Below are 40,881 nucleotides of genomic sequence, written 5' to 3'. Positions count from 1 at the left end.
CCTTGTGCCGCGAAAGGGCCGCAAAGCGGCCCCGGCGATCTTTGCTCAACGCTGATATCTGGGGCCGCTACGCGGCCCTTTCGCGGCACAAGGCCGCTCCTACAGGGATCGCGCAGGGCTTCACTTACCTCACGGCTTGGGCTTGCGGGGCTTGCCACCGAAGCTAGGCACTTTGCGCACCGCCTTGACCGCTGGTGCCGACGCGCCCGACTCGGCGCTGTCCATCCAGCGCCCCAAGCCACGCTTGGCACTGTTCTCCTTCGGCTTCTTGGGCTTTTTCGGCTTTTTCAGCACCTGGCCACTGGCATCGGTCACCGGCACCCGGTGGTCGGGGATGAAATCCGGCTCTTCGTGGCGCGGCAGCACCTGGCGGATCAGCGTCTCGATCGACGCCAGCAGCTGCACTTCGTCGGCACACACCAGCGAAATCGCCTCGCCCTTGTTGCCCGCGCGGCCGGTACGGCCGATGCGGTGCACATAGTCCTCGGCGACGATCGGCAGGTCGAGGTTGACCACCAGCGGCAGGTCGTCGATGTCCAGGCCACGGGCGGCGACGTCGGTGGCCACCAGCACCTGGACCTCGCGGGCCTTGAAGCTGTCCAGCGCCCGCTGACGGGTCGCCTGGGGCCGGTCACCATGAATGCCGTCGGCGTTGACGCCTTCGGCGAGCAGCCGCTCGACCAGTTGGTCCACGCCGTTGCGGGTCTTGGCGAACACCAGCACTTGCTTCCAGCGCTGCTTGCGCAGCAGGTGGCAGAACAGGTCGGCCTTGCGCTTCTTGTCCACCGGCACCAGCCACTGCTTGACCGTGTTGGCGGCAGCGTTGCGTGGGCTGACTTCGATGCTCAGCGGATCGTTCAGCGCCAGGCCCGCGAGCATGCGGATCTGATCGGAGAAGGTGGCGGAGAACAGCAGCGTCTGGCGCTTGCGCGGCAGCGCCGCGTACACCGCCTGCAGTTCCTCGGCGAAGCCCAGGTCGAGCATGCGGTCGGCTTCATCGAGCACCAGGGTCTGTACCTGGCCGAACTTGATGGCGTTCTGGCGGAACAGGTCGAGCAAGCGCCCCGGGGTGGCCACCAGCAGGTCGACGCCGCGGCGCAGGCGCATCATCTGCGGGTTGATGCTGACCCCACCGTAGACCGCGTAGGTGGACAGCGGCAGGTTCTCGGCATATTCACGCACATTGGCGTGGACCTGTTCGGCCAGCTCCCGGGTCGGTACCAGCACCAGCGCGCGCACCGAGTTGGCGGCGACCTTCTCGCCCTCCAGGGCCAGGCGCTGCAGCACCGGCAGGGCGAAGCCCGCGGTCTTGCCGGTACCGGTCTGGGCCGCGGCCATCAGGTCGCGGCCGGCGAGCACGGCGGGAATGGCCTGGGCCTGGACCGGGGTCGGAGTGGTGTAGTCCAGCGTCTGCAGGGTACGCAGCAGCGGTTCGATCAGGCCGAGTTTGGCGAAATTCATGGCAATACCGTCAGGGGGTTCAGCGAAGGCGGCAAGTTTAACCCAGCGCCACGGCCTTCCAAAGGCCCAGTAGGAGCGGGTTTACCCGCGAATGGGCTGCACAGCAGCCCCTTGCCATATCCAAAAAGCAAACGTTTTCAACCAGTTACAAATAGCCTGAAAAAGCGTTTCAGCTTCGCCCCGCCTTGCCGATAACCCCTGCACGAATCAGCAGGGCTCCCCACAAGAACAACGCCCAGCGATTGAGATCAAGTGAGCGAAATCATTTTCTGGGAGAGCGTGCATGAACAGCTGGTTCGCCAACATCAGCGTCAACCTCAAACTCGGCCTGGGCTTCGGCCTGGTCCTCGTACTGACCGGCCTGCTGGCCCTGACCGGCTGGAACAGCCTGGGCAGCCTTATCGACCGCAGCAACTGGATGAGCGACATCACCCAGCTCAACAGTGACCTGACCAACCTGCGCGTGGCGCGTCTGCAATGGATGCTGACCAACGGCGACGACGCCTCGGCGGCCAACGTCCAGGCCAAGCTCGACGCCTTCGGCAGCCAGCAACAGCACCTGGTCAACTCCTTCAAGAGCCCGGAAAACGTCAAGCTGCTGCGTGAGCAGGGCCAGAGCATCAGCGAGTACCGGGTTTCGCTGGAGAAGATGCGCCAGGGCTACAAGACCACCCTCACCGCCCGTGATGCGATGAACCAGGCCGCCGGCCGCGCCAACGAGGCGATAGAGGCCATCAGCGCCGCCGTGCTGTCCAATGCCGAAAGCGATGCCAGCCGCCTGGCCCAGTACCTGCTGATCAGCAAGGCCAAGCAGCAGCTGGTGCAGGTACGCCTGGACGTGCGCAGCTACATCGCCGACCTCACCACTGAAACCGAGCAGGCCGCCGTGCGCCAGCTGGAGAGCGCCCTGGCCGAGATCGACAGCCTCAAGCGTCAGCTGCCGGGCGAAGCTTCGCGCATCCAGCAGTTCGAAAGCGCCGTGCTCGCCTACCGCGACGCAGTGCGCCAGTTCCGCGACGCCACCGCCGCCATCGGTGTGGCCCGTGCCGAAATGACCGTGCAGGGTGCCGATATCGTCAAGCGCAGCGACGAGCTGTACAAGATCCAGATCGAACGCCGCGACGACGAGAGCGTCCAGGCCCGCAGCCTGCAGACCACCGCCACCCTGCTGGCGCTGTTGGTCGGCATTCTCGCGGCCTTCATCATCACCCGCCAGATCACCCGCCCGCTGCGCGAGACCATGGACGTGGTGAACAAGATCGCCAGCGGCGACCTCACCCAGAACCTGCGCGTCACCCGCCGTGACGAGCTGGGCGCCTTGCAGGAAGGCATCGCGCGCATGGGCACCACCCTGCGTGACCTGATCACCGGCATCCGCGACGGCGTCACCCAGATCGCCAGCGCCGCCGAGGAGCTGTCGGCGGTGACCGAACAGACCAGCGCCGGCGCCAACAGCCAGAAGGTCGAAACCGACCAGGTGGCCACCGCCATGCACGAGATGGCCGCCACCGTGCAGGAAGTCGCGCGCAACGCCGAGCAGGCCTCCCACGCCGCGACCAATGCCGACGATGAAGCCCGCACCGGCGACAAGGTGGTCAGCGAAGCGATCAGCCAGATCGAACGCCTGGCCCACGAAGTGCACCGTTCCACCGAAGCCATGACCCTGCTGCAGCAGGAAAGCCAGAAGATCGGCAGCGTGATGGACGTGATCAAGTCGGTGGCCGAGCAGACCAACCTGCTGGCGCTCAACGCCGCCATCGAAGCGGCCCGTGCCGGTGAAGCCGGCCGTGGTTTCGCCGTGGTCGCCGACGAAGTGCGTGGCCTGGCCCAGCGCACCCAGCAGTCCACCGAAGAGATCGAAGGCCTGATCGCCAGCCTGCAGAACGGCACCCAGCAGGTCGCCGAAGTCATGAACGGCAGCCGCAGCCTGACCGACAGCAGTGTCGAGCTCGCGCGCAAGGCCGGTGGCTCGCTGGAGAGCATCACCCGCACGGTGTCGAACATCCAGTCGATGAACCAGCAGATCGCCGCCGCCGCCGAGCAGCAGAGCGCCGTGGCCGAGGAGATCAGCCGCAGCATCCTGAACGTGCGTGATGTGTCCGAGCAGACCGCCGCGGCCAGCGACGAAACCGCCGCCTCCAGCGTCGAGCTGGCACGCCTGGGTGGTCACCTGCAGACGCTGGTCAGCCAGTTCCGCGTCTGACCTTCGAAAGGTTCGCCGGCAAGCCGGCTCCTACGGGTAACTCTGTAGGAGCCGGCTTGCCGGCGAATGCGTCAGCTCAGCCAACACGTATCACTTGACGATCATCCCCACCCCGCGCCCACGCGGGTCGGACGCGGTCTCCAGCGTCTCCCCGGTCACCCGGATCGCCTGGATATCGCCCATCTCCCAGCCCTGGTCCTCCAGCACATAGCCCATTTTCTTCAAGTCGTCGGCCACCTGCCCGGTCAGCGGCGCATAGCTGTCGAAGTAGATCGTGTCCTTGGGCAGCAACTGGTGATGCACCCGCTGCGCCGCCACCGCCTTCTCCAGCGGCATCTGGTAGTCGTACAGGTTGTTCATCACCTGGAAGATCGAGGTGAAGATCCGCGAACCACCCGGCGTGCCCAGCACCAGCACCACTTGGCCGTCACGGGTCACCAGGCTCGGGCTCATCGACGACAGCATGCGCTTGCCCGGCGCGATGGCATTGGCGTCGCCACCCACCACACCGAACGCATTGGCCGCGCCCGGCTTGGCGCTGAAGTCATCCATCTCGTCGTTGAGCAGGAAACCCGCGCCCTTCACCACCACGCCACTCCCATAGTCGAGGTTGAGGGTGTAGGTGTTGCTCACCGCATTGCCCTGTTTATCGACGATGGAGAAGTGCGTGGTCTGGTGCGGTTCCAGCCCCGGCTTGACCTTGTCGGTGTCGGAGATGGCCTTCGGGTTGACCTGTGCCGCGCGCTTGGCCAGGTACTCCTTGGCGATCAGCTGGTCGACCGGCACCTGGGTGAAGGCCGGATCGCCCAGATAGTCGGCGCGGTCGGCGAACACCCGCTTCTCGATCTCGGCCAGCAGGTGGATGTACTGGGCGGAGTTGTGCTCGACGCCCTTGAAGTCCGCCGCGCGGTCTTCCTTGATGCCCAGCAACTGGGCCAGCGCCACGCCGCCGGAGCTGGGTGGCGGCGCGGTGTAGACCACGTTGCCGCGCCAGTCGATGGCGATCGGGTTGCGCCACACGGCCTTGTAGTTCTTGAGGTCTTCCGTGGTGATCAGGCCCTTGTCGGCCTGCATCTGCGCCACCAGCAGGTCGGCGGTCTTGCCCTGGTAGAACTCGCTCCCCCCCTTGTCGGCAATACGCTCCAAGGTCTTGGCCAACTCCGGCTGCTTGAACAGCTCACCGACCTTCATGTTGCCGAAGTAGTCGTTGAAATTGGTGGCGGTCTTGAACAGGCCCTGGGCATCGTCGCGGTACTGGTACTGCTTTTGGGCAATCTTGAAACCGTTCTGCGCATAGCCGATAGCCGGAGTCAGCAGTTCGCTCCACTTGAGCTTGCCGAACTTCTGGTGCGCCTCCCACAGGCCCATCACCGTGCCCGGCACACCGGCGGCGCGGGCGCCAACCAGGCTCAGGTTCTCGATCACCTCACCCTTTTCGTCCAGGTACATGGTCTTGGTGGCGGCCTTGGGCGCCACTTCGCGGTAGTCGAGGAAATACGGCTTGCCGTCGACGAACAGGGTCATGAAACCACCGCCGCCGATGTTGCCGGCCTCGGGGTAGGTGACGGCGAGGGTGAACGCGGTGGCAACCGCGGCGTCCACCGCGTTGCCGCCCTTCTTGAGGATATCGGCGGCCACCTGTGCGCCATATTGATCAGGCGCGGCCACAGCACCACCTTCCAACGTCACGGCAAAGGCGGAAGAACAGCTCAGGATCGCGGCCCCGAGGGCCAGCGACTGGGACAGGACGATACGCATGGGCACTTCCTAGTGTTGTTTTTGTTGATCAGTCATTAAGGCCGAAGGCATTCGACTAAGCAATTCACGTAGGAAGATTCCGGCGCCAAGGGATAGGGGTTGTCGCGTTCAGGCAACTGCTAGCAGGCGTAGACCGCCAGCTTTTTCTGGATGAAATCGAGAAAACACTGGATACGCAGCGCCAGTTGGGTGTTGCGGTAGTACACCGCATGGATCGGCTGGCGATACCCGTTGTTGTGCTCGGCGAGCAGCACTTGCAGGCGGCCCGAGCGGATGTCCTCGTGGGTCATGAAGTGCGACAGGCTGACGATGCCTTCGCCAGCCAGGGCCAGTTGGCGCAGCGTCTCGCCGCTGGAAGCGAGCAACTGCGGACGGATCGCCCAGCGGTCGCCCTGGGCATGGCGCAGCGGCCACTGGTTGAGCGAGTCGAGGGTACTGAAGCCCAGCAGACAATGGCCATCGAGGTCATCGACCGTCTGCGGTGTGCCGTTTCGCGCCAGGTACTCGGGGCTGGCGAGCACCTGCACCGGGCTGCAGCCCAGCGAGCGGGCATGCAGGCTGGAGTCGGCCAGCTCGCCGATGCGGATGGCCACGTCGGTGCTTTGCTCCAGCAGGTCGATGATCAGGTCGTCGGTGTTCAGCTCCAGCTCGATGCCTGGGTACTGCTGACGAAACTCGCCGATCCACGGCAGGATCGCATGCAGCATGAAGGGTGCCGCGGCATTGATGCGCAGGCGCCCGGACGGCGTCTGGCGGTGCATCGACAGGCGCTCTTCCATGTCGTCGATCTGCTCGAGAATGAGCCGCGCGCGTTCGAGGAAGAAACGCCCTTCTTCGGTCAGGTCCATGCGCCGGGTGGTGCGGTTGACCAGGGTGGTGCCGAGCTTGTCCTCCAAGCGCGACAGGGTGCGGCTGACGGCCGATGGTGTCTGGCCGATCTGCTCGGCAGCGGCCGAGATCGAGCCGCAGTCGATGACGGCGACAAAGACCTGGAGTTCTTCAGAGCGAGTTTTCACGCGAGTGGGCCTGGTTGGACGATGCCGTGATTGATAGCCGTTGATCAACGTACATGCAAGCACTTAACCCCCCCTGTAGGAGCGGCTTCAGCCGCGATGCAGGCACCGCGGTTCTGGCACCCGCTTTGCGGGTGATCGCGGCTGAAGCCGCTCCTACAGAGGTCGTGTCAAAGCGTTCAGGCGTTGCCGAACACCTTGTCCAGATGCTGCTCATACGCCGCCAGCGCCGCCGGCACATCTGGGCGCTTCATCACATCCACCGCCAGGAAGGTCGGCAAGCCGCTCATACCGAGGAACTGGTTGGCCTTGTGGAACGGGAAGTACACCGCATCCACGCCCTTGCCCTCGAAGAAATCGGCCGGGTCGTCGAACGCCTGCTGCGGCGCGTTCCAGGTCAGCGACAACATGTATTGCTTACCCTGCACCAGGCCACCGCTGCCGTACTTCTGCGAGGCATCGGAACGGGTCCGACCATCGCTGGCGTACAGGCTGCCATGCCCGGCAGTGAACACCTCGTCGACATACTTCTTCACGGTCCACGGCGCGCCCATCCACCAGCCCGGCATCTGGTAGATCACCACATCGGCCCAGAGGAATTTCTCGACTTCTTCCTGAGCGTCATAGCCGCCGTCGATGAAGGTCTGTTTCACATCGAAGCCGGCACGGTCCAGGTGGGCCAGGGCGGCATCGTGCAAGGTCTGGTTCAGGCGACCGTCGGAATGGGCGAACTGTTTGCCGCCGTTGAGCAGGAGAATCTTTTTCATCGCAAGCCTCGAAGGTATCGGTGTCGATCCGAGGCGGGAGTGCCTGCCGACCGAGTCATTTGGAATGGCGGCAGGTTAAGGAGACACAGGCAGGGGAAAAAGCGGCGTGAGGTCAAAATACATTTGCCTCATAGTCACGAATGGTAAACATATTGTTGATTTAGAATGCCCTCACCCCTTCATCCATAGAGGCAAGACCCATGAGCGAGCCATACGCCTTCATCCTCAAAGCCAAGACCCGTCCGGAAAAAGCCGAAGCCTTCGAGCAGTTGTTCCGCGCCTACGTCGAGCCCAGCCGCCTGGAGCCGGGCTGCATCGAGTACCACATGCTGCGCGACAAGGAAGACCCGAGCCTGTTCGTGTTTTTCGAGGTCTGGGCCAGCAAGGCCGACCTGGACGTACACTCGGCGCTGCCACACATGGTCGCGTTCGGTGATAAACGCATGGAGTACCTGGAGCGCGACTTCGATATCCAGCTGATCGACATGCTCAGCGCCTCGTCGGCCAGCCGCTGAATCGGCCAAGACGAAGGGGCCACGTCATGGCCCCTCATGTTCAGTGCGCCACGGCCAGCTCGCGCAGCGCCGCCGAAGCGAGAAAACCCGAGCGCGAGGCGTAACGATGGTCACGCTTCACCTTCTCGTCGATCCGCTGCAGGAGGTTCTCCGGCAGCGTCGCGTTGAAGCGTACCGCCTTGCCCAGGTACGGGGTGACGTCGAACTCCACCACCGCCCAGACGCCGTCGGCGTAGTCGGGGTTGGCCACATGCACGTCCACTTCCTGGGCCTGGGGCAGCGCCTCGCCATCGGCCACCAGCCCTTCGAAATGCAGCGCCAGGGCCTCCTGGACGTTGTCCAGCGCCTGGGAAACGCTGAAACCTGCGGAGAAGCAGCCAGGCACATCGGGCACGATCACGCCGTAGTCCGAGCCCTCGTCCTTGTGCAGCACAACTGGAAATTTCATGGTTTGTCTCCATTGATCTTCGGGGTGACAGATCACCCTGGATAGCATCATCGGCTTCATTTCAGGCCCGCCTGTTTGAGGATGCTGTGGGCGGTGCCCTTGGGTAGATCGCTCTTGGGATGTGGCACCGTGACCCGCCCCCGCTTGAACGGGTGCCTGAACTGATGATGGCTGCCCTTCACCTCGACTTCGTACCAGCCATCGGCCTCGATGAGCTGAATCACGTCCCTGCTGCGCATTCGGCATTCCTTTGGCAGGCGATGTGTAGCGTACACATCGACATGGATAAAAACAAAGCCAAATACACACCATGCACACCATAACCGACAAGCGGCGCATTCCTTCAGCCACGCGAGCCTTGTCCGGTTCACAAGTAGGCGATTTGCAGCTTGCCCCCGGCCAGGCGAATTCCCCACAATCGGCGCCATGCCGCACCATGACAGGGAGTTCCACGTGCCATCGATCTACCAGCTCAAACCTCGCTTCCAGGCACTGCTGCGCCCTTCGGTCCAGCGCCTCCATGACCGTGGTGTCACGGCCAACCAGGTCACCGTCAGCGCGGCCATCGTCTCCGTCCTGCTGGGCCTGCTGCTGGCCTGGCTGCCCCACCTGACCTGGCTGTTCATCCTCGTGCCGATCTGGATGCTGCTGCGCATGGCGCTCAACGCGGTCGACGGCATGCTGGCCCGCGAATTCGGCCAGCAATCGAAACTGGGCGCCTACCTCAACGAACTGTGCGACGTGATCGCCGATGCCGCGCTGTACCTGCCCTTCGCCTTGCTCGCCGGAGTGTCACCCACCTTGGTGGTGCTGGTGGTGTTGTTCGCGGTGATCAGCGAGTACGCCGGGGTGATGGGCCCGTTGGCCGGCGCCTCGCGGCGCTACGACGGGCCGATGGGCAAGAGCGATCGCGCGTTCGCCTTCGGCGTGCTGGGTACCGGCGTCGCCATCGGGCTGTTGAACGCTGCATGGCTCAATGGCCTGCTGCTGGTCATCCTGCTGCTCTCGCTCTATACCCTGTACAACCGGGTTCGCCACGGCCTGATCGAAGCCCGCTGAGCCCTCTCGCTGTCGAACAAGGATATTCGCCATGCGCCAAGCGCAATCGCTGCATTTCTCCACCCATGACGGGGTCGAGCTGCACTACCGTCACTGGCCCGCCACCCGCAACGAACACCAGCCGCGCCGTGCCGTGGTGATGTTCCACCGCGGCCACGAGCACGGCGGGCGCCTGGCGCACCTGGCCGACGAGCTGGACCTGCCCGGCTACGACTTCTTCGCCTGGGACGCCCGTGGCCACGGCCAGTCGCCGGGCGCGCGCGGCGACAGCCCGGGCTTCGCCACCAGCGTGCGCGACGTGCAGAGTTTCATCGAGCATATCCAGGCGCAGCATGGCATCGCCGAACCGGACATGGTGGTGCTGGCACAGAGTGTCGGCGCCGTGCTGATCGCCACCTGGGCCCACGACTACGCGCCCAAGGTGCGCTGCCTTGTACTGGCTTCGCCGGCGTTCAAGGTCAAGCTCTACGTGCCCTTCGCCCGGCCAGGGCTGAAACTGCTGAAAGCCTGGCGCGGCAATTTCTTCGTCAACAGCTATGTCAAGCCGCGCCTGCTGACCCACGACCCTGAGCGCGTCATGTCGTACGTGGCCGACCCACTGATCAGCCGCCCCATCTCGGTCACCATGCTGCTGGGCCTGTACGACGCCGCCGACCGCGTGGTGGCCGACGCCCAGGCGATCCAGGTGCCCACGCAACTGCTGATCTCTGGCGCCGACTTCGTGGTCGAGCGCAAGCCACAGGAGCAGTTCTTCGAGCGCCTGGGCAGTGCGCGCAAGGAGAAGCACATCCTCCCCGGCTTCTTCCACGATACCCTCGGCGAGCGCGACCGCGCCCATGCCTTGGCGCGGATCAAGCGTTTCGTCGAACACTGCTTCGACACTCCCGCACCCGTGCCCTCGCTGCTCGACGCCGACAAGGCCGGCGCAAGCTGCGCCGAAGCCGAAAGCCTGGCTGCGCCATTGCCGCGTAATTCGCCACGTGACCTCTACTGGCGCGCCACCCGTGCCAGCCTGCGGCTGGGCAAGGGCCTTTCCGAAGGCGTGAAGCTGGGTTTCGACACCGGCTTCGACTCCGGTTCCACCCTTGATTACGTCTACCGCAACCAAGCGACCGGCAAAGGGCGGATCGGCGAGTTGGTCGACCGCAACTACCTCGACGCCATTGGCTGGCGCGGCATCCGTCAGCGCAAGCTTAACGTCGAAGAGCTGCTGCGCCTGGCCATCGCCAGATTGCGTGAGCAACAGCGCCCGGTGCGCATCGTCGACATCGCCGCCGGCCACGGCCGCTACATCCTCGAAGCGCTGCAAGGCCTGCAGCAACTGCCCGATTCGATCCTGCTGCGCGACTACAGCGAGCTGAACGTGCAACAGGGCAGCGCACTGATCAACGAAAAGGGCCTGGGCGACATCGCCCAGTTCATCCAGGGTGACGCCTTCGACCGCCAGAGCCTGGCCAGCCTCGACCCTCGCCCTACCCTGGCGGTGGTCTCGGGCTTGTATGAGCTGTTCCCCAGCAACGAAATGGTGGGCAACTCGCTGGCGGGCCTGGCCGATGCCGTCGAGGACGGCGGCTACCTGGTCTACACCGGCCAGCCCTGGCACCCGCAACTGGAGATGATCGCCCGTGCCCTGACCAGCCACCGCGGCGGTGAGGCCTGGGTGATGCGCCGGCGCAGCCAGGCGGAGATGGACCAGTTGGTGGAAGCGGCCGGGTTCCGCAAGATCGCCCAGCGCATCGACGAATGGGGCATCTTCAGTGTCAGCCTGGCGCAGCGGGTGCGTTGATGGCGCGTGAAGCGGGGCTGATTCGCCGGGGCGTGCTCTGGCTGTTGCTGCTCGGGCCGTTCTTCTTTCTCAGTTACGGCTTGAGCAACACCTATACCGCAGGCCGCGATGACATCGGCAGCCTGGTGTTCGCCTGGGAACACCGCATGCCGCTGTGGCCGTGGACGATCATCCCGTACTGGTCGATCGACCTGCTTTACGGGTTGTCGTTCCTGCTGCCGCTGACGCGCCGGGAGATGGACCGCCATGCCCTGGCGCTACTCACCGCGCAGTTCATCAGCGTCGCTTGCTTCCTGCTCTGGCCACTGCGCTTCACCTTCGAGCGCCCCGAACTGTCGGGGCTGTTCGGCTGGTTGTTCGATGTGCTGATGGGCTTCGACAAGCCCTACAACCAGGCGCCCTCATTACATATCGCGCTGCTGGTGATCATCTGGACGATGTTTGCCCGGCATACCCACCAGCGTCTGTGGCGCTGGCTGGTACATGGCTGGATGGGGCTGATTGGCCTGTCGGTGCTGACCACCTGGCAGCATCATTTCATCGATGTGCCGACCGGGGCACTGGCCGGTTTCGTCTGCCTGTGGCTGTGGCCACGGCAGGGGGCTTTGCCTTGGCAGGCCGCCCGGCTTGCCCATGATCCCAAGCGTTGGCGGTTGGCGCTGCGTTACGGACTGGGGGGCGCGCTGCTCGCGATCATCGCATTCAAGCTCGGACATGCGGTTTTGTGGTTGCTGTGGCCCGCCATGTCGCTGCTGCTGGTGGGGATGAACTATGCCGTATTCGGGGCAGGTGGTTTCCAGAAAGACGAGGATGGCCGGCTGTCCATTGCCGCGACCTGCTTGCTGGCGCCCTACCTGATGGCCGCCTGGGCCAACTCGCGGCTGTGGACATGGCGGCATCCCCAGCCGGATGAAGTCTGCGAGGGTGTATACCTCGGGCGAATCCCTGGCCGGGGCGAAGCCCCTTCGTTTGCCGGCATCATCGATTTGAGCGCTGAACTGCCCTGCCCTTCAGCTCCACGGCTCAGCGTCGCCAGTAACGACGCCTTCGCCGGCAAGCCGGCTCCTACACAGGCAACGCGCCCCCCCGTAGGAGCCGGCTTGCCGGCGAACCGGTCGCCACGCCATTACCACAACCTGCCAACGCTCGACTTGGTCGCCCCCGACAGCCAACTGCTGCGTCAGGCCGCCAAGGCCATCGAAGACCTGCGCCGCCACGGCCCTCTGCTGGTCTGCTGCGCCCTGGGTTATTCGCGCAGCGCCAGCGCGGTGGCCGCCTGGCTGGTGCTCAGCGGCCGCTGCAACGATGTTGATGAGGCCGAAGCGCTGATCCGCAAGACCCGCCCCGGCGTGGTTCTGCACCCGGCCCATCGCCTCGCCCTGCAACAGCTGGAAGCGCGCCGATGAACCTGTTCGTCGTCGCCAGCCTGCTCGCTCGTGGGCGCCAACTGGAACGCCTATCAGATGGCATTACCCTGTTGGCCCTGGCCTATAGCCTCGCACCGTTGCTGGGCATACCGCTGCCTGCACTCTCCAGCGTACTCTGCGCGGCACTGCTGGTGATCGGCCTGGCGCACAAGTACTGGGCCATCCGTGTCGCCCTGGATGCCGAGCTGTTCGCCCGCCTCGGCGCCAGCAGCAACCTGCCCGCCGACACCCAGGCCCTGGACCGCGCGCTGTTCGACCTGCACTTGAAACCCACCGCCAGCGACACCCGCGACTGGCCGGCCCGCAGCCAGGGCGCCCTGGCCCTGCTACGCCGCCAGGCCTTGTGCCTCGCAGTACAGGTGGTGCTCGCCCTCGTTCTCCCTTTTACCGGATAAGACCGCCGCCATGCTCGCCAGCCTGACCGCCTTCGTCATCACCTCCGCCGCACGCCTGATCACCGGCGCCCGCGCCTTGTGGCTGGGTTGCACGCCACAACCGGTACAGCGCCTGTACTACGCCAACCACAGCAGCCACGGCGACTTCGTGCTGCTCTGGGCCGCGTTGCCCGAGGCACTGCGCCGCCATACCCGCCCCGTGGCCGGGGCCGACTACTGGTGCAAGCCAGGTATTCGCGACTTCCTCATCCGCCAGGTGTTCAACGGCGTGCTGATCGACCGCCAGCGCCCGGCCGGCGAAGGCAACCCGCTGCAACCGGTGCTCGACGCCTTCGCCCAGGGCGACTCGCTGATCTTCTTCCCCGAAGGCACGCGCAACCTCACCGACGACCCACTGCTGCCGTTCAAGAGCGGCCTGTTCCACCTGGCCTCGGCCAATCCGCAGGTCGAATTGGTGCCAGTGTGGATCGCCAACCTCAACCGGGTCATGCCCAAGGGCCGCGCGCTGCCGCTGCCCCTGCTGTGTACCCTGAGCTTCGGCGAACCGCTGCACCTGCAAGATGACGAAGACAAGCACGCGTTTCTCGAGCGGGCCCGCCAGGCCCTGCTGAACCTGGCCCCGAAGGAAGCCTGAAATGGATCACAACACCCTGTCGCTGTTCGCCGGCATCGGCGCCCTGCTGTTGCTCGCCAGCCTGATCGGCCGCCTGCTCAAGTGGCGCGCCGGCCCTGCCCCGCACGCGGTGATCGACAACCTCAACGCCCGCATCAACGCCTGGTGGGTGATGGTGCTGGTGATCGGCATCGCCTTCCTGTTCGGCAAGTACGGCGTGATCGTGCTGTTCTACGGCGTGTCGTTCTACGCCCTGCGCGAATTCATGACCCTCACCCCGACCCGGCGCAGCGACTACCCGGCGCTGGTGGCAGCGTTCTATGTGGCGCTGCCGGTGCAGTACCTGCTGATCGCCATGGACTGGTACGGCATGTTCAGCATCTTCATCCCGGTGTACCTGTTCCTGCTGCTGCCGATCCTTGCCAGCTTCGGCGGCGACACGACGCGCTTCCTCGAACGCGCCTCGAAGGTGCAGTGGGGCTTGATGATCGCGGTGTACTGCGTATCGTCGGTGCCCGCGTTGATGACCTTGGATATCCCCGGCTACGAGGGCCGCAACCTGCTGCTGATCGCCTGGCTGATCCTCGTGGTGCAGATCAGCGACGTGCTGCAGTACGTGTGCGGCAAGCTGTTCGGCAAGCACAAGGTGGCGCCCAACCTGTCGCCGTCGAAGACCGTCGAGGGGCTGGCCGGTGGCGTGGCCCTGGCCACGCTGGTGGGCGCATTGCTGTGCTGGATCACCCCGTTCACCTTCTGGCAGGCGGCGCTGATGGCGCTGACCGTCAATGCCATGGGTTTCTTCGGTGGGCTGGTGATGTCGGCGATCAAGCGCGACCGCGGGGTGAAAGACTGGGGCCACATGATCGAAGGCCACGGCGGCATGCTCGACCGCATGGACTCGGTGTGCTTCGCCGCGCCGGTGTTCTTCCACTTCGTGCGCTACTGGTGGGCGTGAGGCCGAGGGTGCACCGGCACAAACCGGAACCCGTTGATTTGGCCCGACCTCTGTAGGAGCGGCTTCAGCCGCGATCACCCGCAAAGCGGGTGCCAGGCACCGCGTTGCCTGCATCGCGGCTGAAGCCGCTCCTACACCCTGCGTGACAGTGCAACCCAAGAGCCCCTGCCATAGCGCGGGCAGGCAGCTGGACGTCGAGCCCAGGCAACTGCGCGCGTTGCATTAGCCCTATGGTGATGCCTCACCCCACCCGTTGCCTGGAGCCACGCCATGTCCGATTTCATCACCGTCCTGCGCGAAACCTGCCCCACCCCGGTGCTCGACGCCACCAAATGGAAGCGCATCGGCGGCGACCCGCACACCGTCAACCTCAACGCCTACCTGTCCGCCGACGGCAGCAAGATCATGGGCACCTGGATCTGCACGCCGGGCAAATTCGAGGTGAACTATGAGAAGTGGGAGTATTGCCACTTCCTCGACGGGTACTGCATCGTCACACCTGAGGGCGAAGCGCCCAAGCATCTGAAGGCGGGCGATGTGTTCGTGATCGAGCCTGGGATGAAAGGGACCTGGGAAGTGGTGGAGACGGTGCGCAAGTATTTCGTCTTTGCCTGACAACTCACGCAAACGTGGCCCGCGAATCGGCACCTCCGCGGGCAGGCTGTCAGAGTCAGGAGCGCCCGACCATCCATACAAAAAGTGCCTGGAGGATTTCTTACCATAACCGCAGAAATGCCCTGGCCACTCGCACGATCTTCATGATCCCGCGCCAGGCCGCACTTCGGACATAGCGTTGGCTCATGAAGTGTTCGTGCACGTTATGAGTGTGCCTCTCACCTTGACGCGATGCCTCAGCCGACGTTATCAAAAGCAGGCAAACGCAACGCCGTAACGACGTTTCTCAGGTAGACCTGTTTATCCCCGTCCTCTGGAATCATGAAATTGACTTGCAGGTGTGTACCGTCGCCAACCACTCTGATTCTTTGGATATCAAAGGTCTGCCAGGTTACTTCCTTATTCTGAATGCCCAGAGGTTCGTCAAAAATCGGGTGCCCTTGTCTCACACCGTCCTTGACCAAGAAAACCTGGATTCTGCAACCTTTTATCCTGGCGGTATCGTACTGGCAGCCGACCAGATACTCAGGCCGCCCCTCGCTGTCTGGGTTAGCCGGGACATGAATTTTGAAATCCTGCCAGAGTTCAAGGCCTGAAAGGAGCTCTGCATAGGTAGTACCGTCCTCGTCGTTGAACTTGGTCGCATAGCGATCACTACTGGCATTGCACTTCCAAGGTCTAGAGCCCCCTGCCCCACCGATGGAATCGGTGGGAAAAGTATGGTCGATAAGCAGTTCGTGACTCTGGGTTTCACTTTCTGCTGCCGGTGAGGCGCTGGATACTGGGTTGAGAGTGCTGGGCATGGGTATCTCCATTGTCTGCTTGATGAACCAATAAAAGTTCGGAAAGAACAACCGCGCGCTCACCGGCCAGACGAACAAAACATCGCGGCGCCCAAAGGCCGCCGACTTCATGTCGGCAAGTGTCAAGGCCGCAGCTCATACTTATCGACCAGCTCATTGATCTTCAACTCGAAGTCCACCCCGCCGTACAAGGCAAAGTAACGGACTTCCACGATGACGTCGCTGAGACTCTCGATAAGCGCTTTCTGTGCTTTGTGACGCGGGAACCGCAGGCGCCAGTCGGACACCGCGCCAGTGCCTTCGAATGGCAGGTAGCGATCATCAGCCTCGGGGGCGGTAACCAGGCCAATATCCTGACTGGCCGAAGACAGGCAAACCTGCTGCCGCGCACGCAGGCTCATCCTCACGAAACGCCCGTCGCCCGTGCCCTCGCTGTCGTGCAGCTCCGGCGACAGGTGGAGCACGCCCTCGGAACTCGCCTCGGTCAGCAATCGGCTCTGTGTCTGGGTCAAGGTCGCGCGGATATTCTGGTAGGGACCTAACAGAGCAGGTAGCGTCAGCGCCACGCTATGCAGGCGGCGCAGGTAGTGCCCAGGGTAGTCCTGGTCATACAGCATTTCCGACAATCTGAACGCCAGCTCGCCTTCGTTGGCCAACGTCTCAAGCACCTTGTCCCAGTCCGGAAGGACTGCACCGTCCCCGTCGAACACCAGCTTCTGGTCTACCAATGCCTGCAACGAAACAGTCTTGCGAATCTCCTGGTGGCGTTCGTTGCGCAACAGAGCTTCCGTCTCCAACCGGTGCAGGTCCAGGCGCAGCTCGCCACCGGCATTCAGGCCGTAGCGGTCCGCTTGCCAGATGGGCGTGCGGATGATCTGCCTGTCGTAGTTGCCCGTCTCGAACTGCCAGCAGGCCTGGGCGCTGTTGCACAGGCTGACCGTCACATCGAACAAGGTTGCGTGCCAGGTGGTGGCCTGGGAACGCAGCCAGCGATAGAGCGACACGCTGGTGGATTTGTTCTGGTAGTACGCATACAGTTGCTGGGATTGCGCCAGTGCCTTGCGACTGTGCTCCAGTGAAGCCTGGGCAGCCAGCGTCGTATGCTTTTGCGCTTCGAGCTGCTTGTCGATGACGTCCAGCTCCTTGCCGGCCAGCTTGGCTTGCAACTGCCATTCTTCCCGGCGGCGGCGGTAGCCTTCCGTCTCCCGCAACACTTCACCCGCAGTGACCATGCTGCTCCCGGTAGCCTCCAGTACAAGGCCGGCGGCCATCAGCGGACCTTTGTACTCCTGGCCACCGTTGGCCATCCCAAAGATATTGGGAGCTAGTGAGGCCAGATTGGCACCCGCAAACATGGCACTCGCCGCTATGGAAATAGCGCGTCCAGTGGTATGGACACTCATCGACGCGATTTCCGCTCCCGACATGTTCTCTTCGTACAAGCGCAGGTAATGATCCTGGCGCAGCGCAGTGGCCGCACGCTGTGCACTCAAAACGTCCTCGTTCTTCTGTTGCTGGCTGAGCAATTGCTCCTGGATACCGATGGTGTAGCCCGCGATTTCCGCTGCTTGCTGGTACTGCATCGCTTCCAGCTCGGTGCGCTCCTCCAGCTCCAGGAAGCTGCGCAGCTGCTCACCGTACTGGATCAGCGCGGTCACCGTTTCCTGGGCCTTGGCCACGAGGGTGCGGAATCGGTATGGCGGCACCACGGTGCGATAGCCCAGCAGGTGAGCCAGGTTGGCATTGCCGCCCATGCGCGCCATCAGCAGGTCGAACGGGTTCGCCGCAGGCGCATACAGCGGCAGTTCCATCGGATAACCCTCGATGCTCAGGAAGTGGCGAAGGTTATGGAAGCGCTGCGCCAGAAGCTCCCAGATATCCAGCATTTCTCGGTTAGCCGGCAAACGGAACGCCGGATGTGCCGCTACACCCGCCCAGAAGAATGTGGACAATTGCTTGGGCAGGTTCTCCGGCTTGACCGCGTGGGCGTAGTGTTCCAAAAACTCGCCGCCGTCCTCCGTAGCCAGCAGCTCGGACACGGTTTGTGGAACCCAGGTATTGATCGAACGTGCGTCCGGCGCCTCGCCCATCAGGTCTGCCGCCATTCGATAGAGCAGCCAGGCACGGGCCAGGCTGTCTCGGGTTTGCTGGCGGTAGTGGAAGTCCGCCTCACCGATCAACAGGTTCACAGACTGTACGAAGACAGCCTTGCGGTAATGCGAAGGATTGCGTAGCGCAATGGCATGCGGGTCGATCAACTCATGCTCGGGCGCGTCAACCTCGGTATCGTCCTGCGTCAGCCACGCACAATTCCAGTAATCGACACCACGCATCTCCGTCGGCGCTTGCTTGCTTTGCGGGTCGAAGATCAGCTGCATCCAGCGGCGGGCATCCTCGAAACGTTCTTCCTCCTGCAAACGCGAAGCAATCAGGTGGGGCACATGGAAAAACAGCTCGCGCAGGTACATGCCGTTGGCACCGTACATATCAATCATTGGATCATTGGCCGACGGGGCCCAACCTTGGTATTCCTCAAGCGTCGTCACCTTGACGTAAGTTGGCTCCTTCAGGTGCTGCGCATCCCAGGCAAACACCGCCTGAGGTGATAATTCGGCGCGGTTGATCAGGTCCGGTACCTGCTGGGAGTTCAAACGTACGGCCAACCCGCCTTTTGCCGGGTCGCCGATGAAATCGAAAACCAGAAAATCGGTGCCGCTTGCCTGCTGAGAGATGAACGGTCTTGCAAGGGAGGTAAGCGCAGTGCTGTGAGTTCGTTTCACAGTAAAGCGTGATTCGCGCCCTCCTGGTTCTGTAAACCTGCATACCACTTCATCGTCCGCCTCTCTGAGCCACCCCCGCGAGATCCAGCCACTGACAGCGGAACCATTGTAAGTGAGCGGGCCTTTCCACTTGGTAGCAGCGGACCCCTCGAACTCCAACACCAGATCATCTTTGGTTGTAGCTTCGGGTCGAAGAACTATGAAGTTTCCGCTATTTTTCATGAAGCCAGGGATTTCATGGGCATCAGCATAGAACTTGAATTTACCACCTAGATAAATGGTATCTGAATCGTAGCCGACCAATGCGCTTGCCTCCCCCACAGGACCAATAGGCAGGCTAAATTCATACCAACCAAAAGTGGTCTCTTTGAACTGCTCCCCTCGCATCAGCACATCAGGCATGGCGTCATGGGTCACCTTGATTTCTCGGAAATCTGGCGAGCCGGATACCTTGCAGCGTACCCCCAACTCGCCCCGCGCCGTGGAGAAAACATCAACCAGCAAAAGCTGGCTTCCCACAACTACCACCCCGCTGCTAAATTTCACGGACTCCGGGATAAAGTGAAAACGCACTTCCGAAGAGCGGACACGCACATTCAGTGTTGAGTTACCAGAATTGCGCTGCTGCAGAACGACTTCAAGTTCGAGTTTCGGATCCCCCCCCTCCTCCGGCTTGACGCTTTCTAGCCGCCACTCGCTACCATACACCCGTTCTTGAAGAAACAGCTTTCCCTCTGCATCCTTAAAGTATTCGAACAATGCTTTATTGATATTTTCAGTAATTTCTCCACCACCCGTTATTGCGCGCTTCAGCACATCTCGCTGAACCCGAACACTGAGAGTTTTAGAATCTTTAAGCGCAATGAAAATTTGCTCATCACGCCCACTCTGCTGCGCAACTGCGACAGCCAGCATTCTGTAGGAACCGATGTCCAGAGGGGTCTCTTTCTTCAATTCCAGGTCCCGGCTCCACAGCGTTTCCGGCTGCGTCCACTGCTTATCCAAGCCCAGATGGATAATTTCCAGCTTCAATGGGTAGCGGTTCTTCTCCATTTCGATATCGCCCACAACCTCTTTGAAGGAGACTGGAGTGCCATGGTGAAACCAGGCCAGATGCAGACGATTGCAGAACACCACCAACCGGGCCTGGATGACTGTGCTTCCGGCAGGCATTGTGATCGGTTGCCATTCGGTCCAGGCATCGGGCTGGATGTGGGTGGCGTCTTTGTCCAGACGAACAGCGACCTTACGCCAGTAATATTGGGGAGGCGAAGCGGTATCCTTGCCCAGCAGGTAGTAGTCCGAGTTGGCATAGGCGTATCCGTCGATGCGCGACTCCTCAAGATTGTCTTCGCGGTAATCTATGTAACCGGACTGCACCCGAATGCTGTTCTGGTACTCATAGTTCTTGAGATAGGTCAGCAATGCATTCTGCACCGCGGCATCGGTTATCCGCCCCTGGCTCAGATCGTTTTCCAATGTCTGGAACAGCGTTGTCTTGTCCAGCCTCAGGTCGGCGCGGATATAGTTCTCGGGATAATCTTCCAGCATCTGGTACGCCGCCCAGATCGAGTAGTTCGACATGGCCTGCTGCCAGAATGTCTTCACCTTAGGATCAAAGTCCTCCGGATACCCAGGCTCAAGGTTGTTGAAGATCGAGTTTATATAAGACTGGGTACAGGCCAGTGCTTCAGCCAGGTAGGACGTGGTAACCTTGGAAGTGACCTGGGTGTCCATCATGAAGTAGCGATCCAGGTGATCAGTCGTGATCATGTTCTGGGCACCGGCTTGTAACTTGTGCGGAAGCACGTGATGGATCACATAGGCACTCAGCGCGTCGCGCCATTGTTCCGCCAGGGCATGGTTCAGTTCACTGTTCATACGGACCTCTGATAAAGTTGGCAAAAGGTGAACGTCCGGCGGTCATTTCGGGACGGGCTTGACGACGGCATCAGTCCATATCGGATTGGCCAACTCTTTACACCAGAGCCCAAGTTTCAGCTCTACATCGTTCCGCAGCCCTGTCTTTTTGACGAAAACTTCCCACCTCACCTGCCTTCCTTTGAAGCTGTTTTCAGAGCCTAGCGGCGGTTTGAAAGTCAACCCCAAGGAGATATCCGAATCGCGGCCTTCGTAGTGAAGCTGCATCGTCTTGCCCAACAGTGGATGATCATCAGCCAGGCGATACACCAGTGCGTAATGTTGGCCGGGCAGATTTGACTGTTCGAAGGTGATGAGATCGACGATTTTTTGCCCGGTATTCTCGATTTCCAGCCCAAGCGCTGGCATGACCTGCACTGGATCAAACTCGTGGGTCGGCTGTTTATGTACAGTTGCTGTAACAGTCAAATACTGACCCGCCTTCGATTCCGTTGTACGCACCAGCGCGAAGTCGGCGATTCCGTCCGCCCCGGTAACCGTGTGGTAGGTTTCAGCACCCTCTTCCTTGACAGACCATACAACTGGGTACCTGGCAACAGGCACGCCCTTGGAAGTAAAGACACGGACCTTGTATTCACCCGCACTGCTACCGTCCGCCATTGGCCACTTCTCGCCGCCCAGGTACCGGACATCGCTGGCATCGGCCAATACGTCGATGGGCAGTACTCGGGCGTGGTACTCCTTGGGTGGGGCTTCTTCCGTAAAGAGCGCGGCGGTGACGACCCACGTCCCTGTCGGAACATCTTTCAAGGTAGCCGTAGCCTTGCCTTTATCATCACTGTCCCCATCCCCAGTGACGGTTCCGGATGGAGAATCCAAACGCCACTCGACCTTCTGCCCTTCATAAGGTTTGCCATCCAACCCCAGTATCGTTGCCTCGACCTTGATATCGTCACCCGCAACGGCCCAGGAGGTCAGCACGAGCGAGCTGACGTAAGGCTTGTCCTCGAAGATCACGTTGAAGGCTTCACGAGCCCCTGTGCGGGGCGCGTACCAGGCAACCACCTCGCCTGGGCCGTCGTCCTGGCTCCTAAGGTCGATGACGCTCTGGCCCTCGCTATCCGTCAACGTCTCCCCTGCCGTGGTGTCGACGAAGTAGCCGATCCCGGTGGCCCAGTTGATGCGTCGGTCGATACCAACGTTGTCATAATCATCCACCAGCACGGCCGTGAACCTGTATACCCCAATGCCACCTGACAATGCCTTGGGGTCCGTTTCGCCTGGCTTGCCCCGGATCGGAAGCAACCGCAGTGAAGTTTCGTCGCAGTCGATCTGGACCCCTGGCGCGATGGCCTGACTGTCCAGCAGGTAGGTTCCTTTCACATGGGCGATACCCTGCTGATCCCCAGCCTGCAACATGACCTCTGCAACACCGTTCTCGTCGGTGTAGCTGTAGGCCTGCTGCAACCTCCCAAGATCGGTGGACCAGGCCACTCGAATATCGGAAACAGGCTGGTTGCCCATGTCCAGCAACGTCAGTGACACTTTCGTTTCTTCGGTACCTTCGTTTTTCCTGGCAATCAACCGCGGCTCGCTCACTTCACAACGCGACGCCAGGCTCTGACGCAACTCCACTTCGTCACGCCGCTGTTCGGGATCACGGCGCAGGCTGCTGAGCATTTCCTGCGCGACGCTGCGGTGCGCTTGCGTGTCGGAGTAGGCCGTGAGCCGGCTGAGTTTCATCAGTGACACCGCGCTCAACCCGGTGCGCTCGCACTGTTGTCGTGTGTTCACCAGGATGAGCAGTTGCGCCAGATTGCGAATGATGCCATCGGGCGTTACCACGGCCGCCACGTCGAGCACTTCGCGAATGCCCCACCCCAGCCAACCGGCGAGCTTGTCCGCGGCGATATCCTTGACCAGCCGTCGTTCATTCTCGCTCAGCGCGCCCAGCCCCTCGATCGCGGAAAAATAGCCCAGCAACTGCTCTTCCGACTGCTTGGCCAAACGCAGGCAGCGCGTGTAGCGCTCGAGGAGAAAAAGCGTATGCAACGTCAGCTCTGTGGACTTGAGACTGAAATGCGGCCTTTGCACGCGTTTGAGCAGGCCGGACAACAGTGCTGGGCTCAAGTCGAACTGAGTAGCGACCTGAGCGCAGCGCTGCATGCGCAGGAGCGGCATCACGATCGCCTTCAGGGATTCGGACTCGACCATGTCCGGGTTGAAGGCCACTGCGGTCGCCATCAGCGTGTGCACTCTTCCCTGTGCCCAGTAGACCACCGGAATCACCTTTTCCGAGCTGAGCGCCAGCATGTGCGACAAGCGCTCCTGCACAACCCCCCATTGCTGTGAGCGAATGCGTAGCACCACACCCTTGACGAGTGCTTTCAAGCGTTCGCGTTCATCGGGCTCCAGGCCTGGCAACTGGATATCACCGTCGATTGGCTCGCTGGCCAACTGATTGATCACCAGGTTGATATCCCGCTCGGCAAAGTTGTCGTAGTCGAGATAATCGAAATCCATCGAGCTGATACCGCTATCCATGACCAGGCCGTTTTCATCGACGATCCGCGACAGCATGTCTATCCAGCGCTTGCTCACCAGCCGAGGAACACCGGCCGCCTCCATGTCCTGATCGAAGTTGCGAAAAGGCGCCAGGTCACTCTTGAGTTCGATGAACAGGGCCCTGAACGGCTGGGGCACGATGTCCAACGTCTCGATCGGTAGCAATTGCTGGACCAGCCAGCTGATCGGCAGTTGCTGCTCCTGGCACCAGAGCACGCACTGGCAGATGGCATAGGTGACGTTGACGGTATCCGTCTGCGAGAAATGCGCGTACATGGCGTTCCTGGGAACACCCGCCAGTTGCAGCGCATAGAGGCCTTCCGGGCTCAGCACCTCCATCAGCGACAATAGCTCGATCGTGGTGATCGAGAGCAGCCTGGCCAGCAACGTGATCCGGTAGAACGCACTGAACGTCCTGAGCGAACGGGTCTGTCGCTCGCCGCCCTGCCCTTGCATGACCTGCCGAGACAGGTAGCGGAAGGTTTCCATGTTGATGCCGAGCCCACGGCACAACAGATCGATGGTACGTTTGCTCTCGATATCCTCGCCATTGAGCTTGAACTCGGTGTTATCGATCACCAGCGGCGTGGCGGTATCGGTGTTGAACACCCGGTCGAAGTGGCTGCGTGTTTCACCGACGGCATAAACGCCCATGTCCGACATCAACGCGGCAAACTCTTCGGCCGTGCACGAGAAGTGATCACGCAAGTACTGGAACAACCCCAGACCTCTGACGGTGTTCACCGTCATCCATAGCGGATCGTCATCGATGTTTGACCTCCTGAGCTCTGTCAGCACGAGCCTTTCCGCATCGATGATCGCGCACACCACCTGGTCCGTTTCCGAGTAGGACAGCTTTAGCGCATGGGCCAGGCGCACCAGGCGATTGATCCGATCACAGCGGTCCTCGGACAGGTTCAGGAACCGATGGTGTTCAGGGCTATCGGGATCACTTTCAACCGAAACAGGAACGACTGCGCCACTGTTCAGGAACCGTGCGACGAACAAGCCAGGGCTGACTGGAGCAGCCGAGCCCCCGGCATTCTCCGACAGGGAGGGCGTGTATGCAGCCAACCCGAACAGCGACTCCATCTCATCCTGGGTCATCTCCAGTGCCTGGCAGAAGCTCACCACATTCTGCAACGTCGGGTAGCCTGCAACACCGAAGTTGATCCGATAGAAGGTGGCGGCGGTTTCCAGCAGCCGCTGTGCGTGTTGTGCCGCATTTTCTGCCGGCAAGGCCAGCAGCCGACGGGTCTGCGGGTTGAACTGCACTTCTGATGTGCCGCTGAAGTGGCGAGGCTCCAACAGGATGGCGCGCAATGCCGGCCCAATCGAGGAATCCTGCTGCAAGGCCATGTTCGACATCGTCGAATGGACACCCGGCTGGATGAAATAGGGGCTGTCGATATCCGAGAGGTGCGTGACGTCGCTGATATGCAGTTGGTTGTGCGCCAGCACCGTGCGGATCTGCTCCCAATAGGTTTCGTAGGGAAAATGCCTGAACGGATAACGCACCTCGAGCAGTTGGTCTTCCACATAAGTTGGGTCGTCCGCAAAGCCCCCACGCAGGTCAGCGATGGCGCGCTCCATCACGTGGTTGACGACCTCGACTTGCGTCACTTCACGGTTCATCGACTGTTCATCGATGACCAGATCGAACAGGTCGGGGCGCCGGGTCTGGAGGTGCAACGCTTTATCCTCATCACCCAGCGCCTCGATGTGATCGCGGGCAAAGGCCAGCATGTCGATCAGGTAGGCTGCCGGTGACGTGGTGGCATCCACGGCACCCGGGTGGGTGTGATTGGCCCACGATGGGTTGAACTGGTTTTCGAAGGTGGGGCCGCTGTTCAGCGCCAGGGAGCCTTTCATTTCATCCGCCGCTCGGCGGATGCCCGTGCTCAAGCGCTTTTCCCGGAACGCGCGCATCATGGCCGCCGAGGCCACATCGAGGCGCGCCTTGAGGCGTTTCGCTTCGCTGGCACGCAAGGGGGGATAGTCCGCCATCAAGGCGTCAATGCTCTTGCGCTGCAGGCTCAGGACTGACGCTTGTGCGAGTGCTTCATCGGTGAACTTGGCTTTGATCCCAGGCTCGGTATCAAGAATCCTCTCGAACAACGCAGCTTGTTTGCGACCTTTGCGTTTGGCCATGTTGCCCCCTTGGCATCCAGAACGTGAGCGCACCGGTCAACCTACCCGTGGTAGCGCTGCTGTGGTTTAAGCTGGATGCTAGGCGTGTGCCGCAGATCGAGAAACTGGCAAAAATGCCAGGTACGCGGCACCTGAAAACATGCAAGGAATGCAAAGCGTCAGATCCATTGCGTCGCCTGGTTCGCCGGCAAGCCGGCTCCTACCGGGCCCGCGCCGGATCTGTAGGAGCCGGCTTGCCGGCGAAGAAGCCAACGCGGTATCTCGCGTCAGCCCCTACACTGACCACGACGCATACTCAAAAAAAATCGCGAACCGAACACCCCTCCCCCTGGTGCGCAGTTACAGAGGGAAAGCCGTCCGGCTCGCGATCAAGCCCACTCGCTATGTCAGTCTTGCTTGCGATAACCCTCGACGATCGCCGAGAAGTCCTTGCCGCCCTCACCACGCAGGCTCATGGCCTGGTACAGCTGCTGCGCCACGGCGCCGAGGATCACCGGCTGGTGCGCCTGGCGCGCGGCCTCGGTGGCCAGCCCCAGGTCCTTGAGCATCAGCTCGGCGCCAAAGCCGCCGGTGTAGCCGCGCGAAGCCGGTGCGGTCTCGATGATGCCCGGCCACGGGTTGTAGGTGTCCGAGCTCCAGCAGCGCCCGGTCGAGCTGTTGATGATGCCGGCCAGCACCTTGGTATCGATACCCAGCGCGTTGCCCAGGGCCATGGCCTCGGACACGCCGATCATCGAGATGCCCAGCAGCAGGTTGTTGCAGATCTTGGCGATCTGGCCGGTGCCGACTTCACCGCAATGCACGATGTTGCGGCCCATCTGCGCCAGCACCGGCTGGAGCGTGGCGAACAGTTCGGCGCTGGCGCCGACCATGAAGGTCAGGGTGCCGGCCGCCGCGCCACCGGTGCCGCCAGAGACCGGCGCATCACCCATGTCGATGCCCTTGGCCGCCGCGGCCTTCGACACGTCACGGGCCGTCTGCGGGTCGATGGTGCTGCAATCCACGGTCGGGGTGCCGGGGCGGATGCCAGCCAGTACGCCGGTTTCTTCGTCCAGGTACACGCTGCGCACATGGGCGGCGGCTGGCAGCATGGTGATCACCAGCTCGCTGTCGGCGGCGGCCGCCTTCGGCGAGGCGCTGACCTGCCCGCCCAGCCCGGCAAGCTCCCTGAGCACGGTCTGGTTCAGGTCGAACAGGTTCAGTTGGTGCCCGGCCTTGATCAGGTTGCGGGCCATGGGCGCGCCCATGTTGCCCAGGCCAATGAATGCGATACGCATGACGAACTCCTTAGCGCAGGCTGATGGTGGTGTTCACACCGTCGTTGACGCTGTCGTCGTCGAACCAGCGGGCGGTGACGGTCTTGGTCTGAGTGTAGAACTGCACCACCTGCTTGCCGTACGGGCCGAGGTCGCCGAGCTTGGAGCCGCGCGAGCCGGTGAAGCTGAAGAACGGCACCGGTACCGGGATCGGGATGTTGATGCCGACCTGGCCGATATCGATCTCACTCTGGAACTTGCGCGCCGCCGCGCCGCTCTGGGTGAACAGGCCGGTGCCGTTGCCGAACGGGTTGGCGTTGACCAGGGCGATGGCCTCGTCGAGGGTGTCCACTTCCAGTGTCACCAGCACCGGGCCGAAGATTTCCTGGGTGTAGACTTGCATGTCGGTCTTCACGCCGGAGAACAGGGTCGGGCCGATGAAGTTGCCTTGCTCGTAGCCCGGGACCTTCACGTCACGGCCGTCGAGCTCGAGTTTGGCGCCTTCCTTGATGCCGCTTTCGATCAAGCCCAGCACACGTTCCTTGGCGCGCTTGGAGACCACCGGGCCAACGTCGGTGCCCGGTTCGTTGCCGGCGTTGACCTTGAGCTTGCTCGCCGCATCCTTGATATCCGGCAGCCACTCGCGGGCCTTGCCCACCAGCACCGCCACCGAGGTGGCCATGCAGCGCTGGCCGGCCGCGCCGAACGCGGCACCGACCAGGGCGTTGACGGTCTGGACGCGGTTGGCATCGGGTAGCACCACGGCGTGGTTCTTGGCACCCATCATCGACTGCACGCGCTTGCCGTGCTGGCTGCCCAGGTTGTAGACGTGGGTGCCGACCTCGGTCGAACCGACGAACGAGATCGCCTTGATGTCCTTGTGGGTGCAGATCGCATCGACCACCTGCTTGCCGCCGTGCACCACGTTGAGCACGCCCGCCGGGATGCCGGCTTGCAGCGCCAGCTCGACCAGCATCATGGTCGACAGCGGGTCCTGCTCGGACGGCTTGAGCACGAAGGTGTTGCCGCAGACGATGGCCATCGGGAACATCCACAGCGGGATCATCGCCGGGAAATTGAACGGGGTGATGCCGGCGCACACGCCGATCGGCTGGCGCAGGGTGTAGGTGTCGACACCGCCGGCGACGTTCTCGGCGAACTCGCCCATCTGCAGCGTGCCGATGGAGGCGGCGTGCTCCACCACCTCCAGGCCACGGAAGATATCGCCTTCGGCGTCGGCAATGGTTTTGCCCTGCTCGGCGCTGAGGGTGACGGCGATGCACTTGCTGTGTTCGCGGATCAGCGCCTGAAGCTTGAGCATGATGCGCATGCGTACGCCGATGGGGGTGTCGCGCCAGGTCTTGAAGGCGCGTTCGGCGGCGGCCACGGCGGCGTCGACTTCCTCGACGGTGGCGAACGGCACCCGCGCCAGCACCTGTTGCGTGGCCGGGTTGACGATGTCGCGCCATTCGGTGGTCTTCGACTCGACCCACTGGCCGTCGATCAGCAGCTTGACCTGCTCGACCTGGGTCTGGGCGGGGTTCTGGGGTGCGTTCATCTGCGCTCTCCTTGGAATTATTGTCGGAACGAAGACGCCTACGCCGGCAGGGACACGGGGTGGCGTACAGGGGCTGAGATCGAGTATAGATGTGCAAACATCCAACAAGAATGCACAAAAAAACCGGATCATCATGCAAAAAGACCTCACCTCCCTGAGCGCGCTGAACTGGGACGACCTCAAGTTCTTTCTTGAGGTAGCGCGCACCCGCAAGGCCAGCAGTGCGGCCAAGCGCCTGGCCGTGGACTACACCACGGTGTCGCGGCGCATCGGTTCACTGGAAGGGGCACTGGGCACTTTGCTGTTCGAGAAATCGCGGACCAACGGCTTCGTCCTCACGGCTGAGGGCCAGCGCCTGCTGGGCTACGCCGAGTCGATCGAAAGCACCTTGCACATGGCCTGCGAGCAGGTGTCGGGCTCGGGGGTGGCCTTGTCGGGGCATGTGCGCATGGGTTGCACCGAAGGTTTCGGCAGCTTCTTCGTGACCCCGCAGCTGAGCCACTTCGTCGATGCCTGGCCGGCGATCTCGGTGGATATCCTGCCGTTGCCGCACTTCATCAGTTTGTCCAAGCGCGAGGCCGATATCGTCATCGCCCTGGAGCGGCCCGAGCATGGGCCGTATGTGTGCTGCAAGCTGTGCGACTACCGCCTGCGCCTGTACGCGACCCAGGATTATCTCGACCGCCATGAGCCGATTCGCGAAGTCGCCGACCTGGCGCGCCACCCGTTCATCAGCTACGTAGACGACCTGGCGTTCAGCTCGGAGCTGCTGTACCTGGCCAACCTGATCCCCAACGCCAACGCCCACCTGCGCAGCACCAGCGTGATCGCCCAGTACACGGCGGCATTGCAGGGGCGTGGGCTGGCGATCCTGCCGTGCTTCCTGGCGGCGCAGGATCCGCGGCTGGTGACGGTGTTGCCGGAGGAAATCGAGGTGACGCGGCAGTTCTGGATGTACTGCCGGGAGGACCTGCGCAAGTTGAAGCGGATCACCTTGCTGTGGGATTACATCCGTGAAGTGACCGAGGCCAATGCGCCGTTGTTGATGGGAGAGACCCGCGAGATGAAATTCGCCCAGGATTGATTGGGGCCGCGTTGCGGCCCATCGCCGGCAAGCCGGCTCCTACATAAGCCCGTAGGAGCCGGCTTGCCGGCGAACAGGGCCCGTCAGTCCGACGCCACCACGATCGATACACGACGGTTCTCCAGGCGCCCGGCGCTGGTGCGGTTGTCCGCCACCGGCTGGCTGCTGCCCAGCCCACGGGTCTGGATATTCTGCGGCTGCATGCCAATGCCGATCAGCGCCTTGGCCACGCTCTGGGCGCGGCGCTCCGACAACTGCTGGTTGTAGGCCGCCTTGCCCGAGGCATCGGCATGGCCATCAATGCGCACGCGCTGGATATCCACCGACAGCAAGGCCTTGCCGATGCGCTCGACGATCGACTCGCTGGCGCTGTTGAGGCTGTCCAGGTCACTGCCGAACAGCACCTTGCCGGACAAGTCGAATGCCCAGCCTTCGTCGGTCGGGGCAAAGCCCTCGCGCTTGAGCACGGCCACCTGCTCGGGGGTCAGCCCCTTGGGCGGCACGCTCTGGCAACCCGTGAGGGTTAGCAGCGCCAGCAGCACGGCCAGAACGGGGAAACGCAGGAAAGGTAGGCGGTAGATCACAGTTCAGCTCCTGTTCTTAACGTCAGTGGCCTGGCGTTCCGGCTGGGCCACTTGCCAATGGCCACGGCGCTTGCGCTTGGCCTGGTACATCGCCGCGTCGGCGGCATTGAGCAGACTGGCCGGGTCTTGGCCATCGTCCGGGTAATAGGCGATACCGACACTCAGCGAGGTGGTAATGCTGTTGCCATCCTCCAGCTGCACCGGCAGCCTCATGCTGGCGACGATCTTCTCGGCGATGCGCTCGGCGTCCTCGCGCGCCTGCAGCGGCGACAACAGCACGGCGAACTCGTCACCGCCCAGGCGCGCCACCAGGTCATGCTCGCGCAACTGCGCGCGCACCCGGCTGGCGACGCTGATCAGCACCTGGTCACCCACCGCGTGGCCGAGGCTGTCGTTGATCCGCTTGAAGTGATCGCTGTCGAGGAACAGCAACGCCAGGTGTTCCTGCTGGCGGGCGGCGTTGCGCAGGCTGCGGGTCAGGCGGCCCTCGAAGAAGGCGCGGTTGGGCAGGCCGGTCAGGCTGTCGTGGCTGGCCTGGTGCGCCAGGGTCTCGTTCTCGCTCTGCAGGTGGCTGTGCCAGACCTCCAGTTCGTCGAGCAACGCATTGAAGTCATTGCCCAGCTCGTTGAGTTCGGCGATCTGGGTTTCCGGCACGCGCCGGTCGAAACTGCGCTCGCGCCGGGCGGCGTGGGCGACGCTGGCCAGGTGGCGCAACGGGCGGATGATATCGCCGAACAGGCGGCGCGACAGGTACAGGGCGAGCACCGCGCTGAGCACGGTGCACACCAGGATCCCCACCAGGCCACTGAGCATGAAGCGCACCAGGTTGCCGCCCTGCCCGGTCAGTTCGATATGGCCGACCTTCTGGCCCATGTGCTGCACCGGCAGGTTGATCGGTTCCTCCAGCAGGCTGCGCGCCACCTGGGTCTGCAACTGCGCCATCACCCCCTGCTCGTCGCGTTGCCAATGGGCGAGCAGGTCACCATCGTTGTCATAGACCTTGGCGTCGGCGATCTCTTCGGTGGAGGCGATCAGCGCCAGGGCTTCATTGGCTGCGGCGCTGTCGTCGAAGACCACGGCGGCCTCGACGGTGTAGTTGATCGAGCGGGCGATCAGGTGCAGGTTGTGGTTGGCGTAGACCCGCAGCGCCGCCACGCCCAGCAAGGTTACCAGCACGCCGGCCAGGCCCGCGGCGAGCAGCGCCACGCTCAGGTGCCCTCGACCGAGCACCGCGCGCAGCGTCGGCCGGCTGAAGCGCCGCTTCATGGCTGCCCCGCCCGGCGCCGCGACAGCTGCAGCACACTGGGGTGGATGCGCACACCGCTGCGCGTCACCGAATCGAGGTTGACGTCGAAAGCCACCTGCTGGTCGCCGACCCGCAGGCAGAACAGGCTGCCCACGGTGCACGGATCGTCGGCCTCGCTGATGCTCAGCACCGGGTGGCCGTTGATGGCCTTGAACAGCTGTTCGCGCTGGGCGTTGTCGAGCTTGCCGATATAGACCGCGTCACAACCACTGCTGACGCTGGCGTCACCGGCCAGCAAACGCCGTACCTGCAAGGCGTGCCCGGAATTCTGCACATTGCCCTTGATCAGGTCGTCCGCGTATTCGGTTGGGCCGACCAGGCACAAGCGCAAGGGGTTGGGTTCGGCGGGCCAGCGCGCGTAGCTCAGAATGCCCAGCACCACCTGGGTCACGGCCTTGGCTCGCTGCTGGACCTGCGCATCCGACGCGGCGCTGCCCGCCCAGGCGGGGGCGCTGTTCGACAACAGCATGGCCGTCAGCAGCGAGAGCACACAGCCCATCACGCGTCTCAAGGCCGAGACAGCCACTGTCATGGAAGGAAATCTCTCAGAGGGTTTCCGGATAATGCCGCAACGATAGCACACCGCGTCGCTCCGCCCGTATCACACCTGTTCCAGCATCAAGCCGGAAACCCGCCTGACCTTGCGCCCGACGGCCTCCTCGAACACCCCGGCGCGCGGCTCGATCAGGCTGAAGCAGTGCTTCGCCCGGGTGATACCGGTGTACACCAGTTCCTTGGTCAGCACCGGGTTGAGCGCGTCGGGCAGCACCAGCGCGGTGTGGCTGAACTCCGAGCCCTGGGACTTGTGCACGGTCATGGCGAACACGGTCTCCACCTCGCTCAGGCGGCTGGGCAGGACGAAACGCACCCCGCCACTGCCGTCGTTGCGCGGGAAGGCGACGCGCAGCAGGGCCTGGCCCTGGTCGTCCGGCAGGCGCAGGGCGATGCCGATGTCACCGTTCATCAGCCCCAGGCCATAGTCGTTGCGCGTCACCAACACCGGGCGCCCCTCGTACCAGGCTTGCTGGCTGTCGATCAGCCCGGCATTGTGCAGTACCCGCGCCACCCGCTGGTTCAGGCCCTCGACGCCCCAGGCGCCCTTGCGCACGGCGCAGAGCAACTGGAAGTCCTCGAAGCTGTGCAGCACTTCCCCGGCCCATTGCTCCCAGCGCGGATCGTCGGTGGGGGTACCGGGCGGCGGACGCAGGCGGCCAATGGCGCGCAGGTAGCCGCGATAGCCTTGCGGGCCGTCGGCACCTTGGTTGAGGCCATCGAGCAGCAGGCGGTCGAAGCGCTTGTCGTGCTCGCCACCCAGGGTCAGGCAGAAGACATCCTGTGGATGGCTCGCCAACAACTCACGGGCTTCCCTGGCCTGCTGACGATTGACCAGACGCGCCAGCTGGCCGATACCGCTGCCTTCGCCGAAACGTCGGGAATGACGCAGCATGACGATCTGTTGGGCCAGCGGGTTACGCTGACCATCGCCCGGCTTCAGGCCGATGCCACTCAGCGACTGGCCGCCCACCTGTTCCAGCCAAGCGAGGGTCTGTGGCCAATAGCAGCCGTCTTCCGCATCACGGCACAGGTCCCCCAGCACCGCCCCCGCCTCCACCGACGCCAGCTGGTCCTTGTCACCCAGCAGCACCAGCCGTGCGTTGGGCGGCAGCGCATCGAGCAGGTTGGCCATCATTTCCAGGTCGATCATCGACGCCTCGTCGACCACCAGCACATCCAGCGGCAGCAGGTTGCCTGAATGGTGGCGGAAATGGCGCGAGCCCGGGCGGCTGCCGAGCAGGCGGTGAACAGTGCTGACTTCAGTGGGGATGTGCGCACGCACTTCATCAGCCACCTGCAACCGTTCGACTTGCTGCCCGATGGACTCGGTCAGGCGTGCCGCGGCCTTGCCGGTGGGCGCCGCCAAGCGGATGCGCAAGGGCCGGCCCTGCTCCACCGCAGGCCCCTGCAACAGGCCGAGCAAGCGCACCACGGTGGTGGTCTTGCCGGTGCCGGGGCCACCGGTGATGACACTGAACCCGGCGCGGGTGGCGAGAGCGCAGGCCAGTTTCTGCCAATCCACCTCGGCACCCGACGCACCACCTTCGAACAGTTGCGCCAGGCGCAACGAAAGATCGTCCTGCTGGGGTTGCAGGCGGGCCAGACGCTCGTGCAGGGCAGCGTCGATGCGCCGCTCGTAGGTCCAGTAGCGGCGCAGGTACAGGCGTTGTGCGCTGAGCACCAAGGGTCGGGGGCGTTGCTCGGTGGCATCGCCATCGGCCACCAGGGCGCTTTCGCCGATACGCTGCAACCACGTGTTCAGGTCAAGGCTGGCCAGCAGTTGCGAAGGCAGCAGCAATGGCCCGGCCAGGGCATCCCCTTCCGGTGGCAACGACAGGGCGAAGTCCGGCTCGGCCAGGGTCTGCGCGAGGTCCAGGCAGACATGGCCATGGCCCAACTGATGGCTGGCCAGGGCCGCCGCCAGCAGCACCAGCGGGTCGCTGCCCGGGGCACGCTCTTCGAGAAAACTCACGAACGCGCGGTCCAGGGCCCGCAGCCAGCCGCGTTCCACCCAACGGTCGAGCAGGGCCAGCAGATCCTGGCTATCGCGCAGGGGCGCCAGCGCACTCAGGTGCTCGGCTTGCAGGGCGGTGGGCAGCAGGTCATCGAGGCTTCGGCTCATGGCGCGGCTCCGGCAAACAGGTCCTGCTGTTCGGGGGCATGGGCGCCCCGGAACAACGCGTCCAGCGCCTCGATCAGCGCACGGGGTGGCCGGGCGTGATACAGGCCATGGCCCGCAGGCGTCACACCACGCAGGAAGATGAACAGGGCACCGCCGATATGGCGGTCATAATCGTAATCGGGCAGGCGGGCGCGCAGTTGCCGATGCAGGGCCAGCAGGTAGAGCACGTATTGCAGGTCGTAGCGGTGCTCGAGGATCGCCTGCTCCATGGCCAGCAGCCCGTAGGCCTGGGCATCCGGGCCGAGCCAGTTGGACTTGTAGTCGGCCACGTAGTAACGCCCGTCCAGCTCGAAGGCCAGGTCGATGAAACCCTTGAACATGCCATTGAGTTGGGTCGGCTGTGCGCCCGGCCGGGCCACGCCGCCATGGGTGTGGCGCAGCACCAGCTGATCGAGCTGCACGGCATCGACGTTGTGGCTGGCGAACCAGAACTCCATCTCGATCTGGTACTGACCCAGTTTGCCGAGGGTGAGGCTGGTATCCGTCAGCGGCATCGGCTGCACCAGCATCTGCTGCAACCACTGGGTGAGCGTGGGGATCCAGCCTTTCCAGTCGCGCCGGTTGCAGCGTCGGGCAACGGTGTCCTCGAGCCGCTTCGGCTGTGCCGCGACCTCGGCGAAGCCTTCATTGCCGGCCCACTCCAGCAGGCCGTGGAGGAAGGTTCCAGGGTTCGGGCCACGGGGGAAACGGTGGATATCACCCTCCTCGGCAGGCACTTCGCGCAATTGCAGGCTGTCCAGCACCTCGTCGTCCAGCAGTTGCTGGGCCTGGGAGCTGTCGGCGACCAGGGTCTGGTCGCCCACGCGCAAGGCGCTGTAGGAGGCGATCCACCAATGCTCGGCCGCCGCACGTCGCGGCTTGCGTGGCGCCAGTAGCTCACGCTGGCTCTCGGGCATGCGATAGCACTGCGCGTCCGCCTCCGGCACCGGCCCGCTGGCGATGGCCGGGCTGTCTGCGACCAGCATCCGCAGCCATTCGCTCAGTTCGCCCGACGCCTTCAGCGCCGAGCCGCCGCCGAGCAGGTAGCCCAAGGCTGAGCGGTGCAGCTGCGAACTACGCTGGGTACCGCGCTTGAGGTCGGCGACACCCAGCCAGCACGCATGCTGGGCACGGGTCAGGGCGACATAGAGCAGGCGCAGGTCTTCGGCCAGGCGCTCGTCGTCGGCGCGCTCGATCTGCTCGGCATCGGGGGTAAGCGTCAGGTGCGCCACGCCGTCGTCGTCATGCCAGGCCAGGGGCAGGCGCTGGCCATCCACCGGTTTGCTGGTGCAGATGAACGGCAGGTACACCAAGGGGTACTCCAGGCCCTTGGACTTGTGGATGGTCACCACCTTGACCAGTTGCTCGTCGCTTTCCAGGCGCAGAATCTGCTCCTCTCCCACCTGCCCGGCATTGGCCAGGTGCTCGGCGAGGTGGCGGATCAACGCCTGTTCGCCATCGAGCTCGCCAGCCGCCTGCTGCAGCAGCTCGGCCAGGTGCAGCAGGTTGGTCAGCACCCGCTCGCCATCACTGCGCGCCATCAGGCTGCGCGGTAGCTGGAAATCGTGCAGCAGGCGGCGCAGCATCGGCAGCACGCCCTGGCGTTGCCAGGTGTCGCGGTAACGCCGGAAGCGCATCACCCAGTTTTCCCAGACCCGCTCGTCCTGGTTCAACTGCTCCAGGTCGATCAGCGGCAAGTCGAGGGTGAGGCTGGCCAGGGCGGCCTTGAGCAGGCGCTCGGAATCCGGCTCGGCGCAGGCCTTGAGCCAGGCCAGTAGGTCACGGGCCTCCTGTGCGGTGAATACCGAGTCCTTGTCCGACAGGTACACGCTACGCACATCGCGGGCGGCCAGCTCGGCACGGACCAGTTGCGCCTCACGGCCGTCACGCACCAGGATGGCGATATCGGATGGCTGGCAGGGACGCAGCGTGCCGTCCTTGTCGGCAAAACCGCTGACGCCCTGTTGCCCGCCATTGAGCAAGGCCACGATATGGCTGGCGCAGCTGGCTGCCAGCCGCTGACGGTAGAGGGTGTTGGAGACCGGCTCGTCGCTCTCAAGTTGCCAGCAGTGCAAGGCTGCGCAAGGCTGGCCGTCGACCAGCAGCTGCTCGGCGCGCCCCTTGGCGTGGACTTCAACGAACGGCAACGGGTTGTCGCCATGGACGCGGAACAGGAAGGCGCCACGCCCTTCACCACGCTCCTCGGCCTGGAGGAATACACGGTTCACCGCCGCGACCATGGCCTGGCTCGAACGGAAGTTGGTGTCCAGGCTGTGCAGACGGCCGCTGGTGGCACGGCGCGCTGCCAGGTAGGTGTAGATATCGGCACCGCGAAAGGCGTAGATGGCCTGCTTCGGGTCACCAATCATGAACAGCCCGGTATCCGGGTTGTTCTCGCTGATGCGATAGATGCGCTCGAAGATGCCGTACTGCACCGGGTCGGTGTCCTGGAACTCATCGATCAGCGCTACTGGAAACTGCTCGCGGATCAACCCGGCCAGACGCTCGCCAGCCTCACTGCCCAAGGCCTGCTGCAAGCGCAAGAGCATGTCATCGAAACCCATCTCCGCGCGGCGACGCTTCTCCACTTCGAAGCGTGCCGACACCCAGGCGGCGGCATGTTCGAGCAGCCGGACATCGGGGCTGGCCAGCCCCTGCAATTGTTCGCGCAGGTTTTCCATGGCGCGCAGGGCCGGGTGCTCCGGCGGCTCGCCAGACTTCCACGCCTCGGCCATGCCAGCGGTTGTCAGCCGGGTGAAGCCCGTGCCCAGGTCCAGCTCCATCGCCTGCTCATCGCCTGCCCAGGCACGCAGCTTGTCGAACCAGGGCTCGAAGTAGCGCGCCTGCAACTTGCGGCCATCGGCCTGCTTCGCGGCCACGGCATCGCGGCAGATCTGCTGCAGCTCATCCGCCCAGACGCTCCAGGGGGCCTTGAGCTGGCCCAACTGCTCGGTGCGCTGGCGCAGGGTGGCTTCGATCAATGCCTGGGGTTCGGCATCGTCTCGCTCGTCACGTACCCGTCCAAACAGCGGGCGAATACGCGGCAGCAATGCATCGGGGCTGCCCCAGTTGCCACGCACCCAAGCCAAGGCCTCGCCATGCATGCCATAGCAGAAGCGTCGCCAGTAATCGCGCATCACCTGGCCGAGCAGTTCGCTGTGATCGGTTTCCAGGCTCTGGGTGAACAGGCTGCCGCTGTCGAAGGCGTGCTCGCGCAGCATTCGCTGGCACCAGCCGTGAATGGTCGACACCGCGGCCTCGTCCATCCACTGCACGGCGATCTCCAGGCGGTTGGCGCAGCGCGACCAGTGCGCCTGAGGATAATCGTCGCGCAGTTGGTGCAGCAGTGGATCGGCATCGTCCAGCTCGTCACGGAAGAACCGCGCCGCCTCGGCCAGGCGCGTGCGGATACGCTCGCGCAGCTCCTTGGTGGCCGCGTCGGTGAAGGTCACCACGAGGATCTGTGGGGGCAGCAGTTCGCGGGCAAAGCCCTGCTCGCCGCCGTGTCCCAGGATCAGCCGCAGGTACAACGCCGAGATGGTGAAGGTCTTGCCGGTACCGGCGCTGGCTTCGATCAGCTGGCTGCCATGCAGTGGGAAACGCAATGCCAGTGGGCGGGTTTGGCTCATTGGGCACTCTCCGGATTACCCAGGGTCTGCCAGGGTGCTGCGAACAGGGGGCGGTACAGCGTTTCGCACCAGCCTTCGAAGGTTTCGTCCAGGGCGAGGGTGGCGAAATCACGGTACTGACGGGCCAGGGCCAGGCTTTCGCTGCGTTCACCGTAGCTGATCTGCCCGTCACCTTCATAGGCGCGGATGGCGGCGGCCTGGGCCTTGTCCGGGTCTTCCTGGGCCAGCCAGGCGAACGCGGTCTTGGCCGCCACCGGCAGCGGGGTATTCATGCCGGCCTGGCGCGCCACCAGCAGCTCGCCCAGACGCTCGGCGGCCTCGGCTTGCGGCAACGGGGCGAGCAGCAGGGTCAGGTCGCTGGCCACCAGCGCGCTGTGCAGGGGATAACTCGAAGCGCATGCAGCCAGGTGCATGACCCAGGTTGGAATCAGCCGATGCCACTTCAGGCTGTTGCGCCCGGCGCTGAGGGTATTGGGCACGGTGGCGATACTCAGCAGGCTTTGGTCGTCGGCCTGGTACACGCGCCCCAGCCAACCCTCCAGGCGATGCGCGCCCTGTTCGAAATGAATCGGCAAGGCGCCTTCGACCAAGGTCGGCCAGCGTTGCAGCAGTTGGCGGTGGCGTTGCAACAAGTCCGGCAGCGGCTGGATCAATTCGGCCTGCAACGCTTCACCGAAGCCGGCCAGGGGCAGCATGCCGCAGGCCTGCAGGCGTCGGGCCTGGGTCTGCAGGGCGCGCTCGGCATTGTCCGGGTCGGCCAGCGCCGCGCCCAGCAGGCTTTCGCTCAGGCCATAGCGTTGCAGTGCATCGAGGACGAAGGGTTCTTCATCCGGGGTCGGCGCTTCCAGCGCCTCGAAGAACACCTTGAGGCGCTGGCTGAAAAAGTGCCGTACCGGGTGGCGCAGGAAATCCTGCAACTGCACCAGGCTCAACGGCTCATCGCTGCTGTAGGTCGACAGTGGCGTGTGCTGCGCAGCGTTGTCCGTGTCCTGCTGATGCAACACCCGCCACTCATGGGCGAAGCTGAACAACGGGCTGCCTTTCTGGAAATAGCGCAGGCTGAAGGGCTGCAGCGGGTGTTCCTGGGTCAGGGCATGCAACAGCTGTTGGCCCGCGTCTTCCCGCTGCCCCTGCCGAGCGCCTGCCAACTGCCAACCTGCGGCCAGGTGGTCGCGCAGTTGACCGACCAGGACCGAGGCGGGCCGCTCGCTGTTGTCGCGAATGCTGCGCCCGACCCAGCTGACATAAAGCTGGTCGCGGGCTGACAGCAGCGCCTCGAGCAACAGGTAGCGGTCGTCCTCCCGGCGTGAACGATCGCCTGGGCGGTAGTCACTGGCCATCAGGTCGAAATCGAGTGGCGGCTGGGCGCGGGGGTAGTCACCGTCATTCATGCCCAGCAGGCAGACCACGCGGAAAGGGATGGCGCGCATGGGCATCAGGGTGCAGAAGTTGACCGAGCCGGCGAGGAAGCGCTGGGACAACTTGCCCTGGTCCAGGCCCGACAACCAGGCCTCGCGAACCACGGTGAGCGGCAACAGATCCTGCAGGCCGACTGCGTCGCAGGTCTCCAGCCAGGTGTCACGCAGGTCCTGGAGCTGTACCAGCAACAACTCGTCGTGTTCGTCTTCGGCCAGGAAGAAGATCTGCAGCAGGGCATGCAGGCGCTCGCCCCACTGTGTCGCCGTGGCCGGCTGCGAGAGTGCCTGGCAGGCAATGTCCAGGGCCTCGAGCAAAGCCACCAGTGGGCCAATCAGGGCCGCATCCAGACCGCCGATCTCATCATACGGCTCGATACCGTCGCAGCCCTCACCCACGCCTACGGCGTAACCCAGCAGCATGCGCCGCAAGCCGAATCGCCAGCTGTTCTGCTCCAGCCCTTCGGGCAGCCCCAGGCTGGCGCGCTGCTCGGCGCTCAGGCCCCAACGGATGCCGGAGCCTTCGATCCAGCGATGCAGGGTGGGCAGGTCGCTCTCCTGGATCGCGAAGCGGGCCCGTACCGCTGGAACATCAAGCAGGTCGAGCACCTCGCTGACGGCGAAACGGCTGTCGGGTAGTTTCAGCAGATGCTCGAGGGCGATCAGCAACGGGTCGCGGCCGCGTTGCCCCTGGTCGGTCAGGGTGAAGGGGATGTAGCGGGGGTCGCTGCGTTCCAACTGGCCGAACACTGCGCGGATGTGCGGGGCATAGGTGTCGATCGCCGGCAGCATGACGATGATGTCCCGGGGCCGCAGCGTAGGGTCGGCACTGAAGCGAGCCAGCAACTGGTCATGCAGGATCTCGACTTCGCGCTGAGGGCTGTGGGCCACATGAAAGCGCACGGAGCGGTCCTTGGTCGGATCGACTGCTGGCCACTGCTCACGGGTTTCCGCCAGTGGGCGCAGTTCGAGGATGTCGTCCTGGAGCTGGTTGAGCAGCGTCTGGGGATCAGCGTCGCTGAACAGGTCGATGCGGCCGTCACTGAAGACCGTCTGGTAGCTGCCTGGGTCGTCGTAGCTGTCGAGCAGATTAATGTAGTCACGGCCCTGCTTGCCCCAGGCGGCGAGCAGCGGGTGGGCGTGCTGGTGCAGCAGCTCGTCATCCAGTTGCATGGGCATGCCCTGCTTGCGCTGCTGGCGCTTGTACTGGTGACGCAGCAGGTCTTTGTCGGCAACGATATCGCCCCAGTGGTGGCGACAAGGGTTGTGCACGCACAGCAGCACCTGGCTGAAACGGGCAAGGCCCGCCAGCGCCTCGAGAATCTGTGCGGGCAGCGACGAGATGCCGAACACGATCAGCCGGGCCGGCAAGCCGGCAGGCGCCTGTTCCAGGCTGTTGATGCGTTCGATGAAGCGCTGGTGCACACCGGCGCGGCTCTGGGCCATGCCCGCTTCGCCCACATCTTCAAGCAGGATCCGCCACAGTTCGGCCTGCCAGCGGTTACCCGCCGCCAAAGGCTTGCGCTCACCCCGCGCGGTGTTGAGCACATGGGCGCCGGACGCCCAGTCCTTGAGCCAGTCGGCACGGTAGACCTGGTACTGGTCGAACAGGTCGGCCAGGCGCTCGGCCAGCTGGTAGCGCTTGCGCAGGTCGCTGTCATCGGTGAGGAACCGGCGCAGGGGTTCGAAGTGCGGCCGCTCGATCACCTCCGGGAGCAGCCGCATCAGGCGCCAGGTGAGCGGCGCCTTGTCCAGCAGCGACACTTCGGGGATTTCATCGCGCCCCAATACACGGCGGTACAGCTGCCACATGAAGCTGCCGGGCAATTGCACATCGATGGCTGCGGCAATGCCACAGCCGCCCTGGTCGTCGTCCTGTGGGTCTTCGGCCAGGGCCAGCTTCAACCACTGTGCAATACCGTTGCTCTGCACCAGGGCGATTTCGTTTTCCAGGGGTGCCAGGGGGTAGCGACGCATCACGCTCACCACCAGGTTGCGCAGGTCATCCAGGCGGTTGCCCTGAACGATCATGAAACCTGGGTGAAGTGAGGTGGTCGTGGCCATTGGGGCTCTCTGGTAGGGCGGAGGTACTGGTGGGGAACCATATCACGGGGACGCCGCCCCTGTAGGAGCTGGCG

General features: G+C 63.5%; 27 protein-coding genes and 1 pseudogene. 11 read left to right on the top strand and 17 right to left on the bottom strand.

Annotation, left to right across the window (positions count from 1 at the left end; genetic code table 11):
* Positions 1-129 precede the first annotated feature (129 nt).
* Entirely contained in the window at positions 130-1,461 is a 1,332-nt protein-coding gene (gene rhlE1 / locus NGM28_RS25400; protein WP_252092051.1) for an RNA helicase RhlE1, read from the bottom strand.
* A gap of 418 nt (positions 1,462-1,879) precedes the next feature.
* Between rhlE1 and NGM28_RS29085 the strand changes: the two are divergent.
* A pseudogene (locus NGM28_RS29085) lies at positions 1,880-2,761 on the top strand (methyl-accepting chemotaxis protein); the annotation flags it as partial.
* Positions 2,762-2,800: 39 nt separating this feature from the next.
* Positions 2,801-3,664 carry a methyl-accepting chemotaxis protein gene (locus NGM28_RS29080; RefSeq protein ID WP_432760439.1) on the top strand — a complete coding sequence of 288 codons (864 nt, stop codon included), beginning with the start codon at positions 2,801-2,803 and terminating at the stop codon, positions 3,662-3,664.
* A gap of 90 nt (positions 3,665-3,754) precedes the next feature.
* On the opposite strand, the gene ggt is transcribed toward NGM28_RS29080, so the two are convergent.
* From ggt to mdaB, 3 genes are all read right to left on the bottom strand, one after another.
* On the bottom strand, positions 3,755-5,422 hold the full coding sequence (gene ggt / locus NGM28_RS25390; RefSeq protein ID WP_252092050.1) for a gamma-glutamyltransferase: 1,668 nt from the start codon (positions 5,420-5,422) through the stop codon (positions 3,755-3,757).
* 119 nt (positions 5,423-5,541) lie between these two features.
* A complete protein-coding gene (locus NGM28_RS25385) occupies positions 5,542-6,438 on the bottom strand; it encodes a LysR family transcriptional regulator (protein ID WP_240066805.1) in 897 nt (298 codons plus the stop codon).
* Positions 6,439-6,614: 176 nt separating this feature from the next.
* Complete coding sequence (gene mdaB, locus NGM28_RS25380; RefSeq protein WP_252092048.1) at positions 6,615-7,202, bottom strand: NADPH:quinone oxidoreductase MdaB; 588 nt, start codon at positions 7,200-7,202, stop codon at positions 6,615-6,617.
* 200 nt (positions 7,203-7,402) lie between these two features.
* On the opposite strand from mdaB, the gene NGM28_RS25375 reads away from it, so the two are divergent.
* Positions 7,403-7,717: a putative quinol monooxygenase gene (locus tag NGM28_RS25375; protein ID WP_240066807.1), complete on the top strand. Its 315-nt coding sequence runs from the start codon at positions 7,403-7,405 to the stop codon at positions 7,715-7,717.
* 40 nt (positions 7,718-7,757) lie between these two features.
* Here NGM28_RS25375 and NGM28_RS25370 read toward each other — a convergent pair whose 3' ends face one another.
* Together NGM28_RS25370 and NGM28_RS25365 are read right to left on the bottom strand one after the other, a co-directional pair.
* Positions 7,758-8,165: a type II toxin-antitoxin system HicB family antitoxin gene (locus tag NGM28_RS25370; RefSeq protein ID WP_240066808.1), complete on the bottom strand. Its 408-nt coding sequence runs from the start codon at positions 8,163-8,165 to the stop codon at positions 7,758-7,760.
* A gap of 56 nt (positions 8,166-8,221) precedes the next feature.
* A complete protein-coding gene (locus NGM28_RS25365) occupies positions 8,222-8,404 on the bottom strand; it encodes a type II toxin-antitoxin system HicA family toxin (protein WP_240066809.1) in 183 nt (60 codons plus the stop codon).
* A gap of 214 nt (positions 8,405-8,618) precedes the next feature.
* On the opposite strand from NGM28_RS25365, the gene NGM28_RS25360 reads away from it, so the two are divergent.
* From NGM28_RS25360 to NGM28_RS25330, 7 genes are all read left to right on the top strand, one after another.
* Complete coding sequence (locus tag NGM28_RS25360) at positions 8,619-9,224, top strand: CDP-alcohol phosphatidyltransferase family protein (RefSeq protein WP_240066810.1); 606 nt, start codon at positions 8,619-8,621, stop codon at positions 9,222-9,224.
* Positions 9,225-9,255: 31 nt separating this feature from the next.
* On the top strand, positions 9,256-11,010 hold the full coding sequence (locus NGM28_RS25355) for a bifunctional alpha/beta hydrolase/class I SAM-dependent methyltransferase (protein ID WP_252092047.1): 1,755 nt from the start codon (positions 9,256-9,258) through the stop codon (positions 11,008-11,010).
* Complete coding sequence (locus tag NGM28_RS25350; protein ID WP_252092045.1) at positions 11,010-12,416, top strand: phosphatase PAP2/dual specificity phosphatase family protein; 1,407 nt, start codon at positions 11,010-11,012, stop codon at positions 12,414-12,416. The genes NGM28_RS25355 and NGM28_RS25350 overlap by 1 nt, the downstream gene beginning before the upstream one ends.
* Positions 12,413-12,832 (top strand): hypothetical protein, encoded by a 420-nt coding sequence (locus tag NGM28_RS25345; RefSeq protein WP_252092043.1) that lies wholly within the window; start codon positions 12,413-12,415, stop codon positions 12,830-12,832. Before NGM28_RS25350 ends, NGM28_RS25345 begins: the two co-directional genes overlap by 4 nt.
* 10 nt (positions 12,833-12,842) lie before the next feature.
* Positions 12,843-13,466, top strand: coding sequence for a lysophospholipid acyltransferase family protein (locus tag NGM28_RS25340; RefSeq protein WP_011532064.1), 624 nt, complete (start codon positions 12,843-12,845; stop codon positions 13,464-13,466).
* Position 13,467: 1 nt separating this feature from the next.
* Positions 13,468-14,400, top strand: a complete 933-nt coding sequence (locus NGM28_RS25335; protein WP_252092042.1) for a phosphatidate cytidylyltransferase — start codon at positions 13,468-13,470, stop codon at positions 14,398-14,400.
* A 270-nt stretch (positions 14,401-14,670) separates the two neighbouring features.
* Positions 14,671-15,015, top strand: coding sequence for a cupin domain-containing protein (locus NGM28_RS25330; protein WP_252092040.1), 345 nt, complete (start codon positions 14,671-14,673; stop codon positions 15,013-15,015).
* Positions 15,016-15,251: 236 nt separating this feature from the next.
* Here NGM28_RS25330 and NGM28_RS25325 read toward each other — a convergent pair whose 3' ends face one another.
* The 5 genes from NGM28_RS25325 to NGM28_RS25305 all read right to left on the bottom strand — a co-directional run bounded on the left by NGM28_RS25325 (position 15,252) and on the right by NGM28_RS25305 (position 28,009).
* Positions 15,252-15,944, bottom strand: coding sequence for a hypothetical protein (locus tag NGM28_RS25325; protein WP_252092038.1), 693 nt, complete (start codon positions 15,942-15,944; stop codon positions 15,252-15,254).
* Positions 15,941-20,479: a Tc toxin subunit A-related protein gene (locus tag NGM28_RS25320; RefSeq protein WP_252092036.1), complete on the bottom strand. Its 4,539-nt coding sequence runs from the start codon at positions 20,477-20,479 to the stop codon at positions 15,941-15,943. Before NGM28_RS25320 ends, NGM28_RS25325 begins: the two co-directional genes overlap by 4 nt.
* Positions 20,480-20,521: 42 nt before the next feature.
* Positions 20,522-25,195 (bottom strand): Tc toxin subunit A, encoded by a 4,674-nt coding sequence (locus NGM28_RS25315; protein WP_252092034.1) that lies wholly within the window; start codon positions 25,193-25,195, stop codon positions 20,522-20,524.
* 386 nt (positions 25,196-25,581) lie between these two features.
* Positions 25,582-26,472, bottom strand: coding sequence for a 3-hydroxyisobutyrate dehydrogenase (mmsB, locus tag NGM28_RS25310; protein ID WP_252092033.1), 891 nt, complete (start codon positions 26,470-26,472; stop codon positions 25,582-25,584).
* 10 nt (positions 26,473-26,482) lie between these two features.
* Positions 26,483-28,009: a CoA-acylating methylmalonate-semialdehyde dehydrogenase gene (locus NGM28_RS25305; protein ID WP_252092031.1), complete on the bottom strand. Its 1,527-nt coding sequence runs from the start codon at positions 28,007-28,009 to the stop codon at positions 26,483-26,485.
* Between the two features lie 133 nt (positions 28,010-28,142).
* Between NGM28_RS25305 and NGM28_RS25300 the strand changes: the two genes are divergently transcribed.
* Positions 28,143-29,093, top strand: a complete 951-nt coding sequence (locus tag NGM28_RS25300) for a LysR family transcriptional regulator (RefSeq protein WP_252092029.1) — start codon at positions 28,143-28,145, stop codon at positions 29,091-29,093.
* Positions 29,094-29,176: 83 nt separating this feature from the next.
* On the opposite strand, the gene yfiB is transcribed toward NGM28_RS25300, so the two are convergent.
* From yfiB to recC, 6 genes are all read right to left on the bottom strand, one after another.
* Positions 29,177-29,677, bottom strand: coding sequence for an outer membrane lipoprotein YfiB (yfiB, locus tag NGM28_RS25295; protein ID WP_240066822.1), 501 nt, complete (start codon positions 29,675-29,677; stop codon positions 29,177-29,179).
* Positions 29,678-29,680: 3 nt separating this feature from the next.
* A complete protein-coding gene (gene dgcN / locus NGM28_RS25290) occupies positions 29,681-30,943 on the bottom strand; it encodes a diguanylate cyclase DgcN/YfiN (RefSeq protein WP_240066823.1) in 1,263 nt (420 codons plus the stop codon).
* On the bottom strand, positions 30,940-31,515 hold the full coding sequence (gene yfiR, locus NGM28_RS25285) for a regulatory sequestration protein YfiR (RefSeq protein ID WP_252092027.1): 576 nt from the start codon (positions 31,513-31,515) through the stop codon (positions 30,940-30,942). The genes dgcN and yfiR overlap by 4 nt, the downstream gene beginning before the upstream one ends.
* A gap of 69 nt (positions 31,516-31,584) precedes the next feature.
* The gene (gene recD, locus NGM28_RS25280) at positions 31,585-33,660 is read right to left on the bottom strand and encodes an exodeoxyribonuclease V subunit alpha (protein WP_252092025.1); all 2,076 of its coding nucleotides are present in this window, start codon (positions 33,658-33,660) and stop codon (positions 31,585-31,587) included.
* Entirely contained in the window at positions 33,657-37,328 is a 3,672-nt protein-coding gene (gene recB, locus NGM28_RS25275) for an exodeoxyribonuclease V subunit beta (RefSeq protein ID WP_252092023.1), read from the bottom strand. The genes recD and recB overlap by 4 nt, the downstream gene beginning before the upstream one ends.
* A complete protein-coding gene (recC, locus tag NGM28_RS25270; protein WP_252092022.1) occupies positions 37,325-40,807 on the bottom strand; it encodes an exodeoxyribonuclease V subunit gamma in 3,483 nt (1,160 codons plus the stop codon). The genes recB and recC overlap by 4 nt, the downstream gene beginning before the upstream one ends.
* Positions 40,808-40,881 lie beyond the last annotated feature (74 nt).

This window comes from Pseudomonas sp. MWU13-3659 (genome assembly GCF_023757525.1).
GTDB classification, from domain to species: domain Bacteria; phylum Pseudomonadota; class Gammaproteobacteria; order Pseudomonadales; family Pseudomonadaceae; genus Aquipseudomonas; species Aquipseudomonas entomophila_E.
The sequence above is the reverse complement of the archived record's forward strand: the minus strand, read 5'-3'. Positions and strand labels throughout refer to the sequence as shown.

What these genes read in the sequence shown, in the direction of transcription:
- NGM28_RS25355 (WP_252092047.1), top strand. Translation starts at nt 9,256, where the DNA reads ATGCGCCAAGCGCAATCGCTGCATTTCTCCACCCATGACGGGGTCGAG.
- NGM28_RS25365 (WP_240066809.1), bottom strand. Translation starts at nt 8,404, where the DNA reads ATGCGCAGCAGGGACGTGATTCAGCTCATCGAGGCCGATGGCTGGTAC.
- yfiR (WP_252092027.1), bottom strand. Translation starts at nt 31,515, where the DNA reads ATGACAGTGGCTGTCTCGGCCTTGAGACGCGTGATGGGCTGTGTGCTC.
- NGM28_RS25300 (WP_252092029.1), top strand. Translation starts at nt 28,143, where the DNA reads ATGCAAAAAGACCTCACCTCCCTGAGCGCGCTGAACTGGGACGACCTC.
- recC (WP_252092022.1), bottom strand. Translation starts at nt 40,807, where the DNA reads ATGGCCACGACCACCTCACTTCACCCAGGTTTCATGATCGTTCAGGGC.
- mmsB (WP_252092033.1), bottom strand. Translation starts at nt 26,472, where the DNA reads ATGCGTATCGCATTCATTGGCCTGGGCAACATGGGCGCGCCCATGGCC.
- NGM28_RS29080 (WP_432760439.1), top strand. Translation starts at nt 2,801, where the DNA reads ATGGGCACCACCCTGCGTGACCTGATCACCGGCATCCGCGACGGCGTC.
- recD (WP_252092025.1), bottom strand. Translation starts at nt 33,660, where the DNA reads ATGAGCCGAAGCCTCGATGACCTGCTGCCCACCGCCCTGCAAGCCGAG.
- rhlE1 (WP_252092051.1), bottom strand. Translation starts at nt 1,461, where the DNA reads ATGAATTTCGCCAAACTCGGCCTGATCGAACCGCTGCTGCGTACCCTG.
- NGM28_RS25340 (WP_011532064.1), top strand. Translation starts at nt 12,843, where the DNA reads ATGCTCGCCAGCCTGACCGCCTTCGTCATCACCTCCGCCGCACGCCTG.
- NGM28_RS25345 (WP_252092043.1), top strand. Translation starts at nt 12,413, where the DNA reads ATGAACCTGTTCGTCGTCGCCAGCCTGCTCGCTCGTGGGCGCCAACTG.
- NGM28_RS25350 (WP_252092045.1), top strand. Translation starts at nt 11,010, where the DNA reads ATGGCGCGTGAAGCGGGGCTGATTCGCCGGGGCGTGCTCTGGCTGTTG.
- ggt (WP_252092050.1), bottom strand. Translation starts at nt 5,422, where the DNA reads ATGCGTATCGTCCTGTCCCAGTCGCTGGCCCTCGGGGCCGCGATCCTG.
- NGM28_RS25370 (WP_240066808.1), bottom strand. Translation starts at nt 8,165, where the DNA reads ATGAAATTTCCAGTTGTGCTGCACAAGGACGAGGGCTCGGACTACGGC.
- NGM28_RS25320 (WP_252092036.1), bottom strand. Translation starts at nt 20,479, where the DNA reads ATGAACAGTGAACTGAACCATGCCCTGGCGGAACAATGGCGCGACGCG.
- NGM28_RS25305 (WP_252092031.1), bottom strand. Translation starts at nt 28,009, where the DNA reads ATGAACGCACCCCAGAACCCCGCCCAGACCCAGGTCGAGCAGGTCAAG.
- mdaB (WP_252092048.1), bottom strand. Translation starts at nt 7,202, where the DNA reads ATGAAAAAGATTCTCCTGCTCAACGGCGGCAAACAGTTCGCCCATTCC.
- NGM28_RS25375 (WP_240066807.1), top strand. Translation starts at nt 7,403, where the DNA reads ATGAGCGAGCCATACGCCTTCATCCTCAAAGCCAAGACCCGTCCGGAA.
- dgcN (WP_240066823.1), bottom strand. Translation starts at nt 30,943, where the DNA reads ATGAAGCGGCGCTTCAGCCGGCCGACGCTGCGCGCGGTGCTCGGTCGA.
- recB (WP_252092023.1), bottom strand. Translation starts at nt 37,328, where the DNA reads ATGAGCCAAACCCGCCCACTGGCATTGCGTTTCCCACTGCATGGCAGC.
- NGM28_RS25330 (WP_252092040.1), top strand. Translation starts at nt 14,671, where the DNA reads ATGTCCGATTTCATCACCGTCCTGCGCGAAACCTGCCCCACCCCGGTG.
- NGM28_RS25315 (WP_252092034.1), bottom strand. Translation starts at nt 25,195, where the DNA reads ATGGCCAAACGCAAAGGTCGCAAACAAGCTGCGTTGTTCGAGAGGATT.
- NGM28_RS25335 (WP_252092042.1), top strand. Translation starts at nt 13,468, where the DNA reads ATGGATCACAACACCCTGTCGCTGTTCGCCGGCATCGGCGCCCTGCTG.